Here is a 57,671-nt window from a genome sequence, read left to right on the forward strand (position 1 = left end):
ACTTCCAGCTCCCGAGGATCGTTCCGGCGCCGTCCACGCCGTTGTCGAGAAAAACCGCGTCGGCGACAATGCGGTCCGGCCGCCCGAAGAGTTTCACAAGCGGATGCACGCAGTAAACCCCGATATCCATGAGCGATCCGTTGGAAAGCGCCGGATTGAACGCATTCTCGACGATCCCGGCCTTGAACTTGTCGTAGCGGGAGGAGTACTGGCAATACTGGAAACTCGCGCGACGGATCTTCCCGAGTTTCGGCAGATTCTCCTCGATCGCACGGAAACCGGGGTCGAAAACCGAACGCATCGCTTCAAGCAGAATCACCCGGTTCTCCGCCGCAATCTCCAGCAGCCGCGCCAGTTCATGACGGTTCGAGGTGATCGTCTTTTCGCACAGAACATGCTTGCCGTGCGCAAGCATCCGCGCGGCCTGCCCGAAGTGCATGCAGTTCGGACTCGCGATGTAGACCGCGTCGATGCCGGGATCTTCCGCAAGCGCGTCGAGATCCGTGTGAATCGCCTCCGCCCCGTAACGGGAGGCGAACTCCCGCGCTTTTTCCGCGCTCCTCGAATAGACCGCCGCGTAGTGCAGTTCCGGGCAGCTCCGGGCGGCTTCCAGCATCCAGCCGGTCACGAAATTCGTGCCGATCGTCGCAAAACGTATCATGAAAGAGTCCTCTCCTTATTTCCGTTGTTCCATTAAAGATATTCCGGTTTCCAGAGAAAGTCAACTTGACGCGGCCGGGCCGGCGCTGTATTTTAAAAACACGCCGACGCGAACGAACGCCGGGCGCATATCTGCAATCAGAACCGGATGGAACAGGATTCCTTGTCATGTCGACGTTTTTCATGCGGGACCGCCGCTTTTACTTTGTTTTCTTCTCGATGACTGCGACGATTGCGCTGCAGAGTGCGATCGTTTTCGCCGTGAACCTCGCCGACGCGATCATGCTGTCGCGCTACTCGGAGACCGCGCTCTCCGGAGTGGCGCTGCTCAACCAGGTGCAGTTTCTGCTGCAGATGCTGGTCTTCGGCGTCGCGGAGGGGGCGCTTATTTTCTCCTCCCGCAGCTGGGGAGAGGGGAAGATCGAGCCGATCCGCGAAGTCACGAACATCGCGCTCCGGTTCGGAGTCGGTCTCGCGCTGCTGCTTTCGCTGCTGGTGCTTCTGATTCCCGAAATGCTCCTCGGACTGCTGACCTCCGACCGGGAAATCATCGCCGAGGGGGCGAAATATGCGCGGATCATCGGATTCTCATACCCGGTCTTCGCGATTTCGCAGATTTTGATGATCATGCTCCGGAGTGTGGAGACGGTCCGGATCAGTTTTTATCTCTCGATCGTGACTTTCGTCACGAATGTGATGCTGAACTATCTGCTGATCTTCGGCAACGGCGGCTTCCCGGAACTCGGCTGCGCGGGAGCGGCAATCGCCACATTGTGCGCCCGACTGCTCGAACTCGGCCTGATCGCGGCTTACGTTCGTCTCATCGACCGCAAGGTGGAGCTGCGGCTGCCCCACGTCCTGTGCAAACTGAATCGCCGGATGCTGCGCGATTATATCCGGGTCGGCTCGCCGGTCTTCGTTTCCGGCGCATTCTGGGGGATCGCCATGGCGATCCAGACCGGAATCCTCGGTCACATGGGCAGCAGTGCGATCGCGGCGAACTCGGTGGCGACCACGGTTTTTCAGATCGTCACGGTCTTCGTCATGGCCTCGGCCAGCGCCGCCGCAGTCATGACCGGCAAAAACATCGGCGAGGGTAGACTCGACCTCGTCAAACCTTATACGCGGACGTTTCAGCTGCTCTTTCTGCTGATCGGCAGCTGCAGTGGCGCGGCGCTCTTTCTGCTCAAGGATCCGATTCTGCTGCTCTTTTCGGAACTCTCTCCCGAATCGGCGCAGCTCTCGCTCGATTTCATGACGGTGCTTTCGGTCACGACAGTCGGCACGGCTTATCAGATGCCCGCCCTCGTCGGCATCGTCCGCGCCGGAGGGGAAACCGATTTCGTCCTGAAAAACGATCTCATCTTCATGTGGCTGATCGTGCTGCCGTCGTCGGCGCTGGCGGCATTCGTCTTCCACTGCTCGCCGCTGATCGTCTTTGTCTGCCTGAAATCGGATCAGGTGCTCAAGTGCGCGGTCGCAGCGGTCAAACTGAACCGCTACACCTGGATCCGGAAAATCTCCGGGAATTTGTAGCCGGGCCTCACAACAGATCCCGCAGCCCGCCGCCGAACACCTGATCGGAAATTTTGTCCGACCGTTCGCGGTTCTCGCGCCGAATCGATTCCACTTCGCTCTCGGCGGGATTCCGTCGTTTCGAGGCGGCCTCGGTCTCCTCCAGCACGGCCCGCTCCTCCGGCGTCAGAGAGCTGCTCACATAGAGCGTATCAGATTTCTTTGAACCGGAAAAGAGCGACGGAAACACATCGTCGCCCGAATCACCGGAACGCATCCGTTCCACACGCCGCTGTTTCGCGCGTTCGCGCTTCTGCTGCGTGACGGCGGGGTCCTCATCGAACATCGCGCGAAACGCCGAACAGCCGCCACAAAGCATCACGACGAGCGCGAGCAGCAGTAATTTTCTCATTTCTCAGCCTCTCTTCTGCAGAAAAGAAAAAGCGCCGTGGTTGACGCGGCGCTTTTCCGGAAAACGGAATTATTTCAGAATTCCGCTGATTCCAAGCCACCCCTGGATCACCGGGGAGAACTTGATGATGACCGGCGCGAAAACGATGCAGACCATGCTCATGAGCTTGATGAGAATGTTCAGAGCCGGACCGCTCGTATCCTTGCACGGGTCGCCGACGGTGTCGCCGATGACGGCGGCGCCGTGAGTCGGGTTCTTGCTGCCATCGGGCAGCTTCTTGCCGCCGTAGGCGCCGTTCTCGATGTACTTCTTCGCGTTGTCCCACGCACCGCCGGCGTTGTTGAGCATCGTCGCGAGGACGAAGCCGGTCGCAAGTCCGCCCGCAAGCAGACCCATCACGCCCGGAATGCCGAGCACGAGTCCGGTCACCACCGGAATCGCGATCGCGAGCAGCGAGGGGAGCACCATCTCACGCTGCGCGCCGGCGGTGGAGATCGCCACGCACTTCGCATAATCCGGAGTCGCCTTGCCCTCCATGATGCCGGGGATCTCCCGGAACTGACGGCGCACCTCTTCGACCATCGAACCGGCCGCGCGGCCGACCGCTTTCATCGTCATCGCGCAGAAGAGGAATGCGACCATGCCGCCGATGAAGAGTCCGCCGATCAGCAGCGGATTCATGATCGTGAGCTGATACTTGTCGACAAAACTCAGGAGCGACATCTTGCTCGCTTCGGCCACGTCGATTCCGGTGCCGAGACCGGAGTCGAATTTGCCGATCCAGATTTTCGCCTCTTCGATGAAACTCGCGAGCAGCGCGAGCGCGGTCAGCGCCGCCGAACCGATCGCAAACCCCTTGCCGGTCGCGGCGGTCGTGTTGCCGAGCGAATCGAGCGCATCGGTGCGCTGGCGGACTTCCGGCGGGAGTCCGGCCATTTCGGCGTTGCCGCCGGCATTGTCGGCGATCGGGCCGTAAGCGTCGGTCGCCAGCGTGATTCCGAGGGTCGAGAGCATACCGACCGCAGCGAAACCGACACCGTAAAGTCCCTGGGCAAACGCGCCCTGCTCATCCGCAAAACCGCCCGCAAAGCCGAACGCGCAGAGAATTCCGAGCACGATCGTCACCACCGGGAGTCCGGCCGAATACATGCCGGTCGCCAGACCGTCGATGATCGTGGTCGCCGGTCCCATCTGCGCCTGGAACGCGATGCCGCGGGTCGGCTTGTACTCCGCGCTCGTGTAATATTCGGTCGCCTGACCGATGATGACGCCCGCGACGAGGCCGGAGACCACCGCTCCGAAGACGCCCCAGGTGATGAAGTCGAGGAAAATCAGGAACAGCAGCGCAATCAGCACGAAGATCGAACTGCCGAGCGTTCCGGTCAGCAGACTGCGCAGCAGCTGCCGCTGCGAAGCCCCCTCCTTGCAGCGCACGAGCCCGATTCCGAGAATCGAAAGGATCGTGCCGAATCCCGCGACGATCATCGGAGAGAGAACCAGCTTCGTCGCCTGTTCCGCATCGAAACTCACGCTCTGGGCGGCGACGGCCGCGCCGAGCGCCGCGGTCGCGAGGATCGAGCCGCAGTAGGATTCGTAGAGGTCCGCGCCCATGCCCGCGACGTCGCCGACATTGTCGCCGACGTTGTCCGCGATGGTGGCCGGGTTGCGCGGATCGTCCTCGGGGATGCCGGCTTCGACCTTGCCGACGAGGTCGGCGCCGACGTCAGCCGCCTTGGTGTAGATGCCGCCGCCGACACGAGCGAAGAGCGCCTGGGTCGACGCGCCCATGCCGAACGTCAGCATGGTCGTCGTGATGTGGACGAGCTTTTCAGACTGGGTGCACCCCTGCACGACGAGATCGAGCCCGAAGAGCGAGAAGCCGTTCGCCATGTGCGCGGAGGTGTAGACAAGTTTATCGAGGATCAGATACCAGAGACAGATGTCGATGAGGCCGAACCCGACCACGACCATGCCCATGACCGCGCCCGAACGGAACGCGACCTGGAGTCCGCGGTTCAATCCCTCGCTCGCGGCCTGCGCCGTGCGGTTCGAGGCGCGCGTCGCGGTCTTCATACCGATGTAGCCGCAGAGTCCGGAGAAGAAGCCGCCGGACAGAAACGCCACCGGCACGAACGGATTCTGAATCCCGAAGATCGCGAGAATCCCGAAAATGACAAAGAGAATGATGAAAACAATGCCGACCACCTTGTACTGGCGCCAGAGATAGGCCATCGCCCCCTGGCGAACATAGCCTGCGATCTCTTTCATCCGGTCGGTTCCCTCGCTGGCAGCGATCATCTTCTTGTAGAAGATCCGTGCCATCAAAATGGCGAGAATCGCCGCGAACGGCGCCGACCACCAGACTGCGGGCATACCCCACGCCATCGGGATCGAACCGTCTGTTGCGGGAGGAAGCTCCTCGACCGCACCGGCGGTGACCGCTCCCAGAGCCAGGAGCAGACACGAGAGTGACATTTTTTTCATCCGTACCACCTTTTGTTATGTGTTCCCGCCGGACCGCAACCGGACCGGCGCTCCGATACTTTCCGCATTTCCGCATGGAGAAATGGAGGAAAGTCAAACGGTTTTTCCGTTTTCCGAAAAAACCATACTCGAACTAAAATAGTTTCATTTTTTTGAATTGCAAGATAAGAGGAATGGTGTTACATTAATTTTATTGCAAAATATCCCGAAAAAAACGATGGAGCGACAATCTGAAATGAGCGAAGAGAATCTGAACACCCCGGCGGAAACCGCCGGTTCCGAACAGGAGATGAACATTTTAATGCAGCAGCGCGTGGCGAAAGTCAAGGAACTCCGGGAAGCCGGAATCGATCCGTTCGGCCATGCGTTCCCCGGCGCGGAACCGATCAGCAGCGTGCGCGAAAAGGGTGCACCGGCCGCCGAGGGGGAATTCGGCCCGGAAGTGACCGTCGCCGGACGGCTCATGGCCAAGCGCGGCATGGGCAAATCGATCTTTGCGGACATCAAGGACAGCACGGGCCGGATTCAGCTCTTCGTCGGCAAGAGCGAAATCGGCGATGAGGCGTTCGCACTCTTCCGCAAACTCGATATCGGCGACATCATCGGCGTACACGGGCCGACTTTCACGACCCGCATGGGAGAACTCACGATCCGCGTGAAAGAGTGCACGCTGCTCTCGAAATCGCTGCGGCCGCTGCCGGAAAAATACCACGGGCTGCAGGATGTCGAGCAGCGCTATCGTCAGCGTTATCTCGACCTCATCATGAACGACGAGAGTTTCCGGGTGCTGAAACTGCGCAGCCGGATTCTCGCGGAGATCCGCAACTTCATGAACAGCCGCGGCTTCATGGAGGTCGAGACCCCGATGCTCCAGCCGATCGCGGGCGGGGCCTCGGCCAATCCGTTCAAGACCTATTACGAGGCGCTCTCCTCGGATATGTACATGCGCATCGCACCGGAACTCTACCTCAAGCGGCTGCTGGTCGGCGGGTTCGAGAAAGTCTACGAACTGAACCGCAACTTCCGCAACGAGGGCATGGACCGCCGCCACAATCCGGAGTTCACGATGATGGAGGTCTATCAGGCCTACGGCGACTGCCGCACGATGATGGAGCTCATCGAGTCTCTCGTCACAACCGTCGCGATGAAGACGGTCGGAACGCTGAAGATCGACCACGGCAACGGCAAGGTGATCGACCTCACGCTGCCGTGGCGGCGCGCGACCTACAACGAACTCTGCGAGGAAAAGGGCGGCGCCGACTGGTTCAAGATCACGCCGGAAGAGCGCGTCGCGCGCGGTCGCGAAATGGGGCTCGACATTCCGGACGGCATGTCCGACCTCGAAGTGACGAACGAACTTTATGAAAAGATGGTCGAGCCGACGCTGATCCAGCCGACTTTCGTCTGCCGGCTGCCGGTCGAACTCCTGCCGCTCGCGAAAGGGTGTCCGGACGATCCGAACTACGTCGACGTTTTCGAGCTCGGGATCAACGGCGTCGAAGTGGCTCCCGCCTACAGCGAACTGAACGACCCGATCCTGCAGCGCAAGCGGTTCATGGAGCAGTTTGAGAAGAACAAGCAGCCGGGGGACAAGCTCTCGGACAAGGTCGATGAGGATTTCCTCACCGCGCTCGAGTACGGCATGCCTCCGGCGGGCGGCATGGGGATCGGCATCGACCGTCTGGTCATGATCCTGACCGGCGCCGAAACGATCCGCGACGTGCTGCTCTTCCCGCAGATGCGTCTCAAAAAACAGCAGTAACCGGGGGAATCCGCGGTGAAGATTCTCTTCTTCTCGGATGTGCACGGTTCGCCCGACAGCGTCGAACAGCTCGTGCGCCGGATCGACGCTCATGCGCCGGATCACCTCGTGCTGCTCGGAGACGTGCTCTATCACGGTCCCCGCAACCCGCTGCGGCCGGACTACGCGCCGCCGCGGGTCGTCGAACAGTTGAATCGTTTCAAAAGACGGATCACCGCCGTGCGCGGCAACTGTGACAGTGAAGTCGATCAGATGCTGCTGGAGTTCCCGATTCTCTCGGAATACGCGACGCTGCTCGAGGGGGGCCGCCGCTTCTTCCTCACGCACGGCCACCACTGGAATCCGGGGAATCCGCCGCCGCTGGAGCGGGGCTCCGTCCTCGCCTGCGGGCACACGCACATTCCGGAACTGAAAACGCTCGAAAACGGGCTCATCTCGTTCAATCCCGGCTCGACCTCGCTGCCGAAAGGGGGATTCGATCCGAGTTACGGCTTCTATGCGGACGGGAAGCTGCAGGTTCTCTCCCTGGAAAGCGGAGAGGAGATCTTCTCCATGCAGCTGTGATCCCGCCCGCTCCGCGAAAGCAGCGGGGAACGTGAAAAGTCCCCGTTGCATTTGCGGGAATGCGCGCTATATTAGTTTGCGATAACCACTGGAAACGCAAAAGGATGTGCAGGGGAATGAAATTGCTCTCGATGCGCCTGATCGCTCCGCTCGCGGCGCTGCTCATCGCCGCGGGATGCGCCACCGGGCCGAAGCCGCCGGCGGCGCCGTGGACGCCGAGCGAACTGGTCTTTGAACTCTCCGGGCGCGACCCGATCGAGGGGTTCAACCGTTCGATGTTCGCGGTGACGGATTTCGGGATGAACTACGTGGTCGATCCGCTCGGACGGGTCTACACATCGATCCTGCCGCGCCCCGCGATTGAGAAGTTCAACAATCTCTGCGTGAATCTCGAATTCCCGACCCGCGCGTTCAGCTGCCTGCTCCGCGCCGAATTCAAGGGGTCGTGGGACGAGCTCTGCCGTTTTCTCATCAACACGACGATCGGCATCGCGGGTCTCTTCGACCCGGCGGGGGCGTGGTTCGAGATCTACTCGACCGAATCGGATTTCGGTCAGACTTTCGCGGCGTGGGGAATCGGACCGGGCTGTACGCTCATCCTGCCGTTCATGTCGACGCTGAACGTGCGCGACGGCATCGCGAGCCTGTTCGACATGGCGTTCGACATCAAGACATACATCCCCTATGCCGGATATGCGACGGCACTGAACCGCATGGTCGTGGCGCACCGCGTCTATGAGAAAACCGTCAAGGGCAGCCAGGATAAATACCGGACATTCCATGAAATGGCGCTCCTGCGCCGTCATCTGCTCCTGAAGATGTTCTTCTATCGCGCGCAGAATGCGGCGGCGGAGGCGCGTGCGGCCGGGGTCGAACCGGAACTGCCCCCTGACGTGCCTCCGGCAATCAAGCCGAGAGAGTATCGCGCACTGTGGCGGACGATCCCCGGTTACCGGCCGCAGAGTCCGGTGCTCGACTCCATGCGCGTGGCGATGTTCCAGGCGCAGAACAACGATGATCCGTGGTATTTCCGGCTCTCGGTCTTCAACAGCGACTTCGAGAAGAAGTGCGATGAACGCGAAATCCGCCTCGCCGGAGAGGGGTCCCCGGAGCTGGAATACGGATTCTGGGAGGCGGAACTGCCCGAGGGGGCGCCGGAGCCGAAAGGGCAATTCGTCGCCGATCTCGACGGCCGCCGCCCGGACAAACTGCTGATTCTGCTGCCGGGGATCGGGGGAAATTACTTCGGGGGAACGGCGCTCGCGCTCGCGGAACTGTTCCATCGCAACGGCTGGGCGGTCGCGGCGCTCGACAGCACGTTCACCTGGCAGTTCTACGAAGCGACCGGCGGCAGGCTGCCGGGCTTCCTGCCGCGCGACGGGGAAAACGTCCGCCGCGCGATCGAGCTCGTGCTCAATGATTTGAAAGAAGCCGGGCTCTTCGATCCGGCCTCGACGCGGGTCGCACTCATGGGCTACTCGTTCGGCGCGATGCACACGCTGAAAGTCGCACAGCTCGAGGCGCGTTCCGGCGAACGGCTCGGAATCGACCGCTATGTCGCGATCAATCCGCCGGTCGACCTGCGTTACGCGATGAAACAGGCCGACAGACTCGCCGGAACCGGCGCGGAGTGGGACGCGCAGAAAGCGGCCGAAACCGTGCTCGGCATCGCGGGGAAAGCGATGGGCGCGCTGACGCAGTCCTATCCCCCCTGCGACCCGGAGAATCCGGGGGAGAAACCGGTCAATTACACGATTCCGCTCACGCAGGAGGAGGCGGATTACATCGCGGCATTGTATTTCAAGATGTCGATGCGCGGTGTGCTGCTTTCGGCGCACCGCGACCGCGGGCTTGCCGGGCTTTCGACGCCCTACAGCTGGAGCGGCCGCGCCGCGCTTTACCGTGAAGTCGACAAACTCGGCTTCGAGGATTACGCCGAGAAAATCATCGGTCCCGACCTCGCTCCGCTGACGCTCGAGGAGCTCTATGCGGCCTCGACGCTGCGGAACTTCGCACCGGCGCTGGAGAAAAATCAGAAAGTGCGAGTCGTGCACAACTACGACGATTTTCTGCTCTCCGACGATGACCGGGAGTTTCTCGACCGGACGTTCGGCAGCCGGCTGACCTGGTTCGACCACGGCGGCCACCTCGGAAATCTCTATGTAACAAGCGTTCAGGAGACGCTGCTCGAGATGGCGACCGCTCCCGAACCGGAACCCCTCATTGAAAAGGCACAGAAATGAAGAATCGCATTCTCCACTCCGGAACTTTGCTGCTGCTTCTCCTCTGCGGCTGCGCGCCGACCATCACCGTGAACGACGTAACTTACGAGGCACTCACACAGGAGGAGGAACAGCACCTTGTCACCACCGCCCGGGCGCTGCTTGTGAAACCGGGCAAGATGGTCTCGCGCGATGAGATCCGGATCGTGCAGAAAACCGAGCCGAAACTCGAAATCACCTACTCGGGCGACCGCTCCGGTACGGCGGAAGTGAGCTGGCAGGCCCCGGAGAAGATCATCACGGTTCTCTTTGAGGGTGAGTTCATGAGTCCGACCGTCTCCGTCTCGGTTTCCACTGAAAAGCGGCAGCCGGAAATTCTGAAATTCACCGATCCGGTTCCATGAGCCCGCGCAACGGAATCAGAGCCGCGGTGTCGGTGGCGACGGTCCTGCTGCTTGCGGCCGGCTGTGCGTTTCCGGGCGGGACGCCGCTGTCCGCGGTCTCCACGCAGCCGACCGCAGAGAATGCAAAGTCCGCTCCGTTCGGGCTGAGGGAAGCGCTCGACGCCTCGCTCGCCGGACTGCTCGAGCCGGAGACGGTCGATTCCCTGCGCCGGATTGCGGCGGAGCATGTGCACAACAACATTCTGCTGCGGCTGCCGGGAATTCAGGCGGAATACCGCTCCGCATCACCGCCGCCGGAGGAAACCGGTCTTGCGCTCCTCGACGGAGCGATCGCCTACAATCACGTCCTGTCGGCACCGCCGGGATCGGATCTGGCGGATGAACACCGTCCGCGTGTCCGGGAAAAGATCGAACTCGCCGGAGCCGGCTGCTGGGCCAGGCTCGCCGCAGTGCGGGAGAAGATCGAACTCTCGGGCGGGATCGGCACACCGGAACTGCGTCAACAGGAGGCGGAGCTGCTGCTCGAGCTCCGAATCGCCACCGGGTTCGACGATGAACGGCTTCTGACATTCGACTTCTCGACGCTGCCGATGCCGCGGAAGCTCGACACCCCTCTGGCCGAACTGCAGAAAAAGGCGGTTCTGACGCGCAGCGAGACCGCGCCGCTGTCGATTTCCGACGCATTCCCGAAACAGATCCGGGATCTTTACGGGGATGATCCGGCGGCGGTTCCGCTGCTGGCTGAAGCGCTCTACCGGCTGCCGCGAAAACTTGCGGAAGTGCAGCTCGCCGCGCCGACCCGGGATCTGCGCGAACTTGCGGCGCTCGGTTCCGCAGCCGGAATCGTCTGCGAAGTCGAACTCTGCTGCAACCAGCTCCGGAATGCGTGGGAGCAGTACGAAGCCGCGCGCCTCCGGAATGACGATACCCCGGAATCCCGGGCCGCCCTCGCGGAAGCGCTGCTGCAGTGGCGGCTCGCGCATTTCCGGCTCCGGGCCGCGATGGGCACCGGAAACGCCGCGGGCGGAGACCTTCCTCCCCGCCCCGTCGACGAGAAAGTCCGACGAGAGCTGTGGACACTGCTGAAGAAAAATTGAGGCGAAAACCCGCTTTTTCCTCTCTTTTTCGTCCCGACCATTGGGAAAACGGCGGCCGGGGGATTATATTATAGAGGATCCGCCGTTTTGCTCAACGGATTACAGAGGAGGTTACGTCATGTTCATTGCCGGTTTCATCGTTCATTCGCTGTTCCTGCTCGGCGTTGCGGTACTGGTTGTCATTCTGGTGCTCCTGATACGCAAAGGGGGCGGAGAGGCCTCCGGCCCGGTTGCGACGTTGCATCCGCAGCCGCAAGTTCCGGATGAGAAGCCGGGGAATCCGTCTGCGGCCGCCGGGGAAGATGCGGAACAGGAGGATTTCTCGACGCTGGCCGGAGAGGTTGACCGTGATCTCGCCGCCGACCCGGCGGTTCAGGAGTATCCCTTTTCCAGGCTCGAACATTTGTCGATTGCGGGGGCGTGGCAGCTCCATCTGCAGTGCAACGCCGCCGAAAACAGCTGCCGCATCAGCATCCCCCCGGAGTTCGCCCGCTTTGTCAAGGTTGAAAAGCCGCGCAACGGCATGCTGATCCGTTATACCGGGAAAAAGACTCCCGTCGAAGCCATGACGATCGAACTCTCCACCACCGGCATGCCCGCCCAGTTCAAGTCGATCGGCAAAAGCCGCTCCTGGATCGATGCCGCCGAGGGGGAGAGATTCGTCTGCAAAATCACCGACGGCGGAAGATTCGAGATGCCCGGGGCGAGGTTTCACGAACTCGTTCTGAAGCTCACGGGCGACAGCCGGGCCGAGTGCGGCGGGGAGTTCGACTCCGCTGAGATGGAGGTCTCCGACCGCAGCAACGCCAAACTGCGCGGCACGATCGGTTCTCTCGCGGCACGACTCTCCGGCGCCTCCAAAGGCGAGGCGGTTCAGGTGAAAAACGCCGAAATCGCCGTTTCGGGGGCCTCCAAGCTCAAACTTGAAGTCACCGACAAACTCGAGGGAGACCTCTCCGGCGGATCGTCGCTCAAGTACCGCGGCGAAATCGACACCTCGGGCGTCCGCATCTCCGGCAGCTCCCGTCTCAAGAACTGGAATTGATCTCAAATCAACGGCGTAAATCCGGACGCCGTTTTTTTGCCCGAAAACTAAAATGTTTTAACAGTTGTGATTCACGAACCGGAAAGGGGGAAAAGATGGATTGGAAAAGGACAATCGAACGGTATGAGAACGAATTGACGCAGAACGTGATTCCGTTCTGGCAGAAAAACTGCGTGGACACGGAGTTCGGCGGCTACTTCACGATGCTGGACCGGGACGGTTCGGTCTATGACACGACGAAATACATGTGGATGCAGTGGCGGATCGTCTACATGTTCGCGGAACTCTACCGCAGTCGGTTCGGGGCGGGCAACGAAGCGTTTCTGAAAATTGCGCGCGACGGCTTTGATTTTCTCTACAAACACGGGCGTACGGAGGACGGGAGTTACTACTTCGCGCTGAACCGGCGGGGGGTGCCGTCGATGGCGCCGTACAGTATTTTCTCGGACTGTTTTGCGGCGATGGGAGCGGCGGCGCTCTTCGCGGCGACGGGTGAGGAGCGCTATCGCGCCGAAGCGCGCTCGGCGATGCAGAGCTATATCCGGCGGCTCGACAATCCGAAAGGACGGTGGAACAAGCTGCTTGAGGGGACGCCGAAACGGCTGAGTCTCGGATCGTACATGATCCTCGCAAACCTCGGATGCGTGATGAAAGAGTGCCTCGGCAGCGACGAGTTCGACGGCGAAACCGATCGCGCCGTGCGCACGGTCATGAAACTCTTCCACCATCCTGAACTCAAGGTGCTGTTCGAGAACGTGAATCCGGACGGCACGTTCGACCTCGAAAGCTGTGAGGGACGGTTCGTGAATCCGGGTCACGGACTCGAATCGATGTGGTTCGTGCTGCAATATGCGGAACGGATCAATGACAGGGAGCTGATCCGCCAGGCATGCGATTACATCGATGAGCTGTTCCACTTCGGGACCGATCCGGTCTACGGCGGAATCTTCTACTTCATGGATGCGCTCGGAAAGCCGCACCTCGAACTTCAGCACGACATGAAGCTCTGGTGGCCGCACAATGAGGCGATCATCGCGGCGCTCTTCGCCTACAAACTCAGCGGCGAAGAACGGTTCCTCGAACATTTCAGGACGGTCGACCAATGGGCGTGGAGCCACTTCCCCGATCCGGAATACGGCGAGTGGTTCGCCTATCTCGACCGGCAGGGAAAACCGAACAACATGCTCAAGGGCGGCAAATGGAAAACGTTCTTCCACCTGCCGCGATGTCTCATGAAATCTTCGACGCTGATGCGCGAAATCGCCGGGATCAATTAACGATTCCGAGTCCCTTGACCTCGGCGGGCCCGCCCTCCATCGTGCAGTTCACGTGGGTGGTGCCCGCCGGAATCGGGTAGGTTTCGGAAAATGTCCGCCACTCCGCACCCGGCGCGGCTTTCAGTTTCCGGACGGAGAGAAATTTCTGGCGCTGCATGAAGTTGACCGTCAGCTCGAGTTCGCCTTTTGCGCGGGAGCGGGCGTCGAAACGAATCTGCAACTTCCCCGACCCCGGCCGATGAAGAAGATAACGCATCGGAAGCGGGTGATCGGCCGTTACGATGATCGCGCCGGCAGAAAGCTGCCCCTCTCCCGTCCGTAACGACAAGATCCCCGGCGCCAACCCCAATCGGGCTGGTGTCGGGGGAGCGGATTCGGCTTCTGCGTCGGAAAGTTTTCCGGGCGGAGCGAGCTCGACCAGCGCGGCTGCCCCCGGCGGAAGCGGCACGCCGAAACTCACCCCCGAATCGGAAACCGCATAATTGCCGCGGTCGATCGCGGCACGCGATGAGCCGTCCGCTCCAAGCCGTTTCTGCCGCATGTCGACCCGGTCCGAGTCGAAAAAACGGCCCGCGTCAGGAATATTCAGCTCCGCAAAGCTGCGTTCCTGACCGCTGTTCCAGACGAGGATCTGCAGCCGCCGCGTGACCGAATCGGCGAATGCAAGCGTGTTGAGAGTTCCGTCACATCCGGATTCGACCCGCTTCCCCGTGAGAGAATCGGTCAACAGTGAAATCGGCGCAGCCGCCCGCGGCTGCGCCTGAAGAAGCGCCCCTTTCAACTGCTCGAGCTGCTCCGCCGGAGTGCCGGCCTGGGAACTCGAAACAAGCTCCCGGAACGTCGCGGCCTCCCCCGGCGCCGACGTGAACACCGAAATTCGCAGCTCCGCCGCCATGAGCGGCAAAGTCGCGGCAAAAGCCGGAGCGAGTGAGAAAAACAAACCGCGGTTCATCGCAAATCCTCCTATTTGGTGTGCAGCTTGATTCTCGGATCAGCGGCCAGATAGAGCATGTCGGAGACGAAAATTCCTCCGAGCGTCAACATCCCCGTGAACGCGAAGAGCGCCATCTGCAGCGGATAATCGCGGCTCGAAAGCGCCAGCAGCGACAGCGTTCCCATCCCCGGAATGTTGAAGATGTACTCCACGAGCAAACTGCCCGCCACGAGCGACGGCAGCAGCCCGCCGAAGAGCGTGATGAGCGTGATGAGTCCGTTCCGGAACGCATGGCGCCAGATGATCGCCGTCTCGGAGACTCCTTTCGCACGGGCGGTGCGGATGTAATCCGAGTGGATCACCTCAAGCATGCCGTTGCGTGCATAGCGCGAGAGTCCCGCGAAGTTCCCGTAGGTCAAACAGAGCACCGGCAGCATGTAGTGGCGCAGAATCTCCCACTGCAAAGCCCAGGTCGAGAGCGAATCCTCGTTGGCGGGAGTGAGCCCCTTGAGCGGAAAGATCGGCCAGCGCCCCCCGTCGCAGAGCGTCGTCTGCAGCAGCAGCGCGACCCACATCACCGGCAGCGAATAGAGCAGAAAGAGCCCGAACGCCGATCCGCGGTCGAACCAGCTGCCGGCCCGCACCGCGGCGTAAACCCCGAGCGGAATCGCGCCGAGATAGGTTATGACGATCGCCCAGAAATTCAGCGACAGCGTCACCGGCAGTCGTTCGAGGATCATCTCCGTCACGGGCTTGCCGGGATCGACCGACGCGGAAGTACCGAAGTCCCCATGCAGAACCACCTCCCGCAGCCAGAGTCCGAATCCGACGAGGACCGGTTTGTCGAGATTGAGCTTCTCGCGCAGCGCGGTGTTCTTCTGAAGCGCCCCCTTTGAAGCGTCGAGCGTTCCGGCGGAAGAGTCGCTGCCGAACATGCTGCTGCGGGTCGGGTCGCCCGGTGCGAGCCGCAGCAGAACGTAACTCACGAGCAGAATCGCCAGCAGCGTGAAACAGCCGAGGATCAGCCGCTTGATGATATATTCAACCATGACATACCCCCCTCCGCCGTTCCGACGGCAGTCTCACTTTCGCGAGCAGACACGCGCCGAACAGAAACGGAATCGCCAGAAGCGCGATGCCGATCTCGCTCGACGCGAAAAGCCATCCGGCAAATCCGACCAGCAGCGGCCCGAGAATCGTCGTGAATTTACCGAAGATGTTGTAGAATCCGAAAAACTCCGCCGACTGCCCGTTCGGAATCAGCCGCGTGAAGAACGACCGGCTCAGCGACTGGATTCCCCCCTGCGACGTTCCGATCAGAAACGCCGCGACGAGGAAGATTCCGCGCTTCGCTCCCGGGGAGTCACACAACGGAATCAGACCGACCAGCAGTGCGATCGCGACGTACACCCCGATCGCGGTGTAGAGCATCCGCCGGGCGCCGAACTTCCGCGCAAACACCCCGTAGAGAATCGTGAACGGGAATGCGAGAAACTGCAGAGCAAGGATCGTCAGCAGCAGCCAGTCCGCCGGAATCCCGATGTCCACGCTGATCGGAGTCGCCATCAACAGGATCGTCCCGACGCCGTCGATGTAGAGAAAGTAGGCCACAAGAAAGAGCGCCGCATCGCGGTGTTTCCCGATTTCGCGCCCGGTGCGCCAGAGCTTGCGCAAGCCGTCGAGCGCGCCGATCTTCCGGGAAGCGGGCCGCTTCCGCTCGTGCACGAGCCGGAACATCGGCACGGCGAGCGCAATCCACCAGACGGCAGCCGCGATGAACGCGAACCGGAACGCGATTCCGGGCGAATCTTTCAGCAGCAGCGACACTCCGAGACAGACGAGGAACGGAATCACCCCGCCGATGTATCCCCACGCATACGCGAGCGACGAGAGCTTGTCACTCGCGCCGCGCGGCGCAATGTCCGGCAGCAGCGCGTCGTAGAAAGAGTTGCTCGCCATATATGCCACGAGAGCGGTGAAGTAAAAGATCAGCATCGGCGTCGCGTCACCCCGTCCGGTCAGGCAGAGCGCGAGCGTCGCGACGATGCCGAGGAAAAGAAAGAAGAAGAGATACCGTTTCCGGCCGGAATTCGCATCCGCAACGCTCCCGAGCCACGGGGCGATGACACCAGCCGCAAGCCCAGCCCCGGCGCTGACATATCCCCAGATGCTCGTCGCGAGCGTCTCATCCATCCCCTCGGCGGAATACCCTTTGAAGAAGAGCGGAGCGTACACCGTGCGCACGATCAGCGCGAAAGCCGCGTTGGCCATGTCGTAGCAGATCCAGCTGAGCTGTGCGCGGGTCAGGTGCATCTCGTGGCGGTCACTCCGTTTCTTTTTTCATCACACCGTCGACGAGTTCGCCGGTGCGGTCGGCGAGTTTCGAGATTTCGCGGTTGTGGGTAATCATCATGATCGAGCGCTCCGGATGGAGTTTCCGCAGTTGCGTAAAGAGTTCGAGAATCGCCTCTCCGGTGTGGGAGTCGAGATTCCCGGTCGGTTCGTCCGCGAGCAGCAGTTCCGGTTCATTCAGCAGCGCCCGTGCGATCGCGGCGCGCTGCTGTTCGCCGCCGGAGAGCTCGAACGGCCGGTGTTTCATCCGGTCCGCGAGTCCGACGGTCTCGAGCAGCTCGAGCGCCCGGGCGCGGGATTTCGAGCGGGAAAATCCCGCGAGATTCCCCGGCAGCATCACGTTCTCGAGCACCGAGAGTTCCGGCAGCAGATGGTACGCCTGAAAGACGAATCCGAGTTTGCGGTTGCGGAACTGGGCGGCGGCGCCGCGCGACAGTTTCGACACGTCGACCCCCGCGATGCGGATCGTTCCGGAATCGGGCTTCTCCAGCGCGCCGATCAGATTCAGCAGCGTGGTTTTGCCGCTGCCGGAGGCGCCGAGCAGGCAGGCCCATTCGCCGCGGCGGATCTCCCAGTCCACGCCGCGCAGGACGGGCAGTTTCTCTTTCCCGAGTTTGTAGGTGCGCGTCACGCCGCGCAGTTCGACGATCGTCTCAGTTTCACTCATAACGCAAAGCCCTGGCTGGGTCGAGCCGCGCGGCACGCAGCGCCGGGAGCAGCGCCCCCAGCGTGCAGAGCACCACGGAGGCGCCGACGATAATCAATACATCCGTCGCAACAATGTGCGCCGGGAGCCCGTCAAAAAAGTAGAACTGCTTCGGAAACAATTCGACATGAAAGGTTTTCGACGCGAATTCCATAATATCGTTCCGGTAGAATATGACCAGCACCCCGGTCAGCGTTCCGGTCACGCTGCCGATCACACCGATCAGAAACCCCTGCAGAATGAAGATGAAAGTCACACAGCGGTCGCTCGCGCCGAGCGCCTTTAAAATCCCGATCTCGCGCGTTTTCTGATAGACCGAGGTGATGAGCGTGTTCATGATGCTGAACGCCGCGACGAGCACGATGAAGATCAGCAGGAAGAACATCATGTTCTTCTCGACCGCAAGCACCCCGAGCAGCTGCTGATTTTCCTCCTCCCAGGTGACGACCCGCAGAAACGAGAGCGCGTCGCGGATCGATTCGACGAGTTTCTTCTGATCGAATGCGTCCGGCCCCCAGCCGAATACGGCGGTCGCGCTCCCCCAGGGCAGCGAGAGCAGATCGGCAGCGTCGTCGATTCCGACAAAGAGGATCATCCGGTCGAAATCGTATTTCCCGACGCTGTAAATGCCGGTGACGACGAATTCCGCCGGAAGATAGGCCGAGGCGTTTTTGTTCAGCGTCACGCCCCCCTCGGGGTTGAAGTCGACCATCTGAGTCAGCCGCTGCTGTGTGTGCAGCAGGATCTTGTCGCCGACGCCGACATGCCAGCGGGCGGCCTGGTCCGTGCTGATGACGATCTCACCCTTGTCGAGAGAGAGCTTGCCCTTTTTCAGCGTTTCCGGCAGGAAGATGCCGTTTTTTTCGAGATCCCCGGCGCTCGTGCCGAACATGACCACGCGCGGATCGAGTCCGCGCCCGCGCTGCACGATGACCGGCGACTGGATCACGGCGGCGGCACGGCCGCCCGCCTGTTCGACGGCTTTGATCGCCTCTTCGGGATTGTAGATCACGCCGCCGTAGCCGGGACGCACCTGAAAGTGCGCCTGGGTTTCGACGAGCTTCTCTTTCATGAGATCCGTAAAGCCGGTCATCACGGCCAGCACCACGATCAGCACCGCGACCCCGAGCGTCACCCCGAGAATCGACAGCAGCGTGATGAGAGAAACCGCGTTTCGCCGGGGTTTCAGATAACGGCCGGCCAGAAACAATTCCGTTCGCATTGCGTCAACACCTCTTCCCGTTGCATGAATCTTTATTTCATGCTAATATAGCATGGTTCGCGCGAAACGCAACAGAACGGGAGAAAGAAAAAAGAGGGCGATTCCGGCGGAAATTTCGGACGGCGGCTTGATTTTTCGGCGCACTGCCTTAAACTAATAGCATATATATCTCCCCTGCAGCAGCCGGGGATTGGCGAATCAGTCGCATGAGGTGGAAAGAGATGCGCAAGTTCCAGTTGATTCTGATTCTGACCGCGGTGCTCCTGTCTGTCGGCAGCAGCGGCGCGGAAAGGGAGACAAACGCCGCCCCGGCCGTCCGGGTCGTCGTCATGCAGCCGAAACCGATGGAGTTCGTCCAGAAGATTCTGGTGCAGGGCAACGTCGAAACCAAAGAGAAAGTCGAAATATCCAGCCGGGTCGCCGGAACGATCGACTTCATGGGCCCGGGCGAGGGGGATATGGTCAAAAAGGGGGACACGCTCTTCCAGGTCGACCGGGTTAAACTCGAAAACGATGTCAAAGGGCAGAAACATAAACTTTCCGTTGCGGAAGCGGAACTCAAAATCGCTGAAATCAACGGCGATCTCGCCCGGAAAGTCGCGGAAAAGGCGCAGGCCGACTTCAACCGTTCCGAACAGCTCCGCAAGGCGGAGGCGGTCTCCGAGGACGCCCACGAGCGGGTGCTGCTGAGTTTGCGGGAGGCCGAGGCGGGTGTGCTGAAAGCGGACGCCCAGACCAATTACGCCCGCGCAAAGGTCGGCCAGGCGCAGGCGGAACTCGAGATCGCCGAAAAGAGTCTCGCCGACTCCCGGAGCCGCTCCCCGCTCAGCGGCAGGGTGGTCACGAAGAAAAAAGATCCGGGCGAATTCGTGAGTACCGGGGAGATGCTCTACCGGATCGAAGACCCCGACCGGCTCGAAGTCGTCATGATGATCAGCGCGGTCTATTACGATCAGATCGTTCCGGGCAAAACCGAAGCGGTCATCCACAACCGCGACAACTCGGTAACGGCCGGCGGAGTCGTCCGGTTCCGGAGTCCCGCGATCGATGCATTGTCCCGCACGTTCACAGTCAAGGTCGATCTGCCGGTGAAAGCGGGCTTCGTGAGCGGTCAACTCTGCCGCGTGGATCTCATCCTGCGGAAAGTGGCCGGGGTCGGCGTGCCGAACACGGCGATCCTCGACCGGCGCAACAATCGCCGCACTCTCTTCGTCGTCCGGGAGGGGAGAGCCGAGTCGGTCGACGTCGAAACCGGTATCGTGGACGGAGCGTGGACCATGCTCACCGATCCCGGAGTGCTCAAAGGGTCTCCCGTGATCGTCGAGGGGCAGGCCTTTCTCGAAGCGGGGGAGAAAGTGGAGGCGGTACCCGCCGCGGCAGAGGAGGCGAAATAGATGTTCCTCGAAAGCATATCCATCCGCAAACCGGTGACCGTGAGCAGCTGCATTCTCATGCTTGTGCTGTTCGGGCTCACCGCCTGGAGCAGGCTCGGGCTCGAGGCGTTCCCGGAGACGGAGAGTTCGCATGTGACGGTCACGGCCGTCTATCCCGGTGCGAATCCCGCTGAAATCGAAAGTGAGGTGGCCGGGGATCTCGAAGACGCGGTCGGCGCCATCGACGGCGTGCAGGCCATGCATACCGCCTGCATGGAAAACGTCTGCCGCATCACGCTTGAATTCGAGCCGGGCCGGTCGGCCGACGCCGCCGCGCAGGATGTGCGGGAACGGATCGACCGGATTCTGCCGGAACTGCCTCCGGGGGTCGAGCCGCCGATCGTGGCGAAATACGATCCCGACGCGGCTCCGGTCGTCGCGTTGATGCTGACCGGCGATCTGCCGCTGGACAAACTCTACGACTTCGCGGATGAAACGCTCCGCGTGAAGTTCTCCTCTCTGTCCGGCGTGGCGGGGGTGCGCATCGCCGGCGGCGAACCGCTCGAACTGCGGATCACGCTCGACACGGAAGCGCTGACCGCCGCCGGGCTCACCGTGAACGAGGTGCTCACCAAACTCCGCGAGTCGAATCTCCGGCTTCCGGTCGGACGAATCCGGCAGGATCAGCAGGAGGTGAACGTCACCTACGACTCGGAGTTCAAAAGTATCGATGAGATCGGAGCGCTCGAAATCGGCATGTTCGAGAAGCGGCGCGTCTATCTGCGCGATGTCGCGCAGATCACAATGAAGTCCGCGGAAAAGCGCACCCTCGCGTTCTACGACGGCGAACCGGCCGTGCTGCTGAAGATCATCAAAAAGGGCGATGCGAACACGATGCGGGTCGTCGATCACGTCAACGCCGCAATCGCGGAACTGGAACAGGATCGGCTGCTCCCCTCCGGCATGAAGCTCGTGCGCGTACAGGATGCGGGCGGCTTCATCCGCGCCGCGACCGGGAACGCCTGGCTGACGATGGGGCTCGGGGTCGTTCTGGTCGCGTTGGGGATGCTTCTCTTTCTGCGGGACGGGAGACGAGTCATCGCCGCGGCGGTGTCGCTCCCGGTTTCGGTGGTGATTTCGCTTCCGATCCTGGAGCTGTGCGGATACAGCTTCAATGCGTTCACGCTTCCGGCGCTCGGGATTTCAGTCGGCACGCTGGCGGCGTGTTCGATTCCGGTCGCCGAGAGCCGGATGAAACGTTCCGGCGACGAAAACTCTCCGGGAGCGGCTTCGCAGGTGGCGGTCGCCTCTCTGGCGGTTGTCGCGGTGTTTGTCCCGGTTGCGATGACGCTCTCGCCGGCGGGACACACTCTGGCGCCGTTCGCGATCGCAGCGGGAGCGGCGGCGCTCGCGTCGCTGCTCGTGAACGTCACGTTGACGCCGATTCTCGCCGATGTGCCGCCGGGCGGAAACCGGCGCCCGACAGCAGAGGGAAGAACCGGATGGCTGGAGCTGGGATTCGACCGCTCTCTGGAATTCGTCTGCCGTCACAGGGGGTGGGCGGTTCTGTTCGGAATCGTGCTTTTCGCCGGAGCGCTCGTGCTTCTTCCGGCGCGGACGGGAATGACGTTCCTGCCGGAATGCGACCGCGGCGAATTCCGGATCCGGCTCGAATTTCCCGCCGGTTACAACCTCGACAGCACGCGGGAACGCACGATGCAGATCGAAAGCCGTCTGCGCAAACTGCCGGACGTGGAGGCGACGTCAACCGTGATCGGACAGATTCAGGGAGATCCGGGGCAGAACACCGAAGGGGTGAATCTCGCAGAAATCACGATCGTTGCGAAACCGCAAACCGGACGCGGCGCGACGCTTGAAGAGCTGCGCGAAATGTTCCGGAACGAACTGCGTGATCTCACCGACTGCCGTGCGACCGTCACAGTGCCCTCGCCTTTCGGCGAGCCGCTTTCCTCGTTTGAACTCGAACTTGCCGGGAACAACCTCGATACGCTCGAAACACTCGCGGCGCAGGGAGTGAAAACCTTGAAAGCCCACCCCGCAGCGAGGGATGTCGACAGCTCCGTGCACGTCGGCAAACCCGGGATCCGGGTTGTGCCGGAACGCACGGCCATGCAGAATCTCGGCATTGCATCCTCCTCGGTGGGGACTCTGCTGCGCGGCTCGATCGAGGGTCTCAAGGCGGGCAGCGGCAAAATCGGATCCCGAACTTTCGATATCCGCGTGAAACTCGACGAGCGGACGGGCTACAACCAGCTTCCGGCGCTCCCGTTCCGATCGAAACAGGGCAAGCCGCTGCGGCTCGGAACCGTGACGGAGCTGCGTGCCTCGACGACTCCGACCCGGATCGACCGGAGCGATCGGCGGCGCACCGTGAAACTCTTTGCGAACCCGGCTCCGGGCAGCACACCCGGCGACCTCGCGGAAGCCGCGGAAAAAACCATCGCCCCGGAACTGCCGCCGGGATACCGCATGACGTTCACAGGAACGATCCGGGAGATGCGCGAAACGTTTACCGCGATCGGGCATGCCGCCGTCATGGCGGTTCTGCTGCTCTATCTGCTGCTTGCGGCGATTCAGGGGTCGTGGCGTGCGCCGTTGCCGGTGCTGCTTGTGCTGCCGGCGGCGCTCGCCGGGGTGTTCGCGGCGCTCCGGCTGAGCGGGCTTGCGCTCTCGACTCCCGGGGCGCTCGGCGCCATGACGGTTGCCGGTGTCGCGCTGGCCGGGGCGTATCTGCTCGTGGAGTGCGCCCGGCGGAAACAGGCGGCGGGGCTGGCTCCCGCCGAGGCGATGCGGCTCGCGGTAAAAGAGAAGTTCCGGACGGTCCTCATGACGGGTTTCGCGGTGATTCTCGGCGTGGCGCCGATGGCGTTCGGGCCGGGAACCGGCGCGGAGCTGCGGGCAAGCTGTGCCGTTCCGGTGATCGGCGGCATCATCGGATCGACCGTTTTCGGACTCTATCTGCTCCCGGCGCTCTATGCACTTTTCGCCCGCGGGCGGAACGGGCGAAACGGATGACGAGGAACGGGGGAGCAGATTGTAACGTATTTTTTCCGCATAATCCGGAGGCGGGACTTTAAAAAGCTGTTTTCATGGTGTATATTATGACTTTCAGCGAAAGGGGGACCGCGATGCGGATCATGTTTGTTTGCACCGGCAACAGTTGCCGCAGTCCGATGGCGGACCTCTACTTCAACGACCTCTGCCGCCGGGCGAACCGGCCGGACATCGATGCCTGTTCGGCCGGGATCTGCGCCTGGGACGGCGATCCGATCTCCCGGCAGGCCGCGGCCGTGATGAGCGCCTGCGGCATCGACTCCGCCGGATTCCGCTCTTCGCGGTTCACGCCGGCGCTCGCGCGGGAGTGCGACATTCTCGTGGCGATGAGCGCCTCCCACCGGGCGGCGATGGCGGAGATCGCGCCCTCGGAAGCGGGCAAGATCCGGCTGCTGCTGGGGGAAGCCGACGTACCCGATCCGTTCGGGGGGAGCGTTGAACAGTATACGCGCGTCTTTGAATCCATGCGCCCCGCTCTCGAGGCGCTTTTCCATACCGTCGCGGGTGACGGACCCGGGGAACCCGGCTGTTGACAAGAGAACATCATTCTTTATTTTTCAAGGAGCAGACATCATGATGGAAATCACCGACTGGTACGGCAAATCCCTCCGGATTGCGATCGGAACCGATCACGGCGGATTCGCCCTGAAATCCGGGCTCTCGGCCTTTCTCGAGAGCCGGAAGTGCACGGTCATCGACTGCGGCCCGTTCGTCGCCGACAGCGGTGACGATTACCCTGACTTCGGCGCCCCGGCGGCGCAGGCGGTCGCGCGCGGCGAAGCCGATGCGGCGATTCTGATCTGCCGTTCCGGCGTCGGGATGGGGATGGTTGCGAACCGCTTCCACGGCGTGCGCGCGGTCTGCGCCTGCAGTGCGGAAGTCGCGAAGAAGAGCCGCGAACACAACTGCTCAAATGTGCTCGTTCTGCCCGGTGACGCGCTCGACGCCGCCGCGATGGAGCAGGTCGTCGATGCGTGGCTCACGACACCGTTCAGCAAAGACGAACGCCACATCCGCCGCCTTGTGAAAGTCGAGCGCCGGACCTATGACGATATCGCCGCCGTGCGTGCGGCCGACCCCGAAGTCGCCCGGATCATCGACTGCGAAGCCGAGCGCCAGGCCGACGGCATCGAGCTCATCGCCAGCGAGAACTTCGCCTCCTGCGCGGTGCGCGCCGCCCAGGGCTCGGTGCTGACCAACAAATACGCCGAGGGATATCCCGGCAAGCGCTACTACAACGGCTGCGAATTCGTCGATGAGATGGAGTCACTCGCGATCGAGCGCGTGAAGAAGCTCTTCGGGGCGGAAGCCGCGAACGTTCAGCCGCACTCCGGTTCGAGCGCGAATCAGGCGGTCTACATGGCGCTCATCAATCCCGGCGACACGGTTCTGGCGATGAGCCTCGACCACGGCGGCCACCTGACCCACGGACATCCGCTGAACTTCTCGGGCATGCTCTACAACATCGTACCCTACGGCGTCGACCGCGAAACCGAGCGAATCGACTACGATGAGGTCGAACGCCTCGCGGTGGAGAACAAGCCGAAGATGATTCTCGCGGGTGCATCGGCCTATCCGCGGATCATCGACTTTGCGCGTCTGCGCGAAATCGCCGATAAAGTCGGTGCGAAACTCTTCGTCGACATGGCGCACATCGCCGGTCTCGTCGCCGCCGGCGAGCATCCGAATCCCGTTCCCTACTGCGACGTGGTGACCACGACGACCCACAAGACGCTGCGCGGGCCGCGCGGCGGGCTGATTCTCTGCCGCGAAGAGTACATCAAGGCGATCAATTCAAAGGTGTTCCCCGGTATGCAGGGCGGCCCGCTGGAACACGTGATCGCGGCCAAGGCGGTCTGCTTCGGGGAGGCGCTCACCCCGGCATTCAAGGCGTATCAGCATCAGGTGAAACTCAATGCCGCGAAGCTCTCGCAGGAGCTTGCGAACCGCGGATTCCGCATCGTCTCGGGCGGCACCGACAACCATTTGATGCTGATCGACCTGCGCCCGAAAAAGGCGACCGGGAAAGCCGTCGCGAACGCGCTCGATCTCGCGCGGATCACCTGCAACAAGAACATGATCCCGTTCGATCCGGAGAAACCGTTCGTCACGAGCGGCATCCGGGTGGGTACCCCGGCGGTCACGACCCGCGGGCTCAAGGAGCCGGAGATGGTCCGCATCGCCGACTTCATCGAACGCGGCGTGGCCATGCGTGAGGATGAGGCCGCATTGCGCAGCCTCGGCAACGAAGTCAAGGAATTCATGGCGGCGTTCCCGATGCCGCAGTTCTGATTCCGGAACAGAAAAGGGTTGGCAAAATGATTGACATCAAATTCATCCGCGAAAATGCGGAAAAAGTGAAAGCGAACTGCGCCCGTCGCGGTTTTCCGGTCGACATCGACGGTCTGCTGAAACTCGACGCCGATTCGCGTCAGCTTTCTCAGGAGTCCGAATCGCTGCGCGCCGAACGCAACCGTCTCAGCAAGGAGTGCGCGAAAGATCCCTCCGCCCGCGACAAGGTCAAGCAGCTCAAAGAGGTGCTTGCGACCAAGGAGGAGATGCTCGCGAAAGTCCAGAACAAGATCTATCAGACTGTGATCCGCATGCCGAACATGCTTGCGCCGGACGTGCCGGACGGGCTCGACGACACGGGCAACGTCGAACTGCGCAAGGTCGGAACCATCCCGACGTTCGACTTCCGCGTGCGCGACCACCAGGAACTCGGCGAACTGCTCGGGATTCTCGACATCCCGCGCGGCACGAAAGTCGCCGGAGCGGGCTTCTACTACTGGAAGGGGAAGGGCGCGATGCTCGCGCAGTCGCTCTACTTCTGGGTGCAGCGCGTGCTGGTCGAACGCGGATTCACGATGTTCATGACGCCGTGCGTGGCGAAGGAGCGGACACTGTTCGGGACCGGTTATCTGCCGTTCTTCGCCGACCAGACCTACAATCTGAAGGACGAGGATCTCGCGCTCATCGGCACCTCCGAGCAGACGCTGGTCGGCTACCACGCCGATGACGTGCTCGACGCGGCGGATCTGCCGCTCTGCTACACGGCGTTCACGCCGTGCTTCCGCACGGAGGCTGGCAGCTACGGCAAAGCGTCGCGCGGGATTTTCCGCGTGCACCAGTTCCACAAGGTCGAGCAGATCGTCTTCTGCAAGCCGGAGGATTCGGTGAAGTACCATGAGATGTGCCTCGCGAACGAGGAGTACATCCTCCAGCAGCTCGGCATTCCGTATCATGTGGTGAACGTCTGCGTCGGCGACCTCGGCGCGCCGGGCTACAAGAAGTATGACATCGAAGCGTGGTTCGCCGGATTCGGCGCCTACCGCGAGGTCACGAGCAACACGAATCTGACCTCGTTCCAGAGCCGCCGGCTGAACATCCGTTACAAGGACGGCGACAAGCGCGACTTCGTCCACACGATCAGCGCGACGGCCGTGACCGACCGTGTGATGATCGCGATCATGGAGAATTTCCAGCAGGAGGACGGAACCGTCATCGTGCCGGAAGTGCTCCAGCCGATCTGCGGCTTCGACCGCATTGAACCGATCAGGAAGTAATGCGTCCGCTCCCGGGATCGAACACCTCCCGGGGGCGAGCAAACAAACACCTACAGCAGTTGAAATGAAATCGTATTTCCGCAAAGAGATCGACGCGATGGAGGGCTACGTCCCCGGCGAACAGCCGAAGATGGAGAACCTCTGCAAGCTCAACACGAATGAAAATGCGTTTCCGCCCTCGCCCGCGGTGAAAGAGGCGCTCGCCTCGTTCGATTACGGGAAACTGCGCCGCTACCCCGACCCGACTGCCGACGCACTGCGCGACCGGATCGCGGAAGAGTTCGGTGTGGCGCGGAAAAACGTCATCGCCTGCAACGGGTCCGACGACCTGCTTACGATGGTGTTCCGCAGCTTCACCTCGCCGGAACTCGCGGTGGCGTGTCTGCATCCGACCTATTCACTTTACCCCGAACTTGCGAAAATGCAGGGGGCGCAGGTGATTCCGGTCGCGCTCGACGCGGAACACGATTTCGCGCTGCCGGAAAATCTGCTTGAACAGGCACAGGGAGCGAACCTGCTGATTCTCACGCGGCCGAACGCGCCGACCGGGAATTCGTTCCCGCTCGCGGCCATGCGGGAGATCTGCCGCAAATTTGACGGGGTGGTGTTGTTCGACGAGGCATATGCCGATTTCGCCGATGACAACTGCCTCGAGCTCGCAAAAGAGTTCGACAATGTGATCGTCTCGCGCACGTTCTCGAAGAGCTACGCGCTCGCGGGATTGCGGCTCGGCTTCGCAATCGGCCATGAAAAACTGATCGAGGGGCTGTTCAAGGTCAAGGACTCCTACAACCTCGACATGCTGACTCAGGCTCTCGGGCTCGCGGCGTTCAGCGACCGCGCGTATCTGAAGAAGCGCTGCGAAGAGATCAAGGCGATCCGGGCGGATTTCGCACGCCGCCTTGCGGAACTAGGATTCCGGATTGTGCCGTCTCAGGCGAACTTCCTCTTTGCCGCGCCTCCGGACGGGGACGGGGAACGTTACTTCAAGGAGCTGCGCAGCCGCGCGATCATCGTCCGCTACTTCCGGGGAGCGGTGACGGGCAGATATGTCCGGATCACGATCGGCACCCCGGCGGAGATGGACCGGGTCATCGCCGCGACGCGCGAGATCTACGGCTGCTGACCCGGGCCGCGTCCGTTCACGGTTCCGATTCGAGCCGGGGATGGCGGACGATCTTCCCGAGTTCGAGGTAGATCACGTCCTCGCAGATGTTCGTCGTGCAATCGCCGATCCGTTCGAGGTGGCGGGAGATGAACATCGCGTCGACGTAAGAGGCCGCATGTTCCGGATATTTTGCAATCAGCGCCATGGCGCGGTCGATGACCTGCTTATTGATCTCGTCGACCTCGCCGTCCATGCGCATGACCTCATTCGCGTCAAGGCAGTTGCGGGAGACGAGCGCGTCGAGCGCCCGCTTGAGCATCTGCCGGACGAGCAGCACCTGTTCCGTGAAGTCGATCTTCTCCGGAGGTTCGCCGGAACGGCGTTCCGCAAAACCGAGCGTGTGGCGCGCGATATTCACGGCAAGATCACCGATCCGTTCGAGTTCGCCGTTGACTTTCAGAATTGTGATGATGTAGCGCAGATCGCCGGCAACAGGCTGATGAAGCGCAAGAATCTTCAGACACTCCTCCTCGATGGTGACCTCCATGCGGTCGATCGCATCGTCGCGGGTGATGACGGCGGCTGCCATTTCGCTGTTCGGCTCCGCGGCGGCGGCGACGGCCTGCCGGACCGCGGTCTCGACCGCGGAAGCAAGCGAACTTACCATCCGTTTGAGTCGGATGACCTCTTTTTCCAACTGTTCTCTCATGGTTTCTGCCTCCTCATCCGAACCGGCCGGTGATATATTCCTCCGTCTTTTTATGGGACGGATTCGTGAAAATGGTTTCGGTTTTGTCGAACTCGACGATCTCCCCCTTGTAGAAGAAAGCCGTGTAATCTGAGATGCGCGACGCCTGCTGCATGTTGTGAGTCACAATCACCACGGTGAACTTGTCACGCAGCTGCAGCACAAGATCCTCGATCTTCAGCGTGGCGACGGGATCGACCGCGCTGGTCGGCTCGTCCATGAGCAGAATCTCCGGTTCGGCGGCAATCGCACGCGCGATGCAGAGCCGCTGCTGCTGACCGCCGGAAAGCGCGAGCCCGGATTTTTTGAGCTTGTCCTTCACCTCGTCCCAGAGCGAGGCGCCGCGGAGCGCCTGCTCGACCCGGTCGGCGATTTCGCGTTTCGAGAGCTTGAAGTGCAGCCGCATCGGGTAGGCGACGTTGTCGAACACCGACATCGGGAACGGCGTCGGCTTCTGGAAGATCATGCCGACCTTGCGGCGCAGTTCGAGCACATCGATGTCGCGGTCGAGGATGTTCTTCCCGTCGATCCGGACCTCCCCCTCCGCGCGCTGGCCGCGATAGAGTTCAAAGATCCGGTTGTAGACGCGCAGATGGGTCGATTTGCCGCAGCCGGAGGGACCGATCACGGCCGTGATCCGGTTGGCGGGGATATCGATGGAATTGTCGAACAGCGCCTGATGGCCGCCGGCATAATAGAAGTTGAGATGGCGGACCGATATTTTAATTGTTTCGTCAGCGTCCATGGTGTTTCTCCTTGAAGATGATCCGACTCGAGATGTTGAGCACGAGAACCAGCAGAGTCACGACGAGCGACGCGCCCCAGCCGGCGGCGTGCTGCTCCTCGAACGGGGAGTTCGTCGCGTATTCAGTGATGAGCACGGGCAAATTCGCGGTCGGACCGGTGAAGTAGTTTTTCGGCCATGCGTCGCTCCACAACGCGGTGAAGAGCAGCGGCGCCGTCTCGCCCGAGACCCGGGCGATCGCGAGCAGAATCCCGGTGACGAGACCGCCGCGCGCGCTGCGGCAGATGATCCGCAGCGAAGTGCGCGCCCGGCTGCATCCGAGCGCAAGCGCCGACTCCCGCAGCGAATCCGGAACCATGAGCAGCATGTCCTCAGTCGTCCGCAGCACAACCGGGAACATCAGAAACGCGAGCGCGACCGATCCGGCAAATCCGGAGAATCCCCCCATCGGGATGACCAGCACCGCATAGACGAACAAACCCGCCACGACCGACGGCATCCCCATCATGACGTTCGCGGCGAAGCGGATGGCGCCGCCGAGTTTCGTTCCCTTGCCGAATTCCGCCAGATAGATGCCCGCGAAAATAGCGGGGGGAATCCCCATGACGGCGGCGCCGAGCGTGATCGAAACCGTGCCGAGCAGCGCATTGCCGATCCCGGCATTCAACGCGCCGTAGGGTTTCGACGGGTTGACGAAGAACTCCCAGGAGAGCACCGATGCGCCGCGGGCGAAAACGGTCCAGAGAATCCATGCCATGCCGGCGATCGCAAGCACAAGCGCCGCGATCGAAAGCACTCCGACGATCCGATCGACGAGTTTGCGGCGGAAAAGTCCGCGCCGTCTGCTTTGTGGAATAGGACTCATTTCACCGCTCTCCTCTCCCCGCGCCCGTCAGGGCGAGATAGTAATGAGCAAGCACCTGGACGCCGAGCGCGAGCAGCAGCAGAATCAGTCCGAGCGCGAAAAGCACGGCACGCAGAATTCCGTCCGCCTCCGCGAAGTTGTTCGCAAGTGTCGCGGCGATGGTCGTGCCGCTCGCATAGAGATCCTCCGGAAGAGCAACGACGTTGCCGATGACGAAGAGCACCGCCATGGTCTCCCCGAGCGCCCGGCCGAGTCCGATGAAGATTCCGCCGAGCAGTCCGCGGATGCCGTAACGCATGACGATGTCTTTCGCGGTCTCCCAGCGCGTGCAGCCGATGCCGAATGCCGACTCGCGCAGCACAGCGGGGGTCATGCGGAAAACATTGCGCATAACCGCCGAAATGTACGGCAGAATCATCAGCGCCAGAATCAGACTCGCCGTCAGAAAACCGAAGCCGTTGCCGTATTCCCCGAAAAAGGGGATCTTTCCGAGTCCAAGAGTGTCCGACAGGAACGGCTGCACGTGATCCTGCATGATCGGCACGAGGACAAAGAGTCCCCACATGCCGTAGATCACACTCGGAATCGCCGCGAGCAGATCGAGCGCCTGGCTCAGAATCTCCCCGATGCCGGGCGGCGCGTCGACAAGCCGGAGCGCCGTCACAAAAGCCGGCGGAATCGCGAACAGAAGTGCGAGCGCCGTCGTCAACAGCGTTCCGACGATCGCCGGAAGCGCGCCGTAAACATTCCGGACCGGATCCCATTCGGTCCCGATCAGAAAGCCCGGCCCGAACTCCCGCCAGGCCGGGGCCGATCCGATTCCGAGCTGGACGAGCAGCGCCGCAAGCAGCAGAGGCGCGAGCAGCGCGCTCCCGGCGGCGGCAATGCGGAACAGCCGATCCGTGCAGGCGGGGTTGAGCAGTGTTTTTCCGGAATCGTTCATAAGACGGACTTCAATATTTGACGGAAGCGTTTCCGGAGCGGATCTCGGCATCCCAGGCATTGCGGACCAGCGATACGACCTCTTCCGGCAGCGGGACATAGTGGAGTTTCGAGGCGGCGGAGGCGCCGGTCGTATAGCACCAGTTGAAGTAGTTCAGCAGCGCCGCGGCTTTCTTCGCGTCGGGCTGATTGCGCTGGACGAGAATATAGGTCAACCCTGTGATCGGCCAGCTGTCGTCACCGGGCTGATCGGTCAGAAGCATGTAGAAACCGGGGGCGTTCTTCCAGTCCGCATGCGCACCGGAGGCGCGGAAAGTTTCGGGCTTCGGCTCGACGAATTTTCCGGCTTTGTTCTTCAAAGAGACCATCGAGAGTTTCGCCTCGACCGCGTAAGTGTACTCGGTGTAGCCGATTGCGCCGTTGATGCGGGCGACGTTGTTGCAGACGCCGGGGTTCTTCTGGCCGCCGATGCCGACCGGCCAGTTCACGGCGGGGCCGCAGCCGACGCGGTCCGCCCACTCTTTCGAGATCTTCGAGAGGTAGTTCGTGAAGATGAAACTCGTACCGGAACTGTCGGAACGGCGCACGACCGTGATGCGCACGCGCGGCAGCTTCACGCCCGGATTCAGAGCTTTGATGCGCGGATCATCCCATCCTTTGATTTTGCCGAGGAAGATATCTGCGAGAGTTGCCTGGTCGAGTTTCAGTGTATTCGGTTTCACGCCGCGCAGATTCACGATCACGACCACGCCGCCGGCGAGCATCGGGAACTGGCAGAGGTTCGCCTTGTCGAGCTCTTCTTTGGTCAGCGGATTGTCGGAACCGCCGAAATCGATGGTTTTCTCCTTGATCTGGTTGATTCCGGCACCGGAACCGCTGCTCTGATAGTTGACTTCGACGCGGTTTCCGGTCGATTCTCCGTAATTGTAGCTCCAGACCCGGTAGACCGGGGCGGGAAACGACGCGCCGGCACCGTCGAGCGAGATCTCGGCGGCGGTTACGGCAAACGACAACAACGTTGCGGCAGCCATGCCAAACAGCTTCTTCATATGCACTCCATGTTTGAGTTGATCCCGGCAGGTGACACAGGATTTCCGGGTTTGTGCATATAAGATAGCCGCGAATTGTTAGCACTCTGTTAGGGGAGTGTTAGAAGCTCTTCAGAAAACCGGAGGTCTTCCGGCTCCGCCGGTGCGGTAACCACCCGGCGATGTGCCGTGATACTGCCGGAATACCTTGCAGAAATAACTCGTATCCTCGAAGCCGCAGGCCGCCGAAATCTCCTTGACCGATGCGACCGTCGTCTGCAGCAGACGCACCGCCAGACGCATCTTCTGACGGACGATGAATTCATGCGGCGAAATCCCCTCAAGCTCCTGAAAACGGCGCGTAAAATGTCCTCGGCTGCAGCCGGCCACCTCCGCAAGCATCTCCACCGTGATCGGACGATCGAGATTCTTCCGGCAGAAAGCGTGGATCTTCATCATGAAATCACTTCGGGCGGCAAGAGCATTCGCCGGGGGTTCTGCCATCAGCCGCATCAGGAACGAATAGGCACGCGCACTCGCATCATAACGCCCGCCCAGCCGCTTTTCCCGGCAGATCGCCAGGAGTTCCCACGCCTCCCGCACGACAGGAGAACCCGGTGCAAACGGACGCACGATCCCGTTGCGCCGCCGATACTCCGCCCCGAGACGCGCAAGTTCCGAACCCGTGACCGTCACATACAGGAACTCCCACGATTCCGACTCCGGCGGCAGAAAGTAGACATGCGCCTCCGGCACCATCAGAAAAAACGCACTGCCCGCCGGAACCGGATACCTCTCCCCCTCAAACTCCACGCAGCCGAGCCCGTTGAGCGTATATTGCCAGATCAGAAGCGTGTGGTTGCCGCGCCGCCTCCCGTCCCACGAGTACTCCGCGCTGCGCACAAGCTCATGGCCGCAGTTCAGCAGCATCGCATGCAACCGCTCCGTCCGCTCCGTGAAAAACGGATTGTACGACTCAAAACGAATCACTCCGTCCCGTTCCAACTCCGCCATTTCGCACCTCCTTTTTCTCTGAATTTACCACAACCCGGGGGAAAAGCAACGTTTTCACCGAAAATAAGAGCACAAAATTACCATTCATATCATATTTTTCTCATTTACTTTTATCGAAAGCGGAGTATTGTAAATAACGGGCAACCAAAGCCGGCCGGCCGCGCGCCGGTCAAACGGCCAAACAACAATCGAAAGGACGAAAATGGCCAAGATCACTTTCATGGGGGCGGGCAGTACGGTGTTTGTCCGTAATGTCCTGGGCGACTGCATGTGCCGCGAGGCGCTGAAGGATTCCCACTTCGCGCTTTACGACATCGACGGGCAGCGGCTCAAGGAATCGGAGTTCATCCTCAAGACACTGAATGCGAACATCAACGACAACCGCGCGACCATCACGACCCATCTCGGCGTCGAGAACCGCAAGGAGGCGCTCCGCGGAGCAGATTTCGTGGTCAACGCGATCCAGGTCGGCGGCTATGAACCCTCCACCGTCATCGACTTCGAGATCCCGAAGAAGTTCGGCCTGCGCCAGACCATCGCCGACACACTCGGCATCGGCGGCATCTTCCGGGCGCTGCGGACGATCCCGGTCATGCTCGACTTTGCGCGCGACATCGAAGAGGTCGCTCCGAACGCCTGGTTCCTGAACTACACGAACCCGATGGCGATGCTCACCGGCGCGATGCTGCGCGGCACCTCGGTCAAGACCGTCGGTCTCTGCCATTCGGTCCAGGTCTGCGCGAAGAGCCTGCTCGAAACCCTCGGAATGGAGTGCGATGAAGAGCGCGCGAAAAACCTCCGCACGCTCATCGCCGGCATCAACCACATGGCCTGGCTGCTCTCGATCACCGAGAACGGCCGTGATCTCTATCCGGAACTCAAGAAACTCGCCGACGAGAAGATTGCCCTGTGGCGCGCCGCCAAAGATCCGAAAGAGAAGTCCGGCAATATGATCCGCATCGAAATGATGCGCCGTTTCGGCTATTACGTCACCGAATCGAGCGAACACAATGCCGAATACCAGCCCTACTGGATCAAGGCGAAATATCCGGAACTCATCGAAGAGTACAACATTCCGCTCGACGAGTACCCGAGAAGATGTATCAAACAGATCGCCGACTGGAAGAAGCAGTACGAAGAGCTCTCCAGCGATCCGCACCTCACCCACAAGCTCTCTCACGAGTACGGCTCGGGCATCATGGAGGCAGTTGTCACGAACAAGCCGATTCAGATCGGCGGCAACGTGCTGAACCACGGCTTCATCCCGAACCTGCCCGCGAACGCGGTGGTCGAAGTTCCGTGCCTCGTCGACAGCAACGGCGTCCAGGGATGCTATGTCGGCGAACTGCCGACCCAGTGCGCCGCACTCAACATGACCAATATCAATGTCCAGCTCCTGACAGTCGAAGCCGCGCTCACGAAGAAGCGCGACCGGATCTATCAGGCCGCCATGCTCGATCCTCACACGAGTGCCGAACTTTCCATCGACGACATCGTCAAGATGTGCGACGAACTCATCGCCGCGCATGGCGACATGCTGCCGAAGTACAACTGATTTCTCCGGCAATCGGAAACGAATCGCGAGCCGCGCCTCTCCTGGTGCGGCTTTTTTCATTGACCGGGTACAAAAAAGGGAGGCTGGCCGCCTCCCTTCATTTCTGATCGACTCCGATCATTCCCCCCGCCCGGTGTGGCGGATCAGGACGATCGTCTGGTCGTCGTTCTGCTCGACTTCGTAATTGACGACCGATTCCATCACGCGGTCGATGACCGCCTGCGGCGAACCGCCCGCTTCGCAGGAGTTCTTGAACACCTCCGTGAGCCGGGCGAGACCGAACTCCTCCTGCTCCTTGTTCAGCGCCTCCGAGAGCCCGTCGGAGTACATCATGACCGCAGTTCCCGGTTCGATCGCAAGGCAGATCGTGTCGAAATTCGCAAAATCATCCGGCAGAATTCCGAGTCCGGTTCCCGCCGGCGAAAAGGTCCGGATGTGACCGTGTACATAACTGACCAGATCGGTGTGCCCCGCCCGTCCGAATTCCAGAAGCGAATGTTTCCGACTCAGCAGACAGCACCCCAGCGTGATGAAGCGGTCCGCATCCGTGTCCTGAAACAGCTTTTCGTTGATCTTCCGCAGAAAATCGCTCAGCGTTGTGAAACTCCCGGCCGCGGCGAAACAGCGCGCGTAACTGCGCGTCATCGCCGTGAGCATGCAGGCGGGAATCCCCTTGCCGCTCGCGTCGCCGATGATGATCAGCAGACGATCGTCGTCGATCTCGACAAAATCATAGAAATCGCCGTTGACCTCTTTGGCCGAACGGGTATAGGCGTTGATCGAAAACTGATCCCAGGCCGGAAACGCCGGAGGCAGCAGCGACTGCTGCAGATGACGCGCAAAATCGAGCTCCTGGTCGATCCGTTCCCGTTCGCTGATCTCGCTGTATACCTTGACAAGATTCTGCACCATCTGGACCTGGCCGGAAAGCAGCCGCAGCCGTTCAAACTGCGCCTCGGAGAACGGACTGCCGGGACGCAACCGGTTCGTCGCGGCACAGACCACCCCGACCAGAATCCCTTCGCGCAGCAGCGGAATCGCCATCACACTGCCGAAATTCGCAAAGTCCGGATACTCCGTGAAACGCGGATCCGCCGCGGCATCCGGCACCAGCTCCGCCTGGCGGGTCGTCGCCAGTCCCCCGAGGAATCCCCTGCCGATCGGAATCTCCTCACGCCGCAACGCCTCAAACAAATGGTGATGCCGCGAAAACAGAAGCTGATTCGAGCTGTGAATCAGCGGATAGGTTCCACATACCCCGATCACACGCAACTCGTTGCCGGCAACCTCGTAGATCGCCACAGATTCCGCATCCGTCTGTTCTGCGACATGGCGGGCGGCCGCATGCATCGCGCCCTCCACGCCATCCTCCTCCTGGAGTCCCGTGGAGAAGCGCGAGAGGAAATTCGTGATCTCACGCCGCCGCTCGTTCGCACGATCCAGCGCCCGGCCAAGTTCAATCGTGCGGCGGAAATAGTGCACCGCCGTCAACGTAACCGGCAGAAGCAGAATCACCAGAAATATGATAATTCCTGCGGTCATCGATCCAGAAGTTCCTCTTTATGCTGCCGATGCACTCAACGGCCCGACTGATACTCCTGCAGCGATTTCAGCGGAGACTCCCCGTGTTTCGCCTCCCGGATGCCGGCGGCAGTCGCCCGCGCAGCCGCGATGGTGGTCATGTACGGAATCTTGTACTGAATCGCTTTCATGCGGATATAGCTGTCATCGATCTTCGACAGACGGCCGATCGGCGTATTGATAATCAGCGAGATCTGGCGATTTTTGATGAGATCGGCCACGTTCGGCCGCCCCTCATTGAGCTTGTGCACTTCGGTCGCTTCGATTCCGTTGGAATTCAGGAACTTCGCAGTCCCCTCCGTCGCGACGAACTTGAAACCGAGATCGCGCAGCGTCTCCATGATCGGCAGCAGATATTTCCGCTCCCGTTCCGAAACCGAAACCAGCACCGTCCCCTCCAGCGGCAGCTTCGATCCCGCCGCCTGCTGGGCCTTGTAATACGCCATTCCGAAGCTCGTGGCCAGGCCCATCACCTCGCCCGTCGCACGCATCTCCGGCCCCAGCACCGGGTCCACCTCCGGGAACATGTTGAACGGGAACACCGCCTCTTTCACTCCGAAATAGGTCTGCGGATGCGGCTTGAGCATGTCGGCATACTCCGAGAGTTTGTGGCCGAGCATCAGGCAGGTCGCAATCCGCGCCAGCGGCACACCCGTCACTTTCGAGACGATCGGAACCGTGCGCGATGCCCGCGGATTCGCCTCGATGATCCAGACCTGATCCTCGCACACCGCAAACTGCACGTTCAGAATTCCTTTCACGCGGAAGTCCTTCGCGATCGCCGCCGCATGCGCGGAAATCGTATCGAGATGTTTCTTCGGCAGCGTTACCGGCGGAATCGAACAGGCCGAATCGCCCGAGTGAATGCCGGCAAGCTCAATGTGTTCCATCACGGACGCAACGAACGTCTCGTCCCCGTCGGAAACCGCATCGACCTCGCACTCGATCGCATTGTCGAGGAAACGGTCGATCAGCATCGGGTACTCGGGGCTGACCTGAATCGCCTCGATCGCATAACGGGTCAGCGTCTCCTCGTCGTAAATCACCGCCATGCCGCGGCCGCCCAGCACGAACGAGGGACGCACCATCACAGGATACCCGATCTCACGGCCGAGCACAATCGCCTCCTCCAGCGAACGCGCCGTGCCGCTTTGCGGCTGCTTGATCCCCAGCGCGATCATGCGTTCGCGGAAATATTCGCGGTCTTCCGCCAGGCGGATTCCCTCCGGCTGCGTGCCGATGATCTTCACGCCCGCATCCTTGAGCTCCTGCGCGATGTTCAACGGCGTCTGGCCGCCGAACTGGACGATGACCCCCTCGGGCTGCTCTTTCTCGTAAATCGCCAGAACATCTTCGGTGGTCAACGGCTCAAAGTAAAGTTTGTCACTCGTATCGTAGTCGGTCGAAACCGTCTCGGGATTGCAGTTGATCAGCACCGACTCATACCCCTCATCCCGCAGCGTGAACGCCGCATGCACACAGGTGTAGTCGAATTCAATGCCCTGACCGATCCGGTTCGGACCGCCGCCGAGAATCATGATCTTGCGGTTCGAGCTGACCGGCACCTCGTCCGGCGCGCCGGAGTAGGTCGAGTAGTAGTAGTCCGCATTTTCGACGCCGCTGACCGGCACGAGACAGTAGCTGACCTTGCAGCCGAGAGCCGTCCGGCGGGCACGGACCTCTTTCTCCGGAACGCTGAAGAGCTTCGCAAGATACTTGTCCGAAAATCCGAACTTCTTCGCCTGCACGACCATCTCATCCGGCAGGGCCATCCAGGTATAGGCCGCGAGTTTCAGCTCGAAATCCGCCAGCTCCTTGATCTCCTGCATGAAGAAACGGGAGATTTTCGTCAATACACACGCCTCGTCGACGGTCAAACCTTTCTTGAACGCCTCGTAAAGGTGGAAGAAACGCTCGCTCGACGGCGTCGCCACAAGCGGGCGCAACTCCTCAAGGGAGAGCTTTTCGATCTTCTTGACCATCCCGAGCCCCGCCCGGCCGATCTCCAGCGAACGGATCGCTTTCTGCAGCGCCTCCTTGAAGTTCTTGCCGATGCTCATCACCTCGCCGACCGCTTTCATCTGCGTGCCGAGCCGATCCTGCGCCTGCGGGAACTTCTCAAACGCCCAGCGGGCGAACTTCACAACCACATAGTCACCCGACGGCGTGTAGCGGTCAAGCGACCCGTCGCGCCAGTAGGGGAGCTCATTGAGAGTCGTCCCCGCCGCGAGTTTCGTCGAGACGCTCGCAATCGGGAATCCGGTCGCCTTTGAAGCGAGCGCACTCGAACGCGACGTGCGCGGATTGATCTCGATGACGATGATCCGCCCGTCTTCGCGGTTGTGCGCGAACTGCACGTTGCAGCCGCCGATCACTCCGACCGCGTCGATGATCCGGTAGGCGTACTCCTGCAGTTTCGCCTGCACTTCCTGTGAAACCGTCAACATCGGCGCGACGCAGAAGCTGTCCCCGGTATGAACCCCCATCGGGTCGACGTTCTCAATGAAGCAGACCGTGATCTTGTTTCCGGCCGAATCGCGGACGACTTCGAGCTCAAGCTCCTCCCAGCCGAGCGCACACTCCTCGACCAGCACCTGCCCGATCAAACTCGCCGCAAGTCCGCGCGAAACGATTTCGCGCAACTCCTCGACGTTGTAGACGATGCCGCCGCCGGTACCGCCCATCGTGTAGGCAGGACGCAGCACCACCGGGTATCCGAGTTCGTTCGCGATCTTCTCGGCCTCTTCGACCGAGTAGCAAGGCTCCGACTTCGCCATGGGGACGTTGAGAGAAGCCATCGTCTCCTTGAAGATAATGCGGTCTTCGCCGCGTTTGATCGCGTTGAGGTCGACACCGATGACTTTCACCTGATATTTGTCGAGAATCCCGTTGTCCTGAAGCGAAATCGCCAGATTCAGCGCGGTCTGACCGCCGAGATTCGGCAGCAGTGCGTCCGGACGCTCTTTCGCAATGATCTTCTCAATGCTGTCGACGGTCAGCGGCTCGATGTAGGTGTGATCCGCCATGCCCGGATCCGTCATGATCGTCGCGGGATTCGAGTTTGCCAGAACCACCTCGTACCCGAGTTCCCGCAGCGCCTTGCACGCCTGCGTGCCCGAATAGTCGAATTCACACGCCTGCCCGATGATGATCGGTCCGGAGCCGATAATCAATACCTTCTTAATGTCTTCCCGCTTTGCCATATCAACCTTCTTGTCTGATTTGCGCGACGCCCTCCGCAGGCCGAAATCTCGAAGCCGTATACAAATCAGCGAAAGAAACGCATCATTGCGCCTCTTTCGCATGAGAGCCCACCGCTCAGGATTGTAACCCCGGTTTTCCCACTCTATCGGACATCGCTGTATGTTAAAAGTTCCGTACACAAACCAGAGATCTAATATAGCGCGACAAACAGCTTCTGTCAACCCCGTCCCCCCGGAAAAAAAGCGGGCAGCGAAAAGCGCTCCCCGCTTCACCATCCGGACGTTATTTCTCCGCTTTGCGTCCGCAGATTTCCTCGATGAAATAACGCGGCCTCGCCCGGACATCGTTGTAGATACGACCGATGTACTCCCCGATCATCCCGATGCCGATCATCTGGATTCCCGTGAAGATGAACATCACCGCAAACAGCGTGAAAACACCTCCCTGCCCCCAGGAATCCCCATCCCCCCAGCAGAAACGGCGGATGACGATGTAGACGCTCAGCACATACCCGCAGAACGCGGCGAAAATTCCGAAATAGGTCAGAATCCGCAACGGCATCGTGGTCATGCAGGTCAGCAGATTGAACTGCAGATTGATGAGTTTCCAGAGCGAATACTTCGATTCTCCCGAGGCGCGCTCGCTGTGTTTCACCGGAATCTCACAGGTGTTTCGCGCAAAACTGTTCCCCAGCACCGGAATGAATGTACTGCGTTCGTTGCACTGCAGCATCGCTTCGACGATATGCCGCCGGTAGGCGCGCAGCATGCAGCCGTAATCGTTCATCTTGACCCCGGTCGCTTTCTGCGCCACCCGGTTCACAATCTTCGAGGCGAACCGCCGGAATAGAGTGTCTTTCCGCTTCTGCCGGACCGTACCGACCACGTCGTTCCCCTCTTCCGCCGCGGCGATGAGATTCGGAATCTCCTCCGGAGGATTCTGCAGATCCGCATCGAGCGTGATGACCAGATCCCCGCGAACCAGCGAAAACCCCGCCATGATCGCGGAATGCTGCCCGTAATTGCGATTTAAAATACAGCTGATCACCTGATCCGGCCGCTTTTCGCTCGCGGCTTTCATAATCTCAGCGGAACAGTCGCGGCTGCCGTCATCGACCAGGATGAATTCAAACCGTCTCCCGATCCCGTCAAGGACTGCAAGTGTCCGGTCAATCAGCTCCTGAAGACATCCCTCTTCATTATAAACCGGCACCACAACCGAAACGAATTCGATTTTATCACTCTTTTTCATGTTCCGTCACGCTCCTCAGATCACTCTCCTGCGGCAGATTCAAAATCCAGATGGCCCGGCGGCGCGATCTGCTCTTCACCACCTCGAACGAACGTTCGCTGTAATCCGGCTTCTCAACATCGATCGGCAGATTCAACTCCCGCGCCGCGCGCGCCAGAAGCTCCAGATCCGACTTCCGGTCGTAGGAAGAGAGCGCAATCCGGTGTCCGGCGTTCTTTTCGACAAACGCCCGAAGTTCGGAGAGAAGCTCCTGATACTCCGCCTCAACACGCTGTTCCGGCGTCATCGCCGCGATCTCCTCCCGCGAGAGATCGCGGGTCCAGAATCCCAGACACTCCTCCACCGGACGCTGCAAGTCCAGATAAAACAGCATCTTCGAGGGCGCATCATCACGCCAGATCAGAATTCGTTCCGGAACGATTCCGGAATTCGACTCGGCAAACGCCCGATAAAGCTGCTTCTCCGTCCGGTACTTGGTCATCGACGGCATCACGCAGTCAAATACGCCCGCCATCACGATCGCGCATCCGAGCACCATCGCCCCGGTCCGGGGCGGCAGCCCGGTCAGCCGGTCGATCGGACTTTCGGATTGCCGATCCACGAGCATCACCGCCAGAGTCAATCCTCCCGTCACCGGCAACGCAATCATCAGCAGCAGCGGCGGCTCAAAATCAAAAAAATGATTCCACAGCGGAATCCCGACCAGAGACGCCACCCCCAGCGACCCGATGACGATCACCACCAGCCGCATCAGCAGAAACAGCGGACGATCCCACTTCACAACACTCCAACCTCCCCCGATTCCGGCAGCGGCGATCAGCACACAGAACGGCATCACCGGCAGAATATAATACCACCGCCGCGAAGTCGAACAGCTGAACAGCACAAACATCAGCAGAGTGCCGATCATGAGTTCCCGAACCGGCAACGGCAGTTTCTTCCAGTTCCGGATCATCCCCGCAATCACGACGATAATCAACGGAGCCCACGGCAGCAGCGTCCGCGGCAGATTGTACAGATAGCTGTAAATCGGATCCTTATGGTCGAACGCATTGAACACCCGGACGATATTCTCACGCCAGACCAGTTCAAGACCGCTCAGCGCATTCCCCTCCGGAAGTCGGTGCGGATACTCCATCGGAACGACCGCCGCAAAATAAAACGGCACAAAGAAAATCGCCGTCGCAATGATGAATGCGCAGAAATTGGAAATCTTCAAGTGCCTGAGCCACCGCTTCTCCATCAGCAGATGCGACGCAATCACCACGAACGGCATGACCAGCGCGGGCAATCCTTTCGCCCAGGCCCCGAGGAAACAGATCAGGTAAAAACCGAAATAATGATAGAATTTCGCCCGGTCCTCAACCTGATAGAAAAAGGCAACAGCCAGCACGATCGCCGCCATGTTCGCCATGTCCGCCGCCGCAGCCCGTGCCCAGAAGAGAAATCCGTAACACGAAAGCAGCATCCACCCCGCCAGCAGCGCCGTCCTCCGGTCGAAAAGCTTCCGCCCGAGCAGGAGAATCCCCCACAACCCGGCCAGCCCGGCCAGCGCACTCGGAATGCGCACGATGAACTCATTGAACCCGCCGTACAGCAGCGCAAACGGCAGAATCAGCCAGTAGGTCAGCAGCGGCTTGTCGAAGTAGATCCGCCAGTTCAGCGACGGATGCAGCCAGTCGCCCGAGACAAGCATCTCGCGGGAGATTTCCGCCCAGCGATCCTCCGATCCGCTCAACGCATTATGGCCGAGAAACAAAAACAAGGTGAGGACGGCAAATCCCCAGAAAAACAGCTCGCTGCGACGCGAAGCCGCCGTTGACTCCTGCGAAAAAGAACGATCCATAGATCAACCCGCTTTATTTTCCGGCCAGAACCGCTTTAATTGCATCCACCACATCGATCACATCATCGAACGTCATATCGGGGAACAGCGGAAGAGAACAGATCCGATCGCTGTTGTACTCCGTCGCCGGCAGCATTCCCGGGCGGAATCCCATCACTTCGCGATAGTATTTCTGCAGATGTGCGCAGCGGAAGTGCAGTCCGGTCCCGATGTTCCGCGCTTTCAACGCGGTCATGAAACTGTCACGATCGATCTTCGGCGTATCGACCCGCACCACAAAGAGATGCCATGCGTGCTTGAAATCGTAGTCCGGATCCGCGAGCGGCCGAATCTCCGGAATCTCCGAAAGCTCCTTGCGGTAGAGCATGGCCAGCTCCCGCCGCCGCGTGTTGATGTTGACCAGCCGGGAGAGCTGCGACACCCCGATCGCCGCACAGATGTCGGTCAGATTGTACTTGAATCCCGGCTCGATCACCTCCGCCTGCGGAGAACGGCCGCGGTTCTGCCGGTCGAAAGCGTCCATCCCGATGCCGTGGAACTTCCAGCGGCGCATCAATGCGGCATCTTCCTCGTTGTTCGTCACGAACATGCCGCCTTCCCCGGTCGTCACATTCTTGATCGCGTGGAACGAGTAAATCGCCGCACCGGTCGAACCGACGTGCCGCCCCTTGTAAAAGGTTCCGAGCGCATGGGCGGCATCCTCCACCACGGGAATCTCTCCCGCAACCCGGTAAATTCCGTCGAGATCGAGCGCCGCGCCGGCAAAGTGCACCGGCACGATAAGTTTCGTCCGCGGCGTGATCTTTTCGGCGATGCTCTCCGGCGTCGCCAGCAGCGTCTCCCGGTCAACATCGCAGAAAACCGGCGTCGCCCCGGCCAATACAATCATATTCACGATCGACACCCACGTCATCGACGGCGTGATGACCTCATCCCCGGGACCGATCTTCATGATCTTCAGCAGCAGATGCATCGCCGCAGTAGCGGACGAAACCGCCACACCGAACCGATTTCCGGTCAGCTCGCACACCCCCGCTTCCAACGCCGCATTCTGCGGTCCGTTCGTGATCCATCCGGAACGCAACACCTCCGTCACGGCCTGTATATCGGCCTCATTGATCGCCGGCCGGGTAAACGGCAGAAATTCACTACGCATATCGCTCCAACTCCTCTCTTCAAGGGGCCATCAGCAGCCCTGCTTTTCTTCCTGCAATTTCGCTTCCCGCCACAAAGCCTCCATCCGGTCGATCCCGGCCTTTTCAAGCGGAATGCCGGCCTCCGCCAGACGCCGCTCGATGTAGCGGAAGCGCGATTCAAACTTCCGGTTGGCCGCCCGCAGCAGCTCCTCCGACGTCGCCCGTTTGCGGAAACGCGCAAGATTGGTCACCACGAAAAGCAGATCCCCGATCTCCTCGTCGATGTGCTCCTCGTCGCCCTCGGCCATCGCCTCTTTCAGCTCGGCAAGCTCCTCCTCGATCTTCTCGACAATTCCCGTGCTGCAGCTCCAGTCGAACCCGACTTTGGCGGCTTTCTTCTGAAGTTTCTCGGCGCGGTTCAAACTGGTCAGATAGTGTCCGACCCCGTCCAGAATCGACTGTTCCTGCGGCTTGCCTGCGGCGGCTTTCTCTTTCGCCTTGATCTTTGTCCAGAGATCGACGACGTCGTCGGCTGTTTCGGCCGTTTCAGTGCCGAAAATATGCGCGTGTCGCCGCACCATCTTCTCCACAATTCCGCCGGCCATGTCCCGATAGGTGAACTCTCCGCGTTCAGTGGCAATCACGCACTGAAACAGCACATTCATGAAGAGATCTCCGAGTTCTTCGCAGATATCCTCCGGATTGTCCCGGTCGATCGCATCGAGCAGCTCGGCACACTCTTCGGCGAGGCAGCGGCTCAGGGTCTGCCGGGTCTGCTCCCGATCCCACGGACAGCCGCCCGGGGCGCGAAGCCGCTCGAGAATCGCCAGAAGCGACTCGGCCGTCGGTTCAAATTTTTCAACAGCATCCATCTTCAGTACGAAAATCCCAAATTGAAATGGAAACGCAGTTTATTCGACTCGTAATCCTGATTGTTCACGATCGGATACGCGAGGTCGAGCTTGATCGGTGCATTGATGACCGGCAGCTTGATGCGCAGTCCGTAACCGATGCCGACGTTGATCTCGGAGAGATCCATCTCAAACGAATTCTTCCAGGCGTTGCCGACGTCACAGAAAACCGCGCCGCGGACCGGCCCCCAAATCGGATGCGTCACCTCAGCCGTCAACTGCAGCATCGTCTGACCGCCGTAATTGTTCCCGTGCCCGAAAGTCGGAGAGACCGAACGGTACTCAAAGCCGCGCAGCGAATCGCTGCCGCCGAGGAAGTAACGCTCGAAGATCGGAACATCCTTGTTGCGATTCACCGAAGCGACCGTCCCGATCTTGCCGCCGATCATCGCCACGATCGCCTTGTCGAAGAAGTTATAGTAATAACTTCCCTTCGCTTCGAGGCGATAGTAGGAACTCGACGATCCGAGGAATTTCGGTGTGACCGAACCGAACAAATTGAGGTTGTATCCACTGGTCGGATCGGTCAGACTGTCGCGCGTATCCCGGGTCAGCGACAGGAACGGCTGGCTCACGAACTGCCCGTCGGTCTGCTTGTTCTCCCGCATATACTCCTTGAACCGGTGCGACACATGGTTGATCTTCACATACTCGAACTTGTAACCGGCCGAAATCGAGGTGAAATCATCAAAGATCCGGCGCGTGAGAGAGGTCCGGAAACCGACCCGGTTCTCCCGCCATTCATCGTAATCGACCATATTCATGAAGCCGGAAATTTCAAACCGCAGCGGCAGATCGAAGAGCCACGGCTCTACGAAGTCGACATTGAATCCTGCATTCTCGACGCCGAGCACCCCCTGAATGCGCATGCGCTGACCGCCGCCGTAAAACCAGTTTCCGGGGTTGGTGATGTCGAAGTTGTCGGTGGAGATCTCCGCCATGCCGAAGAAATCACTGATATCCGACGCCCCCGCTCCAATCCGGAAATTGTAGCGCGTCGGCTTCTCTTTCACGCGGAAAATCACATCTTTCTCGTCGAGCGCGTCCGCCCCGACCGGCTCGGCCTCGACACTCTCGAAGTAGCCCATGCCGAGCAGACGCTGCCGGCTTACGTCGATTCGGGCCGGATCGACCGGGTCGCCGTCGTGAATCACAAGTTCCCGCCGGATCACCTTGTCCTTCGTGTCGGTGTTGCCGACGATAACCACCTGCCGGACAAAATACTTTCTCCCCTCGGTGATCTCGTAGACGATGTCAACAGTCTTGTTTTCATAATCCTCGTGCCGCACCGGGCGGCAGCTCATCTCGGAGTATCCGAGCGATCCGTACCGCGCGGAAAGATTGCGTACGCTCTCCTGCTCCGCACTGCTCGAGAAAGTCTCCCCCTCTTTCAACCGCAGATAGGGTGCGAGCTCTTCAGCGGTGAAAACGGTGTTGCCGACAAAACTCTGGCGGCCGACCTTGTAGGGCTCTCCCTCGGTGATCTTGAAGTCGAGATTCACATATTCCGGATCTTCCGGATCGGGCGCGATGGCAATGTCATCGATCTTGAAGTCGAGATACCCCTTGTCGTGGTACTTCTCCCGCAGCCGCGCCCGGTCGAGCTCAAGTTCGCTGCGGTTGAAAAGCCCGTAGTTGAGATAATCGTTGACAAACGGAATCCAGTTCCAGTAGGAGTAACGGTTCGCAATCGAGTGCTTCAAATCCCACTGGGAGAACACCTCCGCCCCCTCAAACGTGACATCATTCACCCGCTGTTTCAGATTCTCCCGGATCTCGAACACCAGCGTGACCGACCCGTCCTCTTCATCCGGCAAAGTCACCGGTGTGATCTGACAGTCGGTATACCCTTTGTCCAGATAGAATTTCCGGAGATTCCGCGCGCTCTCCTGCACGGCCTTGTCGTTCATCAACGCCCCCTCGGCCTGCGTGAGCTGCCGCCCCAGTTCCACGGAGGAGAACTTTTCGTTCCCTTTGAACTCGATCCGGCTGATCCGCGGCTTGAGTCGGAGTTTGAACGTGATGTTCACCTTGTCTCCGGGGAGATCTTCCACCACCGAGACCACATCGGCAAAGTTCCCCGTGTTGTAAAGACGCTTCACATCCGCATCGAGAATTTCGCGCGTGTACTGCGATCCCTTGTGCAACTGAACATTCAGCTCGATTTGTTCAGGCGAAAGAATCTGCGCGCCCTGCTGTTCAAACCGGACATCAGCCACCTCCGCAGCCCACGTTCCGGCCACGGCCAGTATGAGCAGAGCCAGCGCACCACCTGCTTTCCTTGTGAATTTCACGTTTGTACTCCCCTGATGATCCACGAAAAGGAGTTCCGCCGGTTACTGCGGACAATCCTCCTCCTTGTACGGCGCTGCCGGAATGAACTCCATCTTCGTCGGAAAGAAGAGAAGCTTCAGAATTCCGGTCCGGCCGTTGCGGTTCTTTTCAATGATCCATTCCGCCTCAACGCTCTGTTCAGCGCTGGAAATCTCCTTGGCATCATCCCGGTTGCGGTGCAGAAACGTCACGATGTCCGCGTCCTGTTCGATCGTACCGGATTCGCGCAGATGCGCAAGTTTCGGACGGGCGCCCGCGCCGGCGGTCTTGTCCACTTCACGGTTCAACTGTGCGAGAACCAGCACCGGAATATTCAAATCTTTCGCGAGCGTCTTGATGCCGCCGGAGATCTCGGCGACCTCCTGCTGGCGGCTGTCGGCACGCCCGTCGGAATGCATAAGCTGCAGATAATCGATCACCACGCATTCAATGCCCTCTTTCATCTTCAGACGGCGCGCTTTCGCCCGCAGCTCCGCAATCGTGAGCCCGCCCGTATCGTCGATGAAGAGTTTCGCCTTTTGAAACGCGGAAACCGCATTGGTCATCTTGGTCAGATCGCTGTCCCGGAACGATTTGGTCCAGAACACCGATTCGGAAAGCCCCGCCTCCGTGCACAGCAGTCGACGCGCAATCTGAGCCGAAGTCATTTCCAAACTGAAGAAAGCAACTTTCCGCGGATGCTGTGAGCGGGTCGGCAACACCAGATTCCGAATCAGATTCAGCGCAAGACTGGTCTTGCCGATGGAAGGACGGGCCGCCAGCACGAACATTTCGCCCGGTTTCAGGCCGCCAGTGTATTCATCGAGCTGAGAAAAGCCGGTCTGAATGCCGACTTCGATCTCGCCGGTGTAAATTTTCATCAATGTGTTGAACTCCTGGGCGAAGAGCTCCTGCACTTCCGCATTGGAAAATTTATCCTGATCGCCGCGGACGTTGTAGATATCGGTCTCGATCTGTTCGACCAATCGCCCCGCATCGGCGTCGGGATCATAACATTTGAGAAGCGACTCACTGCAGACATCGATCATTTTTCTGAGAGTCGCATATTTCTGGAGAATCAGACACCACGATTCGATGTTGACCGTGGTGGAAATCGAACCGTCCAGCTCCGCGAGAAAAACCTCGCCGCCGACGGCATCAAGTTTACCGAGCGTCTTGAGCCGGTGGGCAACGGAGATGATGTCCACCTTCATCTTCGGATCGTTGTAGAGCTCGAGAATGACCTGGTAAATCTCCCGGTAAACATGCGAATAGAACACCTCCGGACTCCGGAAATGTTCAATCGCAATATCCACACATGGGCTGGGCTCCCGCAGCATCGCCGCGAGAACCGCACGCTCCACGGTTGGATCATGCGGCTGCGCCCGATCGGGCAGGATCCCCGGAACCGGGCGGGCCGCAGATTTCTTCTCGTCAGACGCCATGAGCCGTTCAGCCCCGGACAACCCAGACTTTCAGCCCGGCGGCGACGTCCTGATGGAGTTTGACCTCCACTTCAAACGTTCCGAGCGTCTTGATCGGATCCATCTTGATCCGGTTGTGGTCAACCTGAATTCCCTGGCCGGCAAGCTGCTCGGCAACCATACGGGCCGTGACCGAACCGAAAAGCTGCTCGTCTTCGGTCGCCTGCATCGGAATCGACAACTCGATGCCGGCAAGTTTCTCGGCCAGAGCTTTCGCGTCGGCCAGCTCCTGCGCGCGACGGGCGGCAATCTGAACCTTGCGCGATTCGATCAGCCGCAGCGTGCCCGGAGTCGCTTTGGCCGCGAGCTTCCGCGGCAGCAGAAAGTTGCGGGCATAACCCGGCGCGACCTGGACTTCATCCCCGGCAAGACCGAGATTCTCGACGTCATCGAGGAGGATCAGTTTCACGTGAGCCATATTCTATTTCCTCCTTCTGCAATTAGTAGACCAGCGCGATGACGCGGGCGCGCTTCACAGCGGTCGCGAGCATCTTCTGGTGATCAAGGCAGGTTCCGGTGATCCGGCGCGGCATGATCTTGCCTTTCTCGGTCTGGAACTTGCTCAGGGTTTCGGCGTCCTTGAAGTCAATGTAGGTGACTTTCGCTTCGCAGAAACGGCAAATCTTCGGCTTCGCCGGCGATCTGCGGCGACCTTGTCTCTTAGGCTGCATAATTGTGATACCTTTCGTTATAAATTCACTGCGAATTTTTTAAATGCTGATTCCCGCCGGAATCCGATTTCCGGCAAATCTCGTGCTCAGAACGGAATGTCGTCCTCCATCCCCTCATCGGGATTGAACGCTCCGTTCGGCATCGGCGGCATCTCCGGCTGCGGCGCCCGCGGCATCGCCCCCTGGCTCTGCTGCGGCGCACGCGGCATCCCGCCCTGAGGCTGGCGCGGCTGATACGAACGCTGCTGCTGTCCGTAAGCGCCGCCTCCCTGCGGTTGCCCGTAAGCGCCGGCGTCATACCCCGGATTGTAACTCCCTCCCTGCGGACCGCCGTCCCCGCCGGGACGACGGCTCAGGAACTGGACCTGCTCCGCGACGACGCGCAACCGCGAACGCTTGCCGCCGCCGTTGCGGTCCTCCCACTGATCGAGCTGGAGCCGCCCCTCGATCATGACCTGCGAGCCCTTTTCAAGGAACTGTCGGCAGCTTTCCGCACTGCGGCCCCAGACCACAATGTCGACAAAACACGGCTCCTCGATCTCCTGTCCGTTTCCGGATGTATAACGCCGGTTCACGGCAATCCCGAACTCGCAGACCGCCGTACCGCTCGGCAGCGCGCGCAGATCGGGGTCCCGGGTCAGATTCCCCAGCAGAAAAACCTTGTTCAGTGATGCCATCTTCAGCCTCCGGGTTTCCAGGTTCTTGACAAATCAGACTTCCTCGCCGGCACGCTCTTACTCGAGATTGAGCTTGATCGGCCCTTCTTCCGCCGTTTCCGGACGGTCGCAGATCAGAATCATGTTGCGCAGAATCCGGTCGTCGAGCTTGTACTTGTCCTTGATGTCGATCACTTTGGCGGGATCGAGATCAAAGATGAAGTCAAAGTAGATGCCCGCCTTGCGCTTGTTGATCTCGTAGGTGAACTGGCGGCGCCCCATCGGGGTCGAGGACTCCAGTTTGCCCCCGAGAGAGGCGATCAGTTCCGCGAATTCCTTGGTGAAGGCCGCGCCCTCGTCATCCGTCCTGCGGATGTCCAGAATGAATACAGCTTCGTATTTCTTCAAAATAAACCTCTTACTGTGGTTGGTTTGTTTTTTCCTCGTCCCCGGCCGGAATGGTCCACGCATTGAACTTGTTCATCGCACGGCTCATTCCTCCGGTCAACGCCGCACGGACCGCTTCCGCCGCCGCATCGAGCGACAAGTTGAAACGCTCCGCCTCAGCACCATCGAATTTCGACAGCACATAATCGGCAGTTCCGCTCTTTTCCGGGCGGCCTACGCCGATCCGGAGCCGCCGGAACGACGGACTCCCGAGTTCGGCAATCACGGACTTGAGCCCATTGTGACCGCCGTCCGATCCGCCGGTCCGCAGCCGCAGCCGCCCCACCGGCAGATCCAGATCATCGGAGATGACCAGCACCTCCTCGGGAGCAATCCCCGCTTTCCGCGCAAATCCTGCCACCGCCAGCCCGCTCAAATTCATGAACGTCTGCGGCTTCTGCAGAAACAGCGGCCGCCCCCGGAACATCCCGGCATGCACGTAACTCTGCGCAACATGCCGCATCTCAAACCGGCCCGCCGGAAATCCGGCCAGCAACCGGTCGATCACCATGAATCCTGCGTTGTGGCGGGTCCCCTCGTACTCTGCCCCGGGATTGCCGAGGCCGACCACCAGAAGAATCCGTTCATTGTCCCCGTTCCCCATCGCCGGACTCCGTGTACGCTTCGAGCGGATTACTTCGCCTCGGCGTCAGCTTTCTTCTCCTTGATCGCCTCAGGCTCCGTCGCGGCCTCTTCCGCAGCCGGCGCCTCAGCCTCTTCCTTCGGGCGGACCACATGCGCAACGACCGCTTCCGGATCAAGATCCGTCCGCACGCCTTCCGGCATGACCAGATCCTTCACATGCAGCTGATCGCCGATATCCAGCGAGGAAACCTCCGCGGGAATGCTCTCGGGCAGATGATCCGGATGGCAGATCACCTCGATCTCATGCAGCTCGAACTCGAGAATACCGCCGTGATTCACGCCGATGCAGTCGCCATGAGCATGAACCGGAACCATCGCGGTCAGATCCGCATTCACATCAACCTCCTGAAAGTCGATGTGCTGCACGTAGTTCTTCAGGTGGTTGAACTGAACCTCCTTGACCAGCGCGGAACTCTTCGCCGCACCGTCAACCAGCGTGACCATCTGCACGTGGTGACCGGCAAGGACTTTCCAGGCATCGGCGTCGACCATGATCGACTTCGCCTCTTTCCCCTTGCTGTAGACGACCGCCGGAATCATGCCGGCCTTGCGGGCACGGCGGGAAGCACACTTCCCGAACTCCTTGCGGGACTGCACCGCAATCTCATTGTTGACTTTGCTCATGGAACCCCTTTCTTGACTTCTTTTTGGTAATTTTATGAGCGTTCAAATCAGTGATTGATATAGAAGAGCGACGAGACCGATTTCCCGTCGTGAATCCGTCGGATCGCCTCCCCGAGCAGCGGAGCGACCGAAATCACTTTGATCCGTCCACCGAGGTCGTCGATCACCGGAACCGCGTCGGTCGTCACAAGCTGTTCGATCTCCGGCGTAGCCAGCAGCTTCTCCTTGCCGGAGTCGTTGAGCATGCAGTGCGACACCGCAGCATAAACTTTCGCCGCCCCGTTGGCTTTCAGAATCTTCGCCGCCGCGCAGAGCGTCCCTGCCGTGCTCGTCAGGTCATCGGTGATGACGCAGATCTTGTCTTTCACGTCGCCGACCAGATGGCTCGACGCCACCGTCGTCGCATTGATCCGCCGTTTCGTCACCACCGCGAATCCCGCCTCGAGCATATCGCCGTAATTCATCGCCATCTTGGCCGAACCCGAATCAGGCGCGACCACCACGCCATCGGAACCGATGAGCTTCTTCAGATACGGCACCAGCACCGGCCGCGCGTAAAGGTGGTCCATCGGAATGTCGAAGAATCCTTGAATCTGCTGCGAGTGCAGATCCATCGTGATGATGCGGTCCGCCCCCGCTTCCGTAATCAGGTTCGCCACGAGCTTCGCGGTGATCGGAACCCGCGGCTTGTCCTTGCGGTCCTGCCGGGCGTACCCGAAGTAGGGCAGCACAGCCGTGATCCGCGCGGCACTCGCACGACGCGCCGCGTCGATCATGATGAGCAGTTCCATCAAATTGTCATTGGGCGGCTTGCACGTCGGCTGAATCAGGAACGCATCGGCGCGGCGGACGTTCTCCTCAAACTGTACGAAGTACTCCCCGTCGGGGAAGTGGGTGAGATGTACCTTGCCCAGACTGATCCCGAGATAATTCGCGATCTGCTGCGACAGCTCCGGATGCGCGCTGCCGGAGTACACACAAATGTGCTTTGCCTCTTCCATTTGGACTTCCATTGTTTTTTGCATTTTGCAATTCGGGAAACCCCTGCCGGGAGGCGGAAAGAGCGCAAAACGGCGTTTCGCGTCACTTAAAGGCCTCTCGGTGCGGCGGCCGCATTCCCCGCAGGGAATCCCGGCCGCTTTCGATCCGCGCAACGGATCAAGGTCTCTCTCATATGCCGGATTTATTTACCAACGAACTTTACTATATCACCACTGTGAACACTTTACAAGTCTTTCCGCAATTTTTCATTGCAGAAAGTCCCGGAATGCCAGCACCCGGTATCCCTCCCGCCGCAGAAACCGCATCTGCCGCTCGAACACTTCCGGCGGCGTATCGACCCACGGATGCAGCCGATCCGGAACGCCGTGATACACCAGAACCGGAATGGCTCCAGCCTCCCCATACGAAAGCGCCCGGAGAAAATTGGAGTCATCCGCACCGTGCACGGCGACCGCCGGCACAAGAAAGGGATCGTCCACCTCCGGAATCCACGCCCGGTCCGCAACGATCCGCCCGAATCGGAATCCGTGCCTGGCCAGCAGGGCCGGCGCGTAGTCCGCCGCCGGACCGCCCGGATACGCAAACGCCGTGCTGCGCGGCAGGCCGACGTCACGGAAACGCGCCTCGAGCGCCTCGATCTGCCGGGAACACTCCTCCGGCGTGATTCCGCCGAGACCGGCGTGCGTGAGCGTGTGGTTCGCCGTCTCAAACCCCGCCGCATCGAGCGAGCGGATCTGCTCCCAGGTCATGTACTGGAGCTTGTTCACCGCGAAATCCGGCGGGAACTCGCACAGAAAAAACGTCGCATGAAATCCGAGCTCCGCCAGCAGCGGAGCGACCAGTGACGCATGATTCGATACCGCGTCGTCAAACGTCAGCACTACGGTTTTCCGATCCATGATCCGCCTCCCGGTTCCGGTTATTTCCAGCCGCGCTGGCGGGCCGCTTCATAGAGCAGAATCGTCGTCGCGGTCGCGACGTTCAGGGAGTCGATCTTCCCGAGCATCGGAATGCGCACCGGCAGATCCGAATGCTTCATCCACAACTCGGTCAGCCCGGTCTGCTCGGTGCCGACCACGATGGCGATCGACTGCGTCATATCGACGTCGGTGTAGATGTTTTCCGTATGAGGCGTCGCGGCGAGCGTCCGGATTCCATGCTCGCGGAGCCACGCGAGCGCCTCCTCGTTCTCCGCCTCGGCCAGCGGCACCGAAAAAAGCGCCCCGGTGCTCGCGCGGATCACATTCGGGTTGTAAAGATCCGTGCACTTGTTGCAGATGATGAAACCGTCGACCCCAGCCGCATCGGCACTGCGCAGAATCGATCCGAGATTGCCCGGTTTCTCCACCGCCTCGGCCACAAGGTAGAGGCCGTTCTCCACGATCGGGAGATCCGCAAGCGTATGGCGCTTCATCTTCGCAACGGCGATAAGTCCCTCCGGCCTCTCCCGGTAGGCCATCTTCTCGAGCAGATGCGGAGCGACCTCCACAACGCGCACCCCTTCCGACGCGAGCGCCTCAAGCAGAGGATACTCGTTCTCTCCGAGAAAATGGGAGGGGGAAAAACAGCACTCCACAAGCTCCATCCCGTATTCGCGCGCCCGCGTCAGTTCACGATACCCCTCCAGCACTGTAAGCTGCTCTTTCTCCCGCGGCCGCCGGTCGCGCAATTTGATGATATGTTTGACCATCTCATTCTGAGCGCTTGTAATCTTGACGAACTCCATTTTCCACCTCTCTCGACCGTTACGATCGCATAAACCGTCACTTATCCGTCATTCTTCCGTCACTTACCCGCCATTTTCAAAATGGCGAGCGCAACCCGCAGGCCATCTGCAGCTGCCGACATGATGCCGCCCGCGCAACCGACGCCCTCGCCCGCCGGATAGAGTCCGGAGAGATTCGACTCGAACGTGACGGAATCGCGAAGAAAGCGCAGCGGGCTTGAAACGCAGGTTTCGAGCCCCACGAGCTTTCCATACCGGATGAAACCGGGGTTTCCGCGATCGAAGTGGCGGATCGCCGCCCGCAGCGCAGTCCCCAGCAGTTCCGGAACCATCCGGTCGAGGCGCCCGGGGACGATCCCGGTCGCCGCACCGGTCCCCCGCTGCGACAATCCAGCCCGACCGGCCAGAAACGCCGCCGCGTCCTGCGCAGGAAGCGTGTAATCGCTCCCCCCCGCCTCGAAAAAACGGGACTCCAATCCGGCAAGAAACCGGTAGACTTCCGTCACATCCCCGATTGCTTCGGGCTGAAAAGTCGTGATGAGACAGCCGTTCGCGAACTCTCCCGAACGCGCATAGTCGCTCATGCCGTTCGTGACGGAGCGTCCACTCCAGGCTGTCGCGTTCAAAATCACCCCGCCGGGGCACATGCAGAACGAACTCACACCGGGAATTCCCTCGCGGGAACGCGAAACAAGATGATACTCCGCGGCACCGAGCGCCGCCGGGCGGCTCTCCAGATGATACATCGCCCGATCGATGAACTCCTGCGGGTGCTCGATGCGGCAGCCGAGCTGAAACGGCTTGAGGCCGCAGGCGGCTCCCTGTGCCATCATGCGCTGCACGAGTGCCCGCCCGCCGAGCCCCGGCGCCATCACCACGGCCGGAGCTTCCAGACGTTCGCCGCTTGCAAGCTCGACTCCGGCACACCGCCCCTCTTTCAGCAGCACTCCCGTCACCTCAGCACCGAACCGGAACGTCCCGCCGAGCGCGACAATGCGTTCGCGCAGTTTCACCGCAACCTTGCGCAGCCGGTCCGAACCGATGTGAGGCCGCTTCAGATAGCGGATCTCCGGAGGGGCTCCCGCCTCCACAAAAGCATTCAGGATAAAGGCCGCATGGGCATCGCGCGTCCCGGTATAGAGTTTTCCGTCCGAAAAAGTCCCCGCGCCGCCCTCTCCGATGAGCAGATTGCTCGCCTCGTCAAGCAGCCGCTCTTTCTGGAATTTCCGGCAGTCGGCATACCGCTCCTCCACGGGGCGGCCGCGATCGAGGATCAGCGGCTTCGCCCCCGCCAGTGCGAGGGCGAGAGCGGCGAAGATTCCGGCCGGCCCGGTCCCGACCACGACCGGATGAAGCAGCGAAACCGATTCCGGCAGCTCCAACTGCGGAACGGCATGCAGCGTCCCCGGAGCATCGCCCTCGTCGACGTCAAGTTCCAGATTGTAGAGCAGTACCGGGCGGCCGCGACGCGCGTCGATGCTCTTTCCCGTGATGACCCAGTCGCGCAACCGGCCGGGGGGAATCCCCCCGGCCCGGGCCGCGACTTCCGCGACTTTGTCGTCGATGTCGGCGGGAGCCGTCGTGGAATCGACCTTGAATCCGGTGATTTTGCGGATCACTTGTTCATTTCCCGGTCGCGCTGTTCTTTCTGCTCGCGCACATTCGTGAGCATTCCCTTTTTCTTTCCGTCGCCGTTGTCGGCGGCTCCGGGCGGCGGGGTTTCACCGTTTTGAAGCGCCTCGTCGAGCACCTGTTTCGCATGCTCCTCCTCCGCGACGGCGGCGGCATTCTCGAAGAGTTCCGAAAGCCGTTCGCGGCACGCCTTGTTCCGGCCGGACTGCAGCGAGAAGAAGTTGACCGTTCGGGTGATTGCCATGAGATTTGAAGTCGAACGATTCTGCACCGACTCCGCCGAGAGACCGAGCGGAAGCGCCGTCCGGATCGGCGTGAGGCAGACCACCGCCCCGACGAAACTGATCAGAATCGATCCCGTGAACAAACCGAACAACGCACCGCCGATCCGATCCACCCACTGCGGGAACACGTAATGATTCCCTTTCGGATTCAGCGAAGAGTAGATCATGAACAGCGCGATGAAAACCACCGCGCCCGTCACGCAGACCGTGAGCGCCGACTGAAACGGCGAAACCGCCGCCGGCAGAAATCCGAACACCGGAGCAATCAACTTCTCCGTCCAGAGCCCGAGATAAGCCGCAAACGAAACGCAGATGAACTTGGAAAAAGACCGGTACAGCAACCGCTGAAACCCCAGTACGGCAAATACCACCGGAACACCCCAGAAAAGCAGCAGTTCCATCTCTTAAATCCCCCTCCTCGTGATCGTCTTCATGACCCGGGCGGCCTCCTCGCCGGAGATCGTTCCCTCGTTGACCAGCGCCTGCAATCCCTCCAGCAGGCCGGACCCGTCGCCACTGCCGCCCAGATTCTGGCGCAGCAGGTCGATCGTAACCCCCTGCGTCTCGAGCGTGTCGCCGAGGATCTGCCGGTCGGGCAGGTCGAAGACCGCCGCCATCCCGCCGTCGTTCCGGCGCGCGAGTGCCTGGCTGAGCAGCGCCATCGGAATTCCGGCGAACATCCGCGGCGTGATTTCCCATTTCTCGAACTTCGCAAACGCCTCCAGCGGAGTTGCGCAGTCGATCTGGGCGATGACAAGGTGACCGCTCCGGGCGAATCCGACTGCAATTCCGGCGCTCTCCGGATCGGCGAGCGTCCCGATCGCAAGCGTGTCTGCGCCGTTGTTGATCGCCGCGCCCAGAAGCTTCGAGAGCGGATGGCCGCCGTAGGGGTCGATCTCGTACTGGGCGACGTTTTCGAGCTTGATCTCGATCGGATTTTCAAATGTGGCGATTCTCCGCCCGGCGAGTTCGGGGGCGAGCAGAAGCGAATACATCGTCGAGGTCCGGCCGCTGCCGGGCCGTCCGAGCAGCAGAATGAGACCGCTGCCCTCCGCAAGCAGCGCACGCAGCTCGGCGAGCTCCGTCGCGGGAATCCCGAGACGGTCGAGATCAGGAACGTGATCGAGCATGCCGAGCCGGATCATAAGCTGTTCGCCCGCGGCCGCCCGGGAACTCGTGACGTGACAGTAGACCGCAGAATCCTCGGTACGCGCGTAAAATCCTCCGTTCTGCGTGCTGCGCCGCTCTCCGATCACGAGGTTCGCCGCATGCTTGAACGCCGTCACGAGACTTCCGCCGGGCAGACATCCGAGGTGGACTGTCCGCTCCTCCGCCCCGCGAATCCGGAAGTAGACGTTGTATTCCCCATCCTCGTCCGGGCGGATCATGACCCGCTCGGCACTGCGTTTGAGCGCATCCTCGATGAGGCCGTAGGCCAGCGTCATCGCCTCCACCGAAGCGGGCTTGGTGTCGACCGGGACGATCGGCTCGCGGCTCCGGAGGTCCAGAAGTTCAAACGGCGGCGGCTCGTCTTTCTTTCTCTTCTTCGAGCCGGAACGGGCCTGGAAAAGCTGTTCCGGCGT

At 60.6% G+C, this 57,671-nt stretch carries 49 protein-coding genes (2 of these 49 cut by a window edge); 15 read left to right on the forward strand and 34 right to left on the reverse strand.

Annotation, left to right across the window (positions count from 1 at the left end; translation table 11 throughout):
• Positions 1-661, reverse strand: partial view of a Gfo/Idh/MocA family oxidoreductase gene (locus Q0J85_RS00515; protein ID WP_294477222.1) — the 5' portion only. Its footprint begins 350 nt before the window's first position; 661 of the gene's 1,011 nt are visible here — the first part of the coding sequence; its start codon is at positions 659-661; its stop codon lies beyond the left edge, outside the window.
• A gap of 167 nt (positions 662-828) precedes the next feature.
• On the opposite strand from Q0J85_RS00515, the gene Q0J85_RS00520 reads away from it, so the two are divergent.
• The gene (locus Q0J85_RS00520; RefSeq protein WP_294477224.1) at positions 829-2,196 is read left to right on the forward strand and encodes an MATE family efflux transporter; all 1,368 of its coding nucleotides are present in this window, start codon (positions 829-831) and stop codon (positions 2,194-2,196) included.
• Positions 2,197-2,203: 7 nt separating this feature from the next.
• Here Q0J85_RS00520 and Q0J85_RS00525 read toward each other — a convergent pair whose 3' ends face one another.
• Together Q0J85_RS00525 and Q0J85_RS00530 are read right to left on the reverse strand one after the other, a co-directional pair.
• On the reverse strand, positions 2,204-2,587 hold the full coding sequence (locus Q0J85_RS00525) for a hypothetical protein (RefSeq protein ID WP_294477226.1): 384 nt from the start codon (positions 2,585-2,587) through the stop codon (positions 2,204-2,206).
• A gap of 69 nt (positions 2,588-2,656) precedes the next feature.
• Positions 2,657-4,960, reverse strand: coding sequence for a sodium-translocating pyrophosphatase (locus Q0J85_RS00530; RefSeq protein WP_367274567.1), 2,304 nt, complete (start codon positions 4,958-4,960; stop codon positions 2,657-2,659).
• A gap of 346 nt (positions 4,961-5,306) precedes the next feature.
• On the opposite strand from Q0J85_RS00530, the gene lysS reads away from it, so the two are divergent.
• The 7 genes from lysS to Q0J85_RS00565 all read left to right on the forward strand — a co-directional run bounded on the left by lysS (position 5,307) and on the right by Q0J85_RS00565 (position 13,442).
• Positions 5,307-6,833: a lysine--tRNA ligase gene (gene lysS / locus Q0J85_RS00535; protein ID WP_294477230.1), complete on the forward strand. Its 1,527-nt coding sequence runs from the start codon at positions 5,307-5,309 to the stop codon at positions 6,831-6,833.
• Positions 6,834-6,848: 15 nt separating this feature from the next.
• Positions 6,849-7,397: a phosphodiesterase gene (yfcE, locus tag Q0J85_RS00540; protein WP_294477232.1), complete on the forward strand. Its 549-nt coding sequence runs from the start codon at positions 6,849-6,851 to the stop codon at positions 7,395-7,397.
• Positions 7,398-7,513: 116 nt separating this feature from the next.
• Positions 7,514-9,640 carry an MlaA family lipoprotein gene (locus Q0J85_RS00545; protein WP_294477235.1) on the forward strand — a complete coding sequence of 709 codons (2,127 nt, stop codon included), beginning with the start codon at positions 7,514-7,516 and terminating at the stop codon, positions 9,638-9,640.
• Complete coding sequence (locus Q0J85_RS00550) at positions 9,637-10,023, forward strand: hypothetical protein (RefSeq protein ID WP_294477236.1); 387 nt, start codon at positions 9,637-9,639, stop codon at positions 10,021-10,023. The genes Q0J85_RS00545 and Q0J85_RS00550 overlap by 4 nt, the downstream gene beginning before the upstream one ends.
• 26 nt (positions 10,024-10,049) lie before the next feature.
• Complete coding sequence (locus Q0J85_RS00555; protein ID WP_294477238.1) at positions 10,050-11,120, forward strand: hypothetical protein; 1,071 nt, start codon at positions 10,050-10,052, stop codon at positions 11,118-11,120.
• A gap of 118 nt (positions 11,121-11,238) precedes the next feature.
• Positions 11,239-12,165, forward strand: a complete 927-nt coding sequence (locus Q0J85_RS00560; protein WP_294477239.1) for a DUF2807 domain-containing protein — start codon at positions 11,239-11,241, stop codon at positions 12,163-12,165.
• Positions 12,166-12,260: 95 nt separating this feature from the next.
• On the forward strand, positions 12,261-13,442 hold the full coding sequence (locus Q0J85_RS00565) for an AGE family epimerase/isomerase (protein ID WP_294477241.1): 1,182 nt from the start codon (positions 12,261-12,263) through the stop codon (positions 13,440-13,442).
• Here the strand turns inward: Q0J85_RS00565 and Q0J85_RS00570 are convergent.
• Genes Q0J85_RS00570 through Q0J85_RS00590 form a run of 5 tightly spaced genes read right to left on the reverse strand, consistent with a single transcriptional unit; the run spans position 13,435 to position 18,656 of the window.
• Positions 13,435-14,394, reverse strand: coding sequence for a hypothetical protein (locus tag Q0J85_RS00570; RefSeq protein ID WP_294477243.1), 960 nt, complete (start codon positions 14,392-14,394; stop codon positions 13,435-13,437). The two genes, Q0J85_RS00565 and Q0J85_RS00570, sit on opposite strands and share 8 nt — an antisense overlap.
• An 11-nt stretch (positions 14,395-14,405) precedes the next feature.
• Positions 14,406-15,425, reverse strand: coding sequence for an ABC transporter permease (locus Q0J85_RS00575; RefSeq protein WP_294477245.1), 1,020 nt, complete (start codon positions 15,423-15,425; stop codon positions 14,406-14,408).
• Positions 15,418-16,689 (reverse strand): MFS transporter, encoded by a 1,272-nt coding sequence (locus Q0J85_RS00580; RefSeq protein WP_294477246.1) that lies wholly within the window; start codon positions 16,687-16,689, stop codon positions 15,418-15,420. The genes Q0J85_RS00575 and Q0J85_RS00580 overlap by 8 nt, the downstream gene beginning before the upstream one ends.
• Positions 16,690-16,699: 10 nt before the next feature.
• Positions 16,700-17,395 carry an ABC transporter ATP-binding protein gene (locus Q0J85_RS00585; RefSeq protein ID WP_294477249.1) on the reverse strand — a complete coding sequence of 232 codons (696 nt, stop codon included), beginning with the start codon at positions 17,393-17,395 and terminating at the stop codon, positions 16,700-16,702.
• Complete coding sequence (locus Q0J85_RS00590) at positions 17,388-18,656, reverse strand: ABC transporter permease (protein WP_294477251.1); 1,269 nt, start codon at positions 18,654-18,656, stop codon at positions 17,388-17,390. The genes Q0J85_RS00585 and Q0J85_RS00590 overlap by 8 nt, the downstream gene beginning before the upstream one ends.
• Before the next feature lie 221 nt (positions 18,657-18,877).
• Between Q0J85_RS00590 and Q0J85_RS00595 the strand changes: the two genes are divergently transcribed.
• From Q0J85_RS00595 to hisC, 6 genes are all read left to right on the forward strand, one after another.
• Positions 18,878-20,050, forward strand: a complete 1,173-nt coding sequence (locus Q0J85_RS00595; RefSeq protein ID WP_294477254.1) for an efflux RND transporter periplasmic adaptor subunit — start codon at positions 18,878-18,880, stop codon at positions 20,048-20,050.
• Entirely contained in the window at positions 20,051-23,065 is a 3,015-nt protein-coding gene (locus Q0J85_RS00600; RefSeq protein ID WP_294477256.1) for an efflux RND transporter permease subunit, read from the forward strand.
• Positions 23,066-23,178: 113 nt separating this feature from the next.
• The gene (locus Q0J85_RS00605) at positions 23,179-23,637 is read left to right on the forward strand and encodes a hypothetical protein (protein ID WP_294477258.1); all 459 of its coding nucleotides are present in this window, start codon (positions 23,179-23,181) and stop codon (positions 23,635-23,637) included.
• A 40-nt stretch (positions 23,638-23,677) separates the two neighbouring features.
• Entirely contained in the window at positions 23,678-25,396 is a 1,719-nt protein-coding gene (locus Q0J85_RS00610) for a serine hydroxymethyltransferase (protein WP_294477261.1), read from the forward strand.
• A 26-nt stretch (positions 25,397-25,422) separates the two neighbouring features.
• Positions 25,423-26,670 (forward strand): serine--tRNA ligase, encoded by a 1,248-nt coding sequence (gene serS, locus Q0J85_RS00615; RefSeq protein WP_294477263.1) that lies wholly within the window; start codon positions 25,423-25,425, stop codon positions 26,668-26,670.
• 64 nt (positions 26,671-26,734) lie between these two features.
• Positions 26,735-27,796: a histidinol-phosphate transaminase gene (gene hisC, locus Q0J85_RS00620; protein ID WP_294477264.1), complete on the forward strand. Its 1,062-nt coding sequence runs from the start codon at positions 26,735-26,737 to the stop codon at positions 27,794-27,796.
• Between the two features lie 16 nt (positions 27,797-27,812).
• Here the strand turns inward: hisC and phoU are convergent, their stop codons facing one another.
• The 6 genes from phoU to Q0J85_RS00650 all read right to left on the reverse strand — a co-directional run bounded on the left by phoU (position 27,813) and on the right by Q0J85_RS00650 (position 33,120).
• The gene (gene phoU, locus Q0J85_RS00625) at positions 27,813-28,487 is read right to left on the reverse strand and encodes a phosphate signaling complex protein PhoU (protein WP_294477266.1); all 675 of its coding nucleotides are present in this window, start codon (positions 28,485-28,487) and stop codon (positions 27,813-27,815) included.
• A gap of 13 nt (positions 28,488-28,500) precedes the next feature.
• A complete protein-coding gene (pstB, locus tag Q0J85_RS00630; protein WP_294477269.1) occupies positions 28,501-29,271 on the reverse strand; it encodes a phosphate ABC transporter ATP-binding protein PstB in 771 nt (256 codons plus the stop codon).
• Positions 29,261-30,136 carry a phosphate ABC transporter permease PstA gene (pstA, locus tag Q0J85_RS00635; protein WP_294477271.1) on the reverse strand — a complete coding sequence of 292 codons (876 nt, stop codon included), beginning with the start codon at positions 30,134-30,136 and terminating at the stop codon, positions 29,261-29,263. Before pstA ends, pstB begins: the two co-directional genes overlap by 11 nt.
• 1 nt (position 30,137) lies before the next feature.
• A complete protein-coding gene (pstC, locus tag Q0J85_RS00640; RefSeq protein WP_294477273.1) occupies positions 30,138-31,079 on the reverse strand; it encodes a phosphate ABC transporter permease subunit PstC in 942 nt (313 codons plus the stop codon).
• Between the two features lie 10 nt (positions 31,080-31,089).
• A complete protein-coding gene (pstS, locus tag Q0J85_RS00645; protein WP_294477274.1) occupies positions 31,090-32,127 on the reverse strand; it encodes a phosphate ABC transporter substrate-binding protein PstS in 1,038 nt (345 codons plus the stop codon).
• A gap of 111 nt (positions 32,128-32,238) precedes the next feature.
• A complete protein-coding gene (locus tag Q0J85_RS00650; protein WP_294477276.1) occupies positions 32,239-33,120 on the reverse strand; it encodes an AraC family transcriptional regulator in 882 nt (293 codons plus the stop codon).
• 202 nt (positions 33,121-33,322) lie between these two features.
• Here Q0J85_RS00650 and Q0J85_RS00655 point away from each other — a divergent pair, with 202 nt between their 5' ends.
• Entirely contained in the window at positions 33,323-34,675 is a 1,353-nt protein-coding gene (locus tag Q0J85_RS00655) for an alpha-glucosidase/alpha-galactosidase (protein WP_294477278.1), read from the forward strand.
• Positions 34,676-34,792: 117 nt separating this feature from the next.
• On the opposite strand, the gene Q0J85_RS00660 is transcribed toward Q0J85_RS00655, so the two are convergent.
• The 20 genes from Q0J85_RS00660 to Q0J85_RS00755 form a co-directional block, all read right to left on the reverse strand.
• Positions 34,793-36,217: a PP2C family protein-serine/threonine phosphatase gene (locus tag Q0J85_RS00660; protein ID WP_294477280.1), complete on the reverse strand. Its 1,425-nt coding sequence runs from the start codon at positions 36,215-36,217 to the stop codon at positions 34,793-34,795.
• 35 nt (positions 36,218-36,252) lie between these two features.
• Positions 36,253-39,459, reverse strand: a complete 3,207-nt coding sequence (carB, locus tag Q0J85_RS00665; protein WP_294477282.1) for a carbamoyl-phosphate synthase large subunit — start codon at positions 39,457-39,459, stop codon at positions 36,253-36,255.
• A 283-nt stretch (positions 39,460-39,742) separates the two neighbouring features.
• Complete coding sequence (locus Q0J85_RS00670; protein ID WP_294477284.1) at positions 39,743-40,711, reverse strand: glycosyltransferase; 969 nt, start codon at positions 40,709-40,711, stop codon at positions 39,743-39,745.
• Entirely contained in the window at positions 40,698-42,557 is a 1,860-nt protein-coding gene (locus Q0J85_RS00675; protein WP_294477286.1) for a glycosyltransferase family 39 protein, read from the reverse strand. Before Q0J85_RS00675 ends, Q0J85_RS00670 begins: the two co-directional genes overlap by 14 nt.
• Before the next feature lie 13 nt (positions 42,558-42,570).
• Positions 42,571-43,713 carry an aminotransferase class I/II-fold pyridoxal phosphate-dependent enzyme gene (locus Q0J85_RS00680; RefSeq protein ID WP_294477288.1) on the reverse strand — a complete coding sequence of 381 codons (1,143 nt, stop codon included), beginning with the start codon at positions 43,711-43,713 and terminating at the stop codon, positions 42,571-42,573.
• A gap of 30 nt (positions 43,714-43,743) precedes the next feature.
• Entirely contained in the window at positions 43,744-44,565 is an 822-nt protein-coding gene (gene mazG / locus Q0J85_RS00685) for a nucleoside triphosphate pyrophosphohydrolase (protein WP_294477290.1), read from the reverse strand.
• A gap of 2 nt (positions 44,566-44,567) precedes the next feature.
• The gene (bamA, locus tag Q0J85_RS00690) at positions 44,568-46,898 is read right to left on the reverse strand and encodes an outer membrane protein assembly factor BamA (protein WP_294477291.1); all 2,331 of its coding nucleotides are present in this window, start codon (positions 46,896-46,898) and stop codon (positions 44,568-44,570) included.
• 42 nt (positions 46,899-46,940) lie between these two features.
• Entirely contained in the window at positions 46,941-48,362 is a 1,422-nt protein-coding gene (dnaB, locus tag Q0J85_RS00695) for a replicative DNA helicase (protein WP_294477293.1), read from the reverse strand.
• A 7-nt stretch (positions 48,363-48,369) separates the two neighbouring features.
• Positions 48,370-48,819, reverse strand: a complete 450-nt coding sequence (gene rplI, locus Q0J85_RS00700) for a 50S ribosomal protein L9 (protein WP_294477295.1) — start codon at positions 48,817-48,819, stop codon at positions 48,370-48,372.
• A gap of 22 nt (positions 48,820-48,841) precedes the next feature.
• On the reverse strand, positions 48,842-49,072 hold the full coding sequence (rpsR, locus tag Q0J85_RS00705; protein WP_294477297.1) for a 30S ribosomal protein S18: 231 nt from the start codon (positions 49,070-49,072) through the stop codon (positions 48,842-48,844).
• An 86-nt stretch (positions 49,073-49,158) separates the two neighbouring features.
• Positions 49,159-49,749, reverse strand: coding sequence for a single-stranded DNA-binding protein (locus tag Q0J85_RS00710; protein WP_294477299.1), 591 nt, complete (start codon positions 49,747-49,749; stop codon positions 49,159-49,161).
• Positions 49,750-49,806: 57 nt separating this feature from the next.
• On the reverse strand, positions 49,807-50,136 hold the full coding sequence (gene rpsF / locus Q0J85_RS00715; RefSeq protein ID WP_294477301.1) for a 30S ribosomal protein S6: 330 nt from the start codon (positions 50,134-50,136) through the stop codon (positions 49,807-49,809).
• Positions 50,137-50,146: 10 nt separating this feature from the next.
• Entirely contained in the window at positions 50,147-50,779 is a 633-nt protein-coding gene (gene pth, locus Q0J85_RS00720; protein WP_294477304.1) for an aminoacyl-tRNA hydrolase, read from the reverse strand.
• Between the two features lie 29 nt (positions 50,780-50,808).
• On the reverse strand, positions 50,809-51,444 hold the full coding sequence (locus tag Q0J85_RS00725; RefSeq protein ID WP_294477306.1) for a 50S ribosomal protein L25: 636 nt from the start codon (positions 51,442-51,444) through the stop codon (positions 50,809-50,811).
• Positions 51,445-51,491: 47 nt separating this feature from the next.
• A complete protein-coding gene (locus Q0J85_RS00730; RefSeq protein ID WP_294477308.1) occupies positions 51,492-52,445 on the reverse strand; it encodes a ribose-phosphate pyrophosphokinase in 954 nt (317 codons plus the stop codon).
• Positions 52,446-52,691: 246 nt separating this feature from the next.
• Positions 52,692-53,345 (reverse strand): polysaccharide deacetylase family protein, encoded by a 654-nt coding sequence (locus tag Q0J85_RS00735; RefSeq protein WP_294477310.1) that lies wholly within the window; start codon positions 53,343-53,345, stop codon positions 52,692-52,694.
• Positions 53,346-53,365: 20 nt separating this feature from the next.
• On the reverse strand, positions 53,366-54,172 hold the full coding sequence (locus Q0J85_RS00740; protein WP_294477313.1) for an RNA methyltransferase: 807 nt from the start codon (positions 54,170-54,172) through the stop codon (positions 53,366-53,368).
• A 59-nt stretch (positions 54,173-54,231) separates the two neighbouring features.
• Positions 54,232-55,791 carry an NAD(P)/FAD-dependent oxidoreductase gene (locus tag Q0J85_RS00745; protein ID WP_294477315.1) on the reverse strand — a complete coding sequence of 520 codons (1,560 nt, stop codon included), beginning with the start codon at positions 55,789-55,791 and terminating at the stop codon, positions 54,232-54,234.
• The gene (locus Q0J85_RS00750) at positions 55,788-56,489 is read right to left on the reverse strand and encodes a CvpA family protein (protein WP_294477317.1); all 702 of its coding nucleotides are present in this window, start codon (positions 56,487-56,489) and stop codon (positions 55,788-55,790) included. The genes Q0J85_RS00745 and Q0J85_RS00750 overlap by 4 nt, the downstream gene beginning before the upstream one ends.
• A 3-nt stretch (positions 56,490-56,492) precedes the next feature.
• Positions 56,493-57,671: the 3' portion of an ATPase, T2SS/T4P/T4SS family gene (locus tag Q0J85_RS00755; protein ID WP_294477319.1), read on the reverse strand. The gene runs 204 nt beyond the window's last position; 1,179 of the gene's 1,383 nt are visible here — the last part of the coding sequence; its start codon lies beyond the right edge, outside the window — the gene reads right to left on this strand; it ends in the stop codon at positions 56,493-56,495.

Source organism: uncultured Victivallis sp. (assembly GCA_944389935.1).
GTDB lineage: Bacteria > Verrucomicrobiota > Lentisphaeria > Victivallales > Victivallaceae > Victivallis.

Bases quoted from the DNA above. Each gene is read 5' to 3' on its own strand.
- Q0J85_RS00520 (WP_294477224.1), top strand. From the start codon at position 829: ATGTCGACGTTTTTCATGCGGGACCGCCGCTTTTACTTTGTTTTCTTC.
- Q0J85_RS00525 (WP_294477226.1), bottom strand. From the start codon at position 2,587: ATGAGAAAATTACTGCTGCTCGCGCTCGTCGTGATGCTTTGTGGCGGC.
- Q0J85_RS00530 (WP_367274567.1), bottom strand. From the start codon at position 4,960: ATGCCCGCAGTCTGGTGGTCGGCGCCGTTCGCGGCGATTCTCGCCATT.
- lysS (WP_294477230.1), top strand. From the start codon at position 5,307: ATGAGCGAAGAGAATCTGAACACCCCGGCGGAAACCGCCGGTTCCGAA.
- Q0J85_RS00545 (WP_294477235.1), top strand. From the start codon at position 7,514: ATGAAATTGCTCTCGATGCGCCTGATCGCTCCGCTCGCGGCGCTGCTC.
- Q0J85_RS00550 (WP_294477236.1), top strand. From the start codon at position 9,637: ATGAAGAATCGCATTCTCCACTCCGGAACTTTGCTGCTGCTTCTCCTC.
- Q0J85_RS00560 (WP_294477239.1), top strand. From the start codon at position 11,239: ATGTTCATTGCCGGTTTCATCGTTCATTCGCTGTTCCTGCTCGGCGTT.
- Q0J85_RS00565 (WP_294477241.1), top strand. From the start codon at position 12,261: ATGGATTGGAAAAGGACAATCGAACGGTATGAGAACGAATTGACGCAG.
- Q0J85_RS00570 (WP_294477243.1), bottom strand. From the start codon at position 14,394: ATGAACCGCGGTTTGTTTTTCTCACTCGCTCCGGCTTTTGCCGCGACT.
- Q0J85_RS00575 (WP_294477245.1), bottom strand. From the start codon at position 15,425: ATGGTTGAATATATCATCAAGCGGCTGATCCTCGGCTGTTTCACGCTG.
- Q0J85_RS00580 (WP_294477246.1), bottom strand. From the start codon at position 16,689: ATGCACCTGACCCGCGCACAGCTCAGCTGGATCTGCTACGACATGGCC.
- Q0J85_RS00585 (WP_294477249.1), bottom strand. From the start codon at position 17,395: ATGAGTGAAACTGAGACGATCGTCGAACTGCGCGGCGTGACGCGCACC.
- Q0J85_RS00590 (WP_294477251.1), bottom strand. From the start codon at position 18,656: ATGCGAACGGAATTGTTTCTGGCCGGCCGTTATCTGAAACCCCGGCGA.
- Q0J85_RS00595 (WP_294477254.1), top strand. From the start codon at position 18,878: ATGCGCAAGTTCCAGTTGATTCTGATTCTGACCGCGGTGCTCCTGTCT.
- Q0J85_RS00600 (WP_294477256.1), top strand. From the start codon at position 20,051: ATGTTCCTCGAAAGCATATCCATCCGCAAACCGGTGACCGTGAGCAGC.
- Q0J85_RS00605 (WP_294477258.1), top strand. From the start codon at position 23,179: ATGCGGATCATGTTTGTTTGCACCGGCAACAGTTGCCGCAGTCCGATG.
- Q0J85_RS00610 (WP_294477261.1), top strand. From the start codon at position 23,678: ATGATGGAAATCACCGACTGGTACGGCAAATCCCTCCGGATTGCGATC.
- serS (WP_294477263.1), top strand. From the start codon at position 25,423: ATGATTGACATCAAATTCATCCGCGAAAATGCGGAAAAAGTGAAAGCG.
- hisC (WP_294477264.1), top strand. From the start codon at position 26,735: ATGAAATCGTATTTCCGCAAAGAGATCGACGCGATGGAGGGCTACGTC.
- phoU (WP_294477266.1), bottom strand. From the start codon at position 28,487: ATGAGAGAACAGTTGGAAAAAGAGGTCATCCGACTCAAACGGATGGTA.
- pstB (WP_294477269.1), bottom strand. From the start codon at position 29,271: ATGGACGCTGACGAAACAATTAAAATATCGGTCCGCCATCTCAACTTC.
- pstA (WP_294477271.1), bottom strand. From the start codon at position 30,136: ATGAGTCCTATTCCACAAAGCAGACGGCGCGGACTTTTCCGCCGCAAA.
- pstC (WP_294477273.1), bottom strand. From the start codon at position 31,079: ATGAACGATTCCGGAAAAACACTGCTCAACCCCGCCTGCACGGATCGG.
- pstS (WP_294477274.1), bottom strand. From the start codon at position 32,127: ATGAAGAAGCTGTTTGGCATGGCTGCCGCAACGTTGTTGTCGTTTGCC.
- Q0J85_RS00650 (WP_294477276.1), bottom strand. From the start codon at position 33,120: ATGGCGGAGTTGGAACGGGACGGAGTGATTCGTTTTGAGTCGTACAAT.
- Q0J85_RS00655 (WP_294477278.1), top strand. From the start codon at position 33,323: ATGGCCAAGATCACTTTCATGGGGGCGGGCAGTACGGTGTTTGTCCGT.
- Q0J85_RS00660 (WP_294477280.1), bottom strand. From the start codon at position 36,217: ATGACCGCAGGAATTATCATATTTCTGGTGATTCTGCTTCTGCCGGTT.
- carB (WP_294477282.1), bottom strand. From the start codon at position 39,459: ATGGCAAAGCGGGAAGACATTAAGAAGGTATTGATTATCGGCTCCGGA.
- Q0J85_RS00670 (WP_294477284.1), bottom strand. From the start codon at position 40,711: ATGAAAAAGAGTGATAAAATCGAATTCGTTTCGGTTGTGGTGCCGGTT.
- Q0J85_RS00675 (WP_294477286.1), bottom strand. From the start codon at position 42,557: ATGGATCGTTCTTTTTCGCAGGAGTCAACGGCGGCTTCGCGTCGCAGC.
- Q0J85_RS00680 (WP_294477288.1), bottom strand. From the start codon at position 43,713: ATGCGTAGTGAATTTCTGCCGTTTACCCGGCCGGCGATCAATGAGGCC.
- mazG (WP_294477290.1), bottom strand. From the start codon at position 44,565: ATGGATGCTGTTGAAAAATTTGAACCGACGGCCGAGTCGCTTCTGGCG.
- dnaB (WP_294477293.1), bottom strand. From the start codon at position 48,362: ATGGCGTCTGACGAGAAGAAATCTGCGGCCCGCCCGGTTCCGGGGATC.
- rplI (WP_294477295.1), bottom strand. From the start codon at position 48,819: ATGGCTCACGTGAAACTGATCCTCCTCGATGACGTCGAGAATCTCGGT.
- rpsR (WP_294477297.1), bottom strand. From the start codon at position 49,072: ATGCAGCCTAAGAGACAAGGTCGCCGCAGATCGCCGGCGAAGCCGAAG.
- Q0J85_RS00710 (WP_294477299.1), bottom strand. From the start codon at position 49,749: ATGGCATCACTGAACAAGGTTTTTCTGCTGGGGAATCTGACCCGGGAC.
- pth (WP_294477304.1), bottom strand. From the start codon at position 50,779: ATGGGGAACGGGGACAATGAACGGATTCTTCTGGTGGTCGGCCTCGGC.
- Q0J85_RS00725 (WP_294477306.1), bottom strand. From the start codon at position 51,444: ATGAGCAAAGTCAACAATGAGATTGCGGTGCAGTCCCGCAAGGAGTTC.
- Q0J85_RS00730 (WP_294477308.1), bottom strand. From the start codon at position 52,445: ATGGAAGAGGCAAAGCACATTTGTGTGTACTCCGGCAGCGCGCATCCG.
- Q0J85_RS00735 (WP_294477310.1), bottom strand. From the start codon at position 53,345: ATGGATCGGAAAACCGTAGTGCTGACGTTTGACGACGCGGTATCGAAT.
- Q0J85_RS00740 (WP_294477313.1), bottom strand. From the start codon at position 54,172: ATGGAGTTCGTCAAGATTACAAGCGCTCAGAATGAGATGGTCAAACAT.
- Q0J85_RS00750 (WP_294477317.1), bottom strand. From the start codon at position 56,489: ATGGAACTGCTGCTTTTCTGGGGTGTTCCGGTGGTATTTGCCGTACTG.